Below are 55,034 nucleotides of genomic sequence, written 5' to 3' on the forward strand. Positions count from 1 at the left end.
TAGGCCGCGCGTCAACTGCGGCTGTGTGTGTGCAAACGATGTTCTGGCTGTCCGTTGGGCAAAACTTCGTTCCGGAGCCCAACGGTTCGGCATTCCGGCGTCAAAATCCGCCGGAAACCCAAGTTGCACTGCGAAAAATTTGTTCGCGAGATCAGACGAAGTATCGAGACGGAATTCTACGCCACGGACATATTGAGCGGCGGCGCGACGTGGTCCGGCAGCGGGCAGACATAAGGCGTCTTCGCCGTCCGCTTCGTCAGATCGGCCTTTGCGGCCTTGATCAGCTCCGGTTCAATCAGCGCCTTGATGCCGAGGCCGGCCATAGCCTTCGCCGCCTGCACCATAGCCTTATGAGCATGCGGGCTCTTGCCCTGCGCCACCACCTGCCAGGTGTGGAAAGGCGTACCGATTGCAACCGTTGGTGCATGAACCTGCACGGTCGGCACCACCCAGCTGACATCGCCGACGTCGGTCGAGCCGACCAGCGGATTACGCTTGGCGTCCAGCGGCACCAGGAAGTCGGCCAGCGGCCGATCGGTCGGCTCCATGCCGATGGCATAGTAGACCGACGCGATGTCCTTGTCGGTCAGCGTCGCACGGATCTGGCTGGCAAAGCCCTTGTCGGTATCGTCGAAATGCGGCGGTCCGAGTTCTTCCATGACCCGATGCAGCGCCTGCTCCAGCGGCGTGTTCGGCAGGATGTTGGAGACTGCGGAGATGATCTTCATCTCGACCTTGGTCTCGGTCATCAAGGCCGCGCCCTCTGCGATCTTGCTGACGCGCCCGACCAGCTCGTTCATGCCGGGAAGGTCACGGGCACGAATGGAATAGCGCACGCGGGCATGGGCCTGCACCACGTTGGGCGCAATGCCGCCGGTGTCCAGCAGCGCGTAATGCACGCGGGCATCGCTCGGCATGTGCTCGCGCATGTAGTTCACGCCGACATTCATCAGTTCCACCGCGTCGAGCGCGGAACGGCCGAGATGGGGCGAAGCCGCCGCATGCGAGGTGCGGCCGGTGAAGATGAAGTCGGCGCGAGTATTGGCGAGCGACGGCGTCACCGCGACTTCCCAGAAGCTGTTCGGATGCCAGGTGATGGCGATGTCGGCGTCCTCGAAGGCGCCCGAGCGCACCATGAAGGCCTTGGCAGCGCCGCCCTCTTCCGCCGGGCAGCCATAATAGCGCACGCGGCCGGGCACCTTGTTCTCGGCGAGCCAATCCTTGACCCCGGTTGCAGCGAGCAGCGCTGCGGAGCCGAGCAGATTGTGACCGCAGCCATGGCCATGCCCGCCGGTCTCGACCGGACGGTGCTCGGCAACACCCGCCTCCTGGCTGAGGCCCGGCAGCGCGTCATACTCACCCATGAAGGCGATGACCGGACCGCCCTCGCCCCATTCGCCCATCACAGCCGTCGGAATGCCCGCCACCTTCTCGGTAATGCGGAAACCCTGGTGGCGCAATTCGGCGACATGCTCGGCGGCGGAACGCGCTTCGGTGTAGCAGACCTCGGGCATGCCCCAGACCTTGTCGCTAAGGTCGATGAAACGTCCCTTGATCGTGTCGATGCCACGCCAGATGTCGCTGCGGTTATCCATTGCTTCGATCCGTGATCTCTTGGTCCAACGAAGCGGCAATGGTTAGCAGCTTCATTGAACCCCGCCTAGCACCTCAGGGGACACCAGCCATGCGACCGATGCCGAATTCGGCAATCGCCATCGAATCCAGGCGAGCGATGCCTGTCATCTTTGGAAATTGGCGTCGCGCCATCTGGAATAGTTGCGGTCAAGTCTTTCAAGACGGCCTTCTCCGGCCTAAATTATGTTTGCTTCGCGCGTCGTTCCGTGGCCAAGGCGGAGCGATGCCCTCAGCCAGGAGAACTCCATGACCGTTCTGACCGAATGGAGAGTGCCGTCGGCCAATCAGCCGCGTGCGAGCGATTACGGCTTCGACCTCAACCGCGCGCTCGCCTCCGTCGTCGGCCTGCACGCCATCATCCCGCCGGACGCCTTCAGCGCGGAAACGCTCGGCACCGAACGTGCCGGCAACGGCGTCGTCATCGATGACGGGCTGGTGCTCACCATCGGCTACCTCGTCACCGAGGCGCAGTCAGTCTGGCTTCACCTCGGCGACGGACGCGTGGTGGAGGGACACGTGCTGGGCTTCGATGCTGCCACTGGTTTCGGCCTGGTGCAGGCACTCGGCCAGCTCGACATCGAACCGTTGCCGCTCGGCTCATCGGCGGATGTCGGGCTTGGCGACCGCGTCGTGGTCGGCGGCGCCGGTGGTCGTACGCGATCGGTCGCAAGCCAGATCGTCGCCAAGCAGGAATTTGCCGGCTACTGGGAGTATCTGCTCGACGAGGCGTTGTTCACGTACCCCGCCCATCCGAATTGGGGCGGCACGGGATTGATCAACGAGCGCGGCGAATTGATCGGCATCGGCTCGCTCCAGCTCGAGCGTGAACGCGATGGCAAGGCCGAGCACGTCAACATGGTCGTGCCGATCGACCTCCTGAAGCCGATCCTCGACGACCTTCGCAAGTTCGGACGCGTCAACAAGCCGGCGCGGCCATGGCTCGGACTCTATTCGACCGAGATCGACAACCGCGTGGTGGTGATCGGCATCTCCGCCAATGGCCCGGCCGCGCGCGCCGAACTCAAGACCGGTGACGTCATCCTTGCCGTGGATGGCGACAAGGTCACGAGCCAGACGGCGTTCTACAAGAAGATGTGGAGTCTCGGCGCCGCCGGCGTCGACGTGCCGCTTACCGTGCATCACGAAGGCGTCACCTTCGATGTCACGGTGACATCGACCGACCGCTTCAAGCTTCTGAAGGCGCCGAAACTTCATTAGCAAGTCGTGACTAAGCAGAGGAAGCGGCGATGACCGAGGCCGTCGTTGACGACATCGTGGCCGTGCTGCCGCCGCTGCTCAATGCGCTGGAGGCGCTCGGCTACTTCGCCCGGCATTTGCATCCGCCGGCTTTCGGCTCGGTGATGAACGCCATCGGTGCGCCTGATGATGCACTGCAGTCGGCACATGCAGCGATCGGCCCGTGGCCGGAGCAATTCGCCGGACTGCGCGAGCGGCTCGATCTCGCCTGCAACGAGACACTCGCCGCCTTTGCCGGCATCCGCGACGTCGAGCGCGGCAATGGCGATCTGGTCGCAGTGTTCCGCGCGCTGCGTCATCTGCCGCGTGCGCAGGAGGCGCTTTACCCGCTGTCGATGCAGTTTCCGCCGATCAGCAACTTCTTCCTCAGTACCGCCCAACGCGGGAATGACGAACTGCTGTCGCGGCTGGAGGTCCGTGCGGGCGAGCACACCGGCATCTTCCACGATCACAACGAGCCCGGCAGCCGCGGCGGCTTCTCGGTCTATGTGCCTGAATATTACGCACCCGATCGTGCCTGGCCTCTCGTGATGGCGCTGCATGGCGGCAGCGGCAACGGCCGCAGCTTCCTGTGGAGCTGGCTGCGCGATGCGCGCAGCGTTGGGGCGATCCTGGTGGCGCCGACCGCGACCGGGCAGACCTGGGCGCTGATGGGCGACGACACCGACACGCCGAACCTCATGCGCGTGCTCGAAACCGTGCGCAGCCGCTGGAACATCGATACCTCGCGCATGCTGCTGACCGGCATGAGCGACGGCGGCACCTTCTGCTATGTCAGCGGGCTCGACGGCGCTTCGCCTTTCACTCACCTCGCGCCGGTGTCAGCGACCTTCCATCCGCTGATGGCAGAGATGGCCGACGCGACGCGGCTTCAGGGACTGCCTGTCTTCATCACCCACGGCAAGCTCGACTGGATGTTTCCGGTGCAGACCGCGCGGCAAACGCAAGCGGCACTCACCGCCGCAGGCGCCGACGTCATCTACCGCGAGATCGACGACCTCAGTCACACTTATCCGCGCGAGATCAACGCGGAGCTGCTGCAATGGCTGAACGCGGGGTGAACGAGGTGTCCTTGCCTGCGCCGCACGGTCGCGGAACCATCACTCCGGGCCGACGTTATCCGCCCGATACACCGGAGGGTTCGCCATGCAGACTTTTTTCGGAATGATCCTGGGCGCTCTGCTGCTCGCTTGTGGCGTCTATGTCTATGATTCCATGCAGACGTCGTCAGTCGCCAATGGCGAGGTCGCGACCACCAATCGCACCATCGTGAACTGGGACGTCGCGAAGGCGGATTGGGACCTGCTGCGCGATCGCGCGCACAAGGACTGGGTCCGGATCTCCTCGAAGTAATTTCGATCGACTGAACATGAACAAGGCGCCGTCGCGGGTCCGCGGCGGCGCCTTTGTCTCGGCTGCGAATCAGCGCAGCGATGCGTCAGTTCATCTTGGCCTTGCGGGCGTCGGCGATGACCTGCTCGAACTCGACCATGCTGAGCACACCCGGCACGCGGTACTTGCCGACAATGAAGGACGGCGTGCCACGGAAGCCAAAGGCTTCGGCCTGTTCGTTGTTTCGCTTGAGGACCGCATCGATGTCCTTGCCCCGCGCGGTGAGGTCGCTCTTGAGGCGGTCCATGTTGACGCCGACGGATGCGAGCAGTTCGTTGATACGCGACTCGGTCAGGCGCGAGCTGACGCCCATCATGGCGTCATGCGCCTGATGGTACTTGTCCTGATATTTCGCGGCGAGCGCGATCCGGGCAGCCGTCACCGAGACCGGTCCGAGGATCGGCCAGTCCTTCAAGACCAGCCTGACCTTGCCGTCATCCTGGATGACCTGGCGCAGTTCGGGTTCGAGCTTGCGGCAATAGGGGCAATTGTAGTCGGACCACTCGATGATGCTGACATTGCCATCCGGGTTTCCGGCCACGGGAACGTCGGGGTCGCGCAGCACCTTCGCTTCGGTGAGCACTTCGTCATCACCGGACGTTGTCGCGCGCGCCAGGGTCATGCCGCCGGCCGCAAAGGCACCCGCTCCAATCAAACTCAGCGCGGCGCGGCGCGTCGGCTCAAAGCCCTTATTCCTGAATCCATCCATATCTCGTCCCGTTTCGGTCCCATCTCCGCAGATACGCTTCGGAACCGGGAATTGTTACGAAGCATATAGAGTGTCGCGGGGCCGATGTCATCGCACCAGCCACGTGGTGTCCCCGGGTGCCGGGAAAGAACTCACCTGAATACCAAGCTAGGTCTGGATCGTATTGGCAACGTGGGCAGCCGCAACGCGGGGCAGCATGGCCATCAACGTTCCGGTCATGGAGGCGATCAGCGTGGCCTTGCCGTCGTGCTCGGCAAACGCCCGGGCTTCACAGAAGGTGAGCGTACGACCCGGCTTGATCACCTCGGCCTTGAAGACGAAGCGCTCGCCGCGGGCAGGCGCAAGCAATGTGGTCTTGAACTCGACCGTGAGGATATCGGCCTCGGACGGCATCAGCGTGAAGGCGGCGACACCGCAGGCATTGTCGAGCCCTGCCGTGATGATGCCGGCATGGACAAAGCCGTTCTGCTGCGTGAATTCGGACGAATGCAGCATCGCCAGTTCGACCTCGCCCGGCGCAAGCCGGACGATCACGATGCCGAGCGTGCGCATCGCCGGCTGTCCCTCGAACATCGCGATGGCCGCCGCGCGATAGCCGGGGTTCTTCGGCTCGAACCTGGGCATGCGTCAGACCTCTGCCGGTTCGGGAAGATATTTCAGCGCAGTTTCACGGATAGCCTCGGCGAATGGCGCGGATTTGCGCAACCCGCGATCCATATGCACCGCCGTAATTTCGCAGAACGCAGCGGTTTCGCCGGTCTCGGCATTCGTCATGTCGTGCCGGAAGCGGATCGATTTGTCGCGAAGCTCGAGCAGGTGACTTCGGACCTGGATGATGTCGCCGGCGAGCAGCTCGCGCCTGTAGGTGATGTTCTGCTGCACCGCCGCCATGCCGCGGCCGGAGGAGCGCAAATAACTCGGCGTCAGCCCAAGCCGGGCGAACAGATTCCAATTGGCCTCGTCGAATTTGCCGACATACCACATGATGTTCATGTGGCCGACATGATCGCACTGCCATGGATAGACCGTGCCGCGATAGGTCGCCTCGTGCTCCATCGTCATTCCCGCCCTGGTCCGTGTTTTAATCTTGATACGGTAGCGTATCAAGCGCCAGACGCGTTAGCAATACGGCAGCGTATCAAGAACCGGTGAGGCTTCTTTCATGAACGACGGCAGGGGCGACGTCTGGGTCGAGGCCGGGTTTAGCGAGCTCGCCCGCGCAGGGGTCGAGGGCGTGCGGGTCGAGGTGCTTGCCAAGAACCTCGGCGTTACCAAAGGTGGCTTCTACCGCCGCTTTGCCGACCGCGCCGCGTTGCTCGAAGCCATGCTGGTTCACTGGCGGGAAGGACGCTCGGCGTCAATTGCGGAGCAAACCAGCCTCGACGGGCAAGAACCACGCGAGCGGTTGAAGGCCGTGATCCAGCTCTATTCCGAGCGGCTCAACCCGGAAGGCATGGCAATCGAGCTCGCGATCCGGCAGTGGGCGCGTTCCGACGAGGGCGCTGCGGCTGCGGTAGCCAGCGTGGACGCGGCGCGACTGAAGCACGTCACTGACCTCTATCGCGCGACCGGTCTCGAGGCCGAGGCGGCCGAGGCGCAGGCGTTCCTCTTCTACTGCTTCATCTTCGGCCAGAGCCTGTTGTTCGTCGAGCGCGGCCCGCGCAAGCGGTCGCAGCTCGTGGCGAAATCGGCCGAGAAGCTATTGGACTAAAACGAGAGGCCGGAGCTTGGCTCCGGCCTCGAAATCATCCCGAAGCCTCAGGCGGCGCCCTTCAGCTTCTTGTTGCATTCGCTGTAATAGCCGCCGCCCTTCTCGATCCACTTCAAGCCGCCATTGCCGTTGGTGGTCTTGTTGGCGTTGTATTGGTCGACGCAGGTATGGAGGCGGGCCTTGCCGGCGGTCTCCTTGGCATATTTCGGATCGACCGCGTTCGGGAAAACGGCGTTGCCCATTGGCATCGTCGGTGCCGGGGCGGCAGCGGGGGCGGCTTCCTTCTTGGCCTGCTTCGGCTCAGCCGCGGGCGGGGGGGCGGCCGCAGCAGGCGTGGCGGCGGGCGTCGCATCGGCTCCGCACTGGGCCTTGCGGAAGTCATTCCACTTCATCGTACCGAGCGAGCCATCCTTCTTGGCCGCCTGATATTTCGCGCTGCACTCCTGCGAAGTCAGCGCCTGCGCCGGAGCACTCGCCACCAGCGCGGCAAATCCCGACACCGCAACTGCACACAACAATTTTGATTGAATAGTCATCCTTGGTCTCCCTCAGGGAAGCAAAACGAGGATTGCTATCCTAGCGTGTCCGGGACTTGCGACAAGGAAGCGATGGCCGTGAGGGCAAAAATATAGTGATCGCGCCGCTCGGATTATTCATGTCGCGTTCAGCAACACGGGCCGAGGTTCGCGCCCTTCGCAATTCTCGCAAGAAGAGTGCAGCATCATGACCCTCGCCTCCCGCCTCGCCGTCGTAGCTATCGCTTCCCTGTTCGCTACCGGCACCGCCTTCGCGCAGACCGCGGCACCTGCCGCCAAGACCGATGCCACCACGACCGCCGACAAGAAGGCGCCGAAGGAGCACTCGGCCGAGTCGCTGGAATGCTCCAAGCAGGCGGACGCCAAGGGCCTGCACGGCAAGGAGCGCAAGAAATTCCGCTCCGAGTGCATCAAGACCGCGAAGGCCGGCATGGCGCCTGCGCCGGCCGCCGACAAGAAGTAAATCCGTCACAATCCTCCCCTCGCCTTTGGCGGGAGGCGTACGCATTGCGGCATGACCAGCCTGCAATTGTGCGCCTCTCGCCGATTTGCGATAAGGCGGCGTGAAGCAAATCACCGCCTCCCGTCCGTTCGAATGGCTGAGCCGTGCCAGGGTTTTGAGCACCGCGGAGACGGTCGTCATCGGTGCGGCGGGCGGCCTGATCTTCCTGGTCGCGGGCCTTCCGGGCGGATTGATCTCTGGATCGATGATCGCGGTCGGGATCGCAGCGATTGCCGGACGCCAGCTTGCCCTCCCTCCGATCCTGACCCAGACCGTGCTGGTGCTGCTCGGCATTTCGTTGGGCTCGGTCGTATCGCGCCATCTGATCGAGCAGGTCAGCGCCTATCCGCTGACCATCGGGCTCCTGGCGCTGGCCACCTTCTGCTCGACCTTCGGCTCGAGCTACTACCTCCAGCGCGTCCATGGGTGGGATCGCACCTCGGCCTTCCTCGCCGGCAGCCCCGGCGCGCTGTCGCAGATCACGATTTTGGCGGTCGAGCGCGGCGCCGACCTGCCCGGAATCGCGGTGGTGCAGACCATGCGCGTCATCATCCTGACCGCGGCGCTGCCCATGGTGCTGGCGATCGCGGGCGTCGCCCCCTCCGTCTCGCCCTCGCTGACCACGACGATCGCCTCGCCGCTCGATCTTGTCGAACTGGTCGCCGCATCGCTGGCGGCGTCGCTGGTGCTGCGGCTGATCAAGTTTCCGGCCAGCTGGATGTTCGGGGCGATGATCGCCTCCAGCGTGCTGCACGGCGCCGGCTGGGTCGACGGCGGCCTGCCGAACTGGGTGCGAGGCGTGGCGCTGGTCGGCATCGGCGCACTGATCGGCAGCCGCTTTGCCCGGATGCGGATCAAGACGCTAACCGGTCACATCAGCGCCGCGCTGGGATCGTTTGCCGTGGCCATTGCCGTCTCCGCAATCTTTGTCGGCGCCGCCACACTCACCACGCAGGTGAAATTCTCCGATGTCATCGTTGCGTTCGCGCCCGGCGCCATGGACGCGATGCTGGCGCTGGCGCTCACACTGCATATCGACCCGATCTTCGTCGGCGCTCATCACCTCTCGCGCTTCGTGTTCGTCACGATCGCAACGCCGGGGATCGTGCACCTGTTCGGCCGCACCCAGGACGACGTCGACGATTAGCCTTCCGCCGTCGTGCCTCCCTTTAGAGCCGTAACCTGAGCCTCGAGTTCGGCGATACGCTGATCCCTGGCGGCAAGGGCCGCCGCCACATCCGGGGCATCGAACTTCTGCGGAATGTGTTGCGGGCAGTTGGTGTCCCAGGCGGCGATCTTGAACAGGATCACCTGTTCGGGCCGGGCGCGATAGCCTTTCGGCATCAGCGCATCCGTCATCGCATCGTCGTCCTCCACCACGCGCGCCTCGCCCCAGATCTTCACCCGGCGGCGATGGGCGTAGTCCATCACGAAGATGTAGGCCTTGGGGTTCTCCGAGAGATTGCCCTGGGTCAGATATTGCTGGTTGCCGGCGTAGTCGGCGAAGGCAAGCGTCTGCTTGTCCAGCACTTTCAGAAACCCCTTCGGGCCGCCGCGATGCTGAATATAGGGCTGACCCTCAGCTGAAGCGGTGGCGAAATAGAAGCTGTTGGCATCGGCGAGGAAGGCTTCGAGATTCTCGTCCACCTCGGTGCGCCACCCGCGCTGCTCGACCCGGCCATAGGCCTCGCGCGAACCCTTGCGCGCCTGGATCGCCTTCACCGCGGGGGTGAAGGCGACGTCGCTGGGATAGGTATCAATTGCGGTCATCGGAACATCTCCTGAAAATTCCGGCGCTTTGCTGCGTCTTTCGTAGTCTAAAATGGACCTCCCGGGACTAGGAACAATTAGCCCGCTTGACACTTCATCGTTGCAATATATGCAATAAAGCCCATGGACCGGCTTGAAGCGATGCATGTCTTCGTCACCGTCGCAGAACTGCGCGGCTTTGCGCCGGCGGCACGGAAACTGCGACTGTCCCCCTCGGCCGTGACAAGGCTGATCGCGGCGCTGGAGGAGCATCTCGGCGCGCGGCTGCTGCAACGGACCACCCGGCAGGTGAGACTGACCGACGTCGGCACGCGCTATCTGGAGCGCGCCCGGCGGATCCTCGCCGATGTCGAGGAGGCCGACGGCTCGGCACGGGAGGAGCGCAACCGGCCGAGCGGGAGGCTGGTGGTATCAGCGCCGGTCGGCTTCGGCCGGCTCCATGTCGGCTCTGTCATGACCGATTATCTCAAGCGCTATCCCGAGGTGGCCTGCGAACTCAGGCTGTCGGACAACCTCGTCAATCTCGTGGAAGACGCCGTCGATGCCGCGGTGCGGATCGGCCATCTCGCCGATTCCTCACTCGTCGCGCGCCAGGTGGGGGAGATGCGGCGGATCACCGTGGCAACGTCGGGCTATCTCAAGCGCCATGGCGAGCCGAAGACGCCTGAGGCGCTGCACGAGCATCAGACCATCCTGTTCGGTCCCGCGACGGCTTGGCGCTTCGCGCAGGATGGCCGCGACATCGAGGTGACGCCATCACCGCGCTTCACCAGCAACAGCGCCGACGCCGCCCTGCAATATGCCGAGGCCGGCGGCGGCATCACGCGCGTGCTGGCCTATCAGGCCGCCGAAGGGCTGAAACGAGGCCGGCTTAAGATCCTGCTGGCCAAATACGAGCAGCCGGCGCTGCCGATCCATATCGTCTATCCGACCTCGCGCCTGCTCTCGGCCAAGGTGCGCGCGTTCATCGATCTCGTGGTGGAGACGACGTCGTGGAAGTTTGGCTAGGCTTCGGCACCACCCGAAACGTCCCGCTGGCACGCGCGATCACGACGCCGTCAGCCTTGATCAGACTCTGCGCAAAGCAGATGGTCTTGCCGGTCTTGATCACGTCGCTCTCGATCGAACACCATTGGCCAATCTCGGCCGAGCCGACGAAATCGATCGAGAGTGAGATGGTCACGAACGAGGTGGTCCAGTTCGTCGCCTGCGCGCAGCTGTAGCCCATGGCGTTGTCGGCGAGCGCGGTGATGAGACCGCCATGGATCAAGCCGCGGCCATTGGTATGCGGACGTGCCAGCCGGAGGCCGATGATGACAGCCCTCTCAATTTTCTTCGCGTAGAGCGGCTCCCAGGGTTCGGTGAGCGGGCTTTTGCGGGAAAGTGGCTCAAAGCCGTCGGGGATGGCGGTGTCGGTCATGTCTGTCTCGTGCGCGTTGCAATGACGTCGCCATTGAACGCGATGGACGTGACGGACGCATCAATTACAAAGTTTTAAACGGGATTTGCGCGGGTGTTTGAAACGTTCGGCGCTGTCACTGCGAGGCGCGAAGCGACGAAGCAATCCAGAGTGCATCCCCGGAGGGATTTCTGGATTGCTTCGCTCGCGATGACGATGTGGAGGCACCGTCCCTAAAACGGCAACCCCACATAATTTTCCGAAAGCGACGTCATCGCGGCCTGCGACTGTGTCACATAGTCGAGCTCCGCGACCTGGATGCGCGCACCGATGCTGCCGTTGTCGGGGAATTTGTGCAGCATCGAGGTCATCCACCAGGAGAAGCGCACGGCCTTCCAGACGCGCGCGAGCGCCCTGGCGGAATAGGCATCGATGCCGGCGCTCGATTTCTCGTCGTAGAACTCACGGAGTGCGCTCGACAGATAATGCGCATCGCTGGCCGCAAGGTTCAGGCCCTTGGCTCCCGTCGGTGGCACGATGTGGGCGGCATCGCCGCACAGGAACATCTTGCCGAAGCGCATCGGCTCGGCGACGAAGCTGCGCAACGGCGCGATGCTCTTCTCGATCGAGGGGCCTGTCACGAGATTGTCGGCCGCTTCCTGATCGAGCCGGCGCTTCAGCTCGTCCCAGAAGCGATCGTCGGACCATTGGTCGACATGGTCGTCCAGTGAACATTGCAGATAATGCCGGCTGCGCTTCATCGATCGCATGGTGCAGAGCGCAAAGCCGCGGGCGTGATTGGAGTAGATCAGTTCGTGGCTGACCGGCGGCGTCTCGGACAAAATGCCGAGCCAGCCGAATGGATAGACCCGCTCGAACTCCTCGATGGCCGACGCGGGCACGCTGGCCCGGCTCACGCCGTGAAAGCCATCGCAGCCGGCGATGAAATCGCAATCGAGCGTATGGGTGACGCCGTCCTTGACCCAGGTTACGCGCGGGTGACTGCCGTCAAAATCATGCGGCTGCACATCCTTGGCCTCGTAGACGGTGGTGAGGCCGGCGGCTTTCCGCGCGTCCATCAGGTCGAGCGTGACCTCGGTCTGGCCGTAGATCATGACCGTCTTGCCGGTCGCGGCCTTCATGTCGATGCGGTGACGGCGGCCGTCAAAAGCGAGCTCGATGCCTTCATGGACCAGCCCTTCGGCATGCGCTCGCGCGCCCGCGCCGACCTGGTCAAGCAGTCCGACAGTTCCTTCCTCCAGAAGGCCCGCACGGATGCGGCCCAACACGTAATCCGGGCTCTGCCGCTCAAGAATGACGTTGTCGATGCCGTATTTGTGCAGAAGTTGCCCAAGCAACAATCCTGCCGGCCCGGCTCCGATGATTGCGACTTTTGTCCGCAATACTTGCTCCTCCCGATCCTGTAGGCTTTCGTCGCGGCTCGCTTGTCGCGGTCGTCCGCGCGCGATAATTATATCATATAACGGTTGGACAAAAGGGGAGGTTGGTCGCCGGGCGGCGACAAATCCATGCAACATCGCTGACGTAGATGACGCACCAGTTCCGACTTGAACGCGCCGGCCAATTAGATAACATGTTAACTAACGAGACCGGGCCATCGAAGCCCGCCGTCATAACGAGGGAGAGACACGTGATGAGGAAAGCCTGTCTGGCTTTGCTGCTGGCAGCAAGCGTGACGCCTGCGTTCGCGCAGGACAAGACTTTCGACCTGAAGGTTTCGCACTGGGTACCGGCGTCGCACCCGCTGCAAAAGTCACTGGAAGACTGGGTCGCCGCCGTGAACAAGGATTCCGGCGGCACCATCACGGGCAAGGTGTTCCCGGCCCAGCAGCTCGGCAAGGCCTTCGACCATTACGACATGGCGCGCGACGGCATCGCCGACGTCACCTACGTCAATCCAGGCTACCAGCCGGGCCGCTTCCCCATCATCGGCGCCGGCGAGTTGCCGTTCCTGATCTCGGACGCCAAGGGCGGTTCGGAGGGTCTCGACGCCTGGTACCGCAAATATGCCGAGAAGGAGATGAAGGACGTCAAATACTGTCTCGCCTTCGTCCACTCGCCTTCCTCCTTCCACTCCCGCACCAAGAAGATCGTGCTGCCGGAGGACGTGAAGGGCATGAAGATCCGCCCGGCCCACGCCACCATGGCGAATTTCGTTACTGCGCTCGGCGGCACCAATGTGCAGTCCTCCGCACCTGAAGTGCGCGACATCATCGAGCGCGGCGTCGCCGACGGCGTCACCTTTCCCTGGGGCTCCCTGGTGCTGTTCGGCATCGACAAGGTGACCAAGTTCCACATGGAGGCACCGCTCTACGTCACGACCTTCGTGTTCGTGATGAACAAGGACAAGTACAATGCGATGTCCGACAAACAGAAGGCCGCGATCGACAAGAACTGCTCGACCGAAATGGCCGGCGTGGTCGGCGAGCACTGGGGCAAGTTCGAGGATGCCGGCATCGACAAGGTGAAGGCGGAAGCAGGCCACGAGGTCTACAAGCTGACACCTGACCAGACCGCGGCCTGGAAGAAGGCAGCCGAGCCGCTGGTCAAGACCTGGGGTGACGGCGCCAAAAAGGCCGGCATCGATCCCGACGCTGCGCTGGCGGATCTAAAGGCGTCGCTGAAGAAGTACAACGCGCTGGCGGAATAGGTCGCATTGAACAGAAGCGGCGGCGGGAATCCTCCCGCCGCCGCTTTCCTGCATATTTGAGGGCCTCCACCCATGAAGCGCTCCTGGATGGACCGCATCATCGACACGATCGAATGGATCGCAGCCGCGTTCGTCGGCCTTGTTGCGCTGGATATTTTCCTGTCGGTGCTGCTGCGCAACACGCTGAACTATTCGATCCCCGACTCCTTCGACATCGGCCGCATGCTGCTCGGCATCCTCATTTTCTGGGGCATTGCGGCGACCTCGTATCGCGGCACGCACATTACGGTCGATCTGGTCTGGGGCAATGTCGGCCCGCGCTACCAGCGCTGGATCGACGTGTTCGCGACGCTGGTACTGCTGTTCGTCGTCACCGTGCAGACCTGGACACTGTTCGACAAGGTACGCGGCACCTACAACGACAATGTCCTGACGTTCGACATGCATATGCCGACCTGGCCGTTCTTCGCGATCGCGTGGATCGGTGACGCCTCGGCCGTGCTGCTGATCGCGATCCGCACCTACCGCCTGATTTTCCATCCCGAAGACATGCACGACCCCAAATTGAAGGCGACGGAGTAATCATGAGCACCGATGCCGTCGCCTTAATCGGCTTCGTTTCCCTGTTTGTCCTGATGCTGCTGCGCGTGCCCGTCGGCATGGCCATGGGCCTCGTCGGCGTGTCCGGCTTCGCCTATCTCGTCAACGGAACGGCGGCGCTGAAGCTGGTCGGCCAGACCTCGATGCGCACGGTCACCGACTACACCTTCGGCGTCATCCCGATGTTCCTGCTGATGGGCTCCTTCGTCAGCAATTCCGGCATGAGCCGCGAGCTGTTCCGCGCCGCCAACGGCTTCGTCGGCCATTTGCGCGGCGGGCTCGGCATCGCCACCGTCGGCGCCTGCGGCGGCTTCGCTGCGATCTGCGGCTCGTCGGTCGCAACCGCAGCGACCTTCTCCGCGGTCGCCTATCCCGAGATGCGCCGCTTCGGCTATCCGCAGTCCTTTGCGACGGGCGTGATCGCGGCCGGCGGCACGCTTGGCGCAATGCTGCCGCCCTCCACCGTGCTCGCGGTCTACGGCATCATCACCGAGCAGGACATCGGAAAACTCTTCATCGCCGGCATCATTCCGGGCCTCCTGGCGATGACCATGTACATGATCACGATTTTTCTGATCGGCTATTTCCGCCCGGACTTCCTGCCCAAGGGCAAGGTGCTGCCGTGGCGCGAGCGCTTTGCCGGCCTGAAGGACATCTGGGCGCCGGTGTTGCTGTTCGTGTTCGTCATCGGCGGCCTCTACGGTCTGCCCTTCCTGCCGCGCTTCACGCCGACGGAGGCCGGCGGCGTCGGTGCCACCGGCGCCTTCATCATCGGCGTCGTCACGGGACGGCTCGACCGCGAGAAGATCCTGATCTCGCTGCTCCAGGCGACGCGCACCGCCGCCGCTGTGTTCACGGTGCTGATCGGCGCGCTGATCTTCGGGTATTTCCTCACCGTGACGCAGACGCCGCAGAAGGTGACGGAATTCTTGACTGGTCTCGGCCTCGGCCCCTACGGCGTGCTGGCGCTGATCATGCTGATGTATCTCGTGCTCGGCTGCCTGATGGATGCCATGGCGATGATCATCCTGACCGTGCCGATCATCTTCCCCGTGGTCACGCATCTCGGCTTCGATCCGATCTGGTTCGGCGTCATCATCGTCATGACCGTCGAGCTCGGCCTGATCCATCCACCGGTCGGCATGAACGTCTTTGTCATCAAAAGCGTGGTGAAGGACGTCTCCTTCTCCACCATCTTCAAGGGCGTGATCCCGTTCGTGGCGACAGACCTGGTGCGGCTGGTGATCCTGATCGCCTTCCCGCTGCTGGCGACCTGGCTGCCGACGCGGATGATGGCGCATTGAAAGACGAAACGATGACCACACCGACTCTCGACACGAAGTACGTCTTCACCATCACCGCCAGGATCGGTGACGTCGTCACCGCCGGCGAGACCGGCATCGGCGTTCGCCGCATCATTCCGATCCTCGGCGGCGAAGTGAAGGGTGCGATATCAGGCAAGGTGCTGCCGTTCGGCGCCGACTTCCAGACTATCCGCCCCAACGAGCTGATCGACCTCGAGGCGAAATACGCGTTCGAGACCGACGACGGCGCGATCGTCTATGTCGAGAACAAGGGCATGCGCTTCGGCCCGGTCGAACTCTTGCAAAAACTCAAGCGCGGCGAGCCGGTCGATCCCAAGCTGATTTATTTTCGCACCGTGCCGAAATTCGAGACGGGGCATGAGAAATATCGCTGGCTGATGGAGCACATCTTTGTCGGCTCAGCCGCGCGCCATGCGGACCGGGTCGTGATCGACGTGCATCAGGTGGTGTGAAGGCTAGCCCTCCTCGTCGTTGCGAGCCAACGGGCCCGCGCGACGCGCGGCCCGATGACAGGCTCTGCGAAGCAATCCAGACCGCTCCGTGGAGGGATGCTGGATTGCTTCGCTGCGCTCGCAATGACGGAGAGTCTGGCGGTAGCCGTGTATTGCAACACGCTCCCAGCCTCCGATCGCCGGATCCGACGCCAGACAGATCACGGCCACGGGGCCATATCCTGCCCCGGCGCCTTATTGACTCCCCCAGAATTCGTTATACAACATAACTATTCTGACAAGGACGCAAATGACACAGGGAAACGCCGAGACCGCTGCCACGGGCGCCTCCGGGCTGCTTCAGATCGAGAGGGTGGACCGGGTTCTGACCGTGGGCCTGAACCGGCCGGCCAAGCGCAATGCGCTCAATGACGGCATCATCCTCGAGATCGGCGAGTATTTTGCGTCCCTGCCCGAGGACATCGGCGCGGTGGTCATTCACGGCATCGGCGATCATTTTTCCAGCGGTCTCGACCTCTCCGAGCTCCAGGACCACGACGCCACCGGCGGCCTGCTGCACTCGCAGATGTGGCATCGGGTGTTCGATCGCATCCAGTACAGCCGCGTCCCCGTCATCGCCGCGCTGAAGGGCGCCGTGATCGGCGGCGGGCTGGAGCTTGCCTGTTCCGCTCACATTCGCGTCGCTGAGCCCACAGCCTATTTCGCACTACCTGAGGGTCAGCGCGGCATTTTCGTCGGCGGCGGCGGCTCTGTGCGGCTGCCGCGGCTGATCGGCGTCGCGCGGATGATGGATATGATGCTGACCGGGCGCGTCTATAGCGCGACCGAGGGCGCATCTTACGGCTTTGCCCAGTATGTCACGGAGGCCGGCAACGGCCTTCCCAAGGCGCTGGAGCTTGCGACCAAGATCGCGTCCAACGCGCCGCTGACGAATTTCGCCGTGCTTCAGGCGCTACCGATGATCGCGGAGGCCAATCCGCAGACCGGTCTCCTGATGGAGTCGCTGATGGCCACCGTTGCGCAGAGCGACAAAGAGGCAAAACGCAGGATTCGTGAGTTTCTCGAGCACAAGACCGCCAAGGTAAAGCCGAAATCATGAGTGCACAGCCGTCCTCTTCCAGTACAGAGCGCGGCGTGAGCAATTCTCCGCTGCGGCCGATCTCGTTCGGCGATCCCGTCGTCGACATCGACCGTCGTGCCGATGGCACGATCTATCTGCGGCCGAAGCAGCCGCTCGGCGACTATCCCGTCCGCATCACGGATCGCCTGCACCATTGGGCGACGACGACGCCGGACCGCATCTTCATGGCGGAGCGCGAAAGCGGCCGCGGCTGGCGCAAGATCACCTATGCCGAGCTGCTCACCGCGAGCCGGCATATCGCCTCAGGCCTGATCCAGCGCGGCCTCTCGGCGGAGCGGCCGGTCGTCATCCTTTCCGGCAATTCGATCGACCACGCCTTGCTTGCATTCGGCGCTTATTATGCCGGCGTTCCGTTCTGCCCGGTTTCGCCGGCCTATTCGCTGGTGTCGAAGGATTACGGCAAGCTGTCCTATCTGATGAAGCTGCTGACGCCGGGCCTCGTATTCGCCGAGGACGCCGACAAGTTCGCGGACGCACTTGTCGCCAATGTTTCGCTCGGCACCGAGATCGCAGCGTCCTATGGCCATGTCCCAGGCCGCGACGTCACTCTGCTCGCCGACCTCATGGCAACGCCTGTTCGCGCCGACCTCGACGCAGTCCACGGCAACATCGGCCCCGACACGATCGCAAAGTTTCTGCTGACCTCGGGCTCGACCGGCAATCCCAAGGCCGTCATCAACACCCAGCGCATGATCTGCGCCAACCAGGTGATGCTGCGCGAGACTCTCGCCTTCCTCAAGGACGAGCCGCCCGTCATCATCGACTGGCTGCCCTGGAATCACACCTTCGGCGGCAACCACAATATCGGGCTGACGCTTTACAATGGCGGCTCGATGTATCTCGACGCCGGCAAGCCGATGCCTGGAGGCATCGAGGAAACCGTGCGCAATCTCCAGGAGATTTCACCGACGGTCTATTTCAACGTGCCCAAGGGCTATGAATCGCTGCTGCCCTATCTGCGCAACGACCAGGGTCTGCGCGCAAAGTTCTTCGACCGGCTGCATGCGATGTTCTTTTCGGGTGCGGCGCTGTCGCCCTTCATCTGGAACAGCCTCGACGAGCTCGCAGTGAAGGAAAAAGGCTATCGCGTGCCGATGCTCACCGGTCTCGGCGCAACCGAGACCGCGCCGTTCTTCATGTCGGTCAATCCGCGTACCAGCCGCTCCGGCCATGTCGGTCTGCCGGTGTCCGGCAACGATGCCAAGCTGGTGCCGAACAACGGCAAGCTCGAAGTCCGCGCCAAGGGGCCGAACGTGATGCCCGGCTACTGGCGCCAACCTGATATCAGCGCAAAGTCCTTCGACGACGAGGGCTTTTACAAGATGGGCGATGCGCTCAAGCCCGCCGATCCTGACGATCTCAACGCCGGCTTCGATTTCGACGGCCGCGTCAGCGAGGATTTCAAGCTTGCGAGCGGCACCTGGGTCAGCGTCGGCCCGCTGCGCGCGCGCCTCACCGCGGCCTGTGCGCCGCTGGTGCGCGATGTCGTCATCGCCGGCATCAACCGCGACGAGGTCTCCGCGCTCGTCGTCCTCGATCTCGATGGCTGCCGCCTGGTCAATCCGACGCTGCCGGCCGACAATCTCACCGTCACCGCGCGCGATCGCCTGGTGCGGGAGGCTTTTCGCGAGCGCCTGACGCGCTTCCTCGCGTCGGCCACCGGCTCGTCGACGCGGGTCACGCGGGCGATCCTGATGGACACGCCGCTCTCGATCGACAAGGGCGAGGTTACCGACAAGGGATCGATCAACCAGCGCGCGGTGCTCGAGCATCGCACCGCGTTGATCGACGAGCTCTACGCTGCCAATCCATCGGACCGTGTGATATCGGTCGGCTAAGAACTTATCGAAGGAGAACGCCATGTTGTTGAAGGATCAGGCAGCCATCGTCACCGGCGGCGCATCGGGACTGGGCGCTGCGACCGCGCGAAAGCTGGCGGCGCAGGGCGCCAGGGTCGCAGTGTGCGATCTCAATGCCAAGCTCGCGGAGACCGTTGCCGCCGAGATCAAGGGCGTCGCCGTGACCTGCGACGTCTCCGATGCCGCCTCGGCTGAGGCCGCAATCGCGCAGGCGAACAAGGCCCATGGCCCGGCCCGCGTGCTGGTCAACTGCGCCGGCATCGGCGTTGCAAAACGTGTGGTCGGCCGCGATGGTCCGATGGCGCTCGCCGATTTCGACAAGGTGATCAAGGTCAACCTGATCGGCACCTTCAACATGCTGCGCCTTGCCGCGACCGAGATGTCCAAGCTCGAGCCGCAGGCGAGCGGCGAGCGCGGCGTCATCATCAACACCGCCTCGGTTGCCGCCTATGACGGCCAGATCGGTCAGTCGGCCTATTCAGCCTCGAAGGGCGGCATCGTCGGCATGACCTTGCCGATCGCGCGCGAGCTCGCGCAGTTCGGCGTTCGCGTGCTGACCATTGCGCCCGGCCTGTTCCTCACGCCCCTGCTCGCCAACCTGCCACAAGAAGCCCAGGACTCGCTCGCCGCCGCGATCCCCTTCCCGCGCCGGCTTGGCAACGCCGACGAATTCGCCGCGCTCGCGCTGCACATGGTCGAGAATTCCTATCTCAACGGCGAAGTGGTGCGCCTCGACGGCTCGCTACGCATGGCGCCGAAGTAAGCGTAAGGCACGCAAAGCATGTTCGTGAACCGGCGCGACGTCCAGATCCAGTGGGGTGACTGCGACCCCGCCAACATCGTCTACTACCCGCGCTACTTCGCGATGTTCGACGATTCGACGTCGACGCTGTTCGAGGTCGCCGGCTTCTCCAAGCAGGACCTGGTCCGCAAATACGGCCTTGTGGGCATCCCCATGGTCGACACGCGATCCAAGTTCTACATCCCCTCGACCTATGGCGACTGGATCACCATCGAAACGAAGATCGAGAGCATCAAGCGCTCGAGCTTCGAGGTGAAGCACAACGTCTACAAGGGCGAAGCGCTGGCCATCGAGGGTTTTGAGACCCGCGTCCTGGTCGGCCGCGATCCCGTTAACCCAGACAAGTTGAAATCGGCACCATTCCCTCCGGAAATGGTAGCCAAATTCACAGGAAGCCAGCTCCGGAGCTAAATCGCCGCATCACCAAAAGACGGGGCTGAATTCATCCCCGATTTCTGCTTTCAAAGAAAAACGTCAAGGGAGGAATCAATGAAACGCTTTTACCTGACCGTCGCAATCGCGGCGGCGACACTGGCGCTGCCGGCCCTGCCCGCACTGGCCCAGACCAATGAAATCACCATCGGCATCAGCGTCACCACCACGGGTCCTGCCGCCGCTCTCGGCATTCCCGAGCGCAATGCGCTGGAATTCGTGCCGAAGGAAATCGGCGGCGTGCCGTTGAAGGTGATCGTGCTCGACGACGGCGGTGACCCGACCACCGCGACTACCAACGCGCGCCGCTTCGTCACGGAGTCCAAGGCCGACATCATCATGGGCTCATCGACGACCCCGCCCTCGATCGCGATCTCCAACGTCGCCAACGAAGCCGGCATTCCGCATTTCGGCCTCGCGCCGTTCCCGATCTCACCGGAGCGCGCCAAGTGGTCGGTGTCGATGCCGCAGCCGATTCCGATCATGGGCAAAGTGCTCTACGAGCACATGAAGGCCCACAAGGTGAAGACGGTCGGTTATATCGGTTACTCCGATTCCTATGGCGATCTCTGGTTCAACGACTTCAAGGCGCAGGGCGTGCCGATGGGCATGACCATGGTCGACGAGGAGCGTTTTGCGCGGCCTGACACCTCCGTCACCGGCCAGGTTCTGAAGCTCGTCGCCGCCAATCCCGACGCGATCCTGATCGGCGCCTCCGGTACCGCGGCCGCATTGCCGCAGACCGAATTGCGCGAGCGCGGCTATCAAGGCCTGATCTACCAGACCCACGGCGCGGCCAGCATGGACTTCATCCGCATCGCTGGCAAAGCCGCAGAAGGCGTGCTGATGGCGTCCGGCCCGGTGATGGATCCGGAAGACCAGCCCGACAGCGCTCTCACCAAGAAGCCAGGCCTGGCGCTCAATGCCGCCTATGAAGGCAAGTACGGTCCGAACAGCCGCAGCCAGTTCGCTGGCCATTCCTTCGATGCCTTCGAGGTGCTGAAGCGCATCATCCCGACCGCGCTGAAGACGGCCAAGCCAGGTACGCCCGAATTCCGTGAAGCCATCCGCCAGGCATGGCTGACCGAGAGGGAAATCCCGGCGAGCCAGGGCGTCTACAATTTCACTGAAAAGGATCGCTACGGCCTCGATGACCGTTCGCGTATCCTGCTTACGGTCAAGGACGGCAAGTATACGCTCGTGAAGTGAGCGCGGGCGGTCGTTCGAAACGACGAGAGCCGGCCCGATGGGCCGGCTCTTTTCTTTTGCGTGTTCTGGGTCTGCGTCAGGCCGCCTGCCGCAGCGGCGTCCAGGCGAACTCCGGATAGTAGGTATCCATCATCCGGTCGACATAGGCGGTGAGGTTCGGAAATCCTTCCGCGCGCTCGCGCAGGCCGGAGTCGAAGAACGGCGTCAAGATGCCCGAGAGCGCGCCGAACGCGGTCGCGTCGACGCCGCTGGGCTTGTTGCCCATCAGATAGGATTTGTCGCCGAGCTGCACCGACAGCGCAAACAACGAGCGGACGGCGAGATCGATGTCGTCATCGGGAGCGTGGCGGCCGAGCCCAGAGAGCAGATAGTTCTCGGCGACGCGGAATTGCGCATCCTCGCGCAGCTTCTCGCGGTTGTGCTCCGGCGCGCCGTCGAAGAAATGTGCAGGACCCTTGGCGAAATTGGCAGCGTCGACCCAGCGTGCCCCGACCAGCGCCCAGTAGACGTGATGCTCGATCATACGCTCGAACGCCCAGGCCTGCGCGCGCTCCTGCAAGGAGAGACCGGCGTCGAAGTCGAAGCCGTAGCGGCGCTCGATATGGGCGCGGATGAAGGTGGAATCGGCTACCGCCTCGCCGCCGTCATCGATGAACGGCAGCTGCCCCTTCGGCGACGCCGGCGGCATCGCCCGCTCCTTCCGGTAGGGCAATCCCGCCATCTTGAGCTGTACCTCGGTCTTGGTGACGAAGGGGCTGATTTCAGGCAGGCCGAAGCCGGTACCAAAGCCGTAAAGCGTGATCATCTGAGCTCTCCTGAACCTACCGAAAGAGTTGACGGAACCTAGTGCCGGGCTGCTGCCACCATGGTGGCAGCAGCCGTGATATCTTCTGCGAAGCGGGCGCCCCGCCAGGCGCGGCCCATCACATGGCGGACCAGAGCGTCCGCGGCCTGGATCAGCGAACGTGTCAGCATGGTCGCGAGCGCAACGCGGAGATCGACGATTGTGAGATCGAAAAACGTGAGGCGGCTGAAGGCCCAGGCATACAGCGAGGCATGCAACGAGGCCTGGCTCCGCCACAACGGACCGGCCGGACCGAGATGGGTTGGAATGATCATGGACAAATCCTCTTCAGTCGATGTGTTGTCCCGGTATAGAACTCCCCTGCTGCCAACATCCTGTCAGCAGCCACGCGCCGTTGTCTGATCCGCCCCCGATGAGAGAATTGTCATGAGACGCGCCGATCGGCTGTTTCAGATTATCCAGGTGCTGAGGCGCACCCGTAAGCCGTTGACGGCGGACGCGATTGCTGCCGAGCTCGAGACCTCGAAGCGAACGATCTATCGCGACATCGCAACGCTGATGGGCCAGCGTGTGCCGATCCGTGGCGAAGCCGGCATGGGCTACATCCTGGAGAAGGGTTTCGACCTGCCGCCGCTGATGCTGACACCCGACGAGATCGAGGCTGCGGTGCTTGGCGCGCAATGGGTCGCGGGCCACGCCGATTCGACACTGGCGCGCGCAGCCGAAGATCTGATGGCCAAGATCGCCGACACCGTGCCGGAGCGGCTGCGCCCCTTCGTGCTCGAGCCGGCGAGCCGCGCCCGTCCAAGCTGGAACAGGGAGCCGGATCGCCTGGACATGGCGCGCACGCGCGCGCAGATCCACGAAGGCAAGAAGATCATGCTGCGCTACCGCGACGAGCAGGGCCGCCCCAGCGAGCGCATGATCTGGCCCATTTCAGTCGGCTATCTCGAAGCCGTGCGCCTGCTCGCGGCGTGGTGCGAGCTACGCAGCGACTTCCGCAGCTTCCGCACTGACCGCGTTGTGGATGCGACCTATCTCGACGAGAGATATCCTGAGCGGCGCGACGTGCTGCGCGCGAAATGGCGGCAGAGCCTGGTCTGGGGCCCACCGAAGGACACATGACCGCAATGGAAGAGATCGATCTGTCGAGCTGTTGCCAGAGCTGCGGGGCCTGCTGCGGCTATTCGCAGAACTGGCCGCGTTTCTCGATCGAGAGCGAGGAAGAGCTCGCGGCGATCCCTGAGGCGTTCGTCAACACGCGCCAATCCGGCATGCGCTGCGCGGGCGATCGCTGCTCGGCGTTACAGGGAGAGATCGGCAAGGCGACCGCGTGCGGCATCTATGCGGTGCGGCCGGAGGTGTGCCGCACCTGCATGCCGGGCGACGCCGAATGCGCGATGGCGCGGCGGAAGTTCGGGCTGCCCGTGATCGAGACCGCTTAAGCGGGGACGGCTTCGCTGATCTCGTCGTCGATTTCGTCGTCCAGCGGTGCGAGCACCGAGAGCGGCTTGGTCGACAGCGTGATCGGCTTGCGGCTACCCGACAGCGACGGTGACGCTTTGGCCGAGCCTTCGCGTGACAGTGCGTAGAGCGTCGAGCCGACACGGCCGCCGTTCTCGATCAGATCGCGCTCGTTGCAGCTGCTTGCGATCGCAACGGCCAGCGAATGCAGATGGCTGCGGCGATAGCAAAACAGTGCCAGCCTGGCGCGGACGTCAGGGGAAACACTCTCAACAAGCCTCGGCAGGCCGCCCTCGTTGGCGCGGTACATCTCGCCAAGGAGCTCGTCACGAACCGGGCAGAAATCGCTTTCAAAAGCGTCGCGGCTTGAAAACATTGCAGTTCTCCCTCGTGACCGGAAGATGCAGCGCAATTCTCTAATGAAAGGTTAACCAACCTGGGCGGTAGTCACCCGGGGTGCTTGCTCTTATGGCGCGAATCAGAGCGGCGCCCTACCGGGCTGAATACGGGAGTGGCGCTGCGATGCCGCCTTTGGCGGGCCCCCTCAAGATCGGGTCTAAACCTCTTAGTTCGCCGCCATAAAAATCGAGAGGCCGAAGCCGGTCAGGTGGTGCAGCGCCTGATCGACGCCGATCAGGGTCCAGAACCAGGGGTGCTCCTGGTTGACGCCGAAATTGGCGGAGACCAGTCCCTTGGCGCGATCGACCGTGATGTGGATGACGAAATCGATCAGCGCCACGAACCAGAATTTCGGCGCGACGATCAGGATCAGCGGCAGCGCAACCGCAAGATGAACCAGGCAATGCACCAGGAGCGGCAGCGCCCAGCCATGCTTCTGGTCCTTGCCTTGCGCCATCCAGGCCGTTTGCAGGACGAAATCGGCGATGATGTGCTTGAAAGTAAGCAGCAGCATCCAGCCAATGAGCGCTTCGACCGGAACCGCCGATGACAGGGGTGGAAACGACAAAGCTGACGCCCTCGTTGACTCGAATAGAAAAAATGGAGCGTTCAGCAACTTCTTCTTGGACCCGGCAAAGCATCGGGACTGACGATTTATGACATTTCCCGCGCCGGAATGCAGCGGGGGGAACCGGAAAATCGCCAAGTGTGGCTAAACGGTGATAGGATGGCCAAACGACGCGGCGTGGCCGGGTAAGGTTACCTTCGGCGCGGAATTTGCATTCTCGCTCTGGAGCGCTATCATCCTCAGGTAGAGATTATCGTTCTTTTTTCAGACGCTTACGAATTTTCGCGCGCCCGCCGGCGATCGCCGTGCCGTCCGCCATAAGGCCAGAGTGCTGCCATGAGTGCTGAAGGCCCGACCTCGTCGACCGAGCTCCCGCCGCCCCGGCGTCCCAAGGTGATCAAGACCAATCAGCAGCAGGTCCTGCTGTATGTCGTGCTGACCCTGCTGTTGTCGCTGGCGACCGTCTGGGGCGGCCGCACCCTGTTGCACAATTCGGAGACGCTGACCTTTGCCGTCGGCGCTCCCAACAGCGACGAGGCCCTGTTCGCGACCAAGCTCGCCACGCTGCTGAAGAACAACGCCTCGCGCTTCCGGATCAAGATCGTCAACAACGCAGACAACGCCAAGGCGCTCGCGCAGTTCGATCACAGGCAGGCCGATCTTGCCGTTCTGCGCACCGACGCCAAGGTGCCGCTGCGAGCACGCGCATTGGCGATCCTGGAGCACGACCTCGTGCTGCTGCTCGGTCCGGGCAACAAGAAGATCAAGTCGCTTGCCGAGTTGAAAAAGAAGAAGGTCGCTGTTCTCGCCGAGAACGATTCCTCGCTCGCGTTCGTCCGCAGCCTCCTCGATATCCCGGAAGGCGCCGACGCCACGAAGATCCAGATGGCCCCCCAAGGGTCGACCCTGGACAAGCTGTTCGCGCCGGCCAGTGGCTTCAACGCAGTGATCGCCGTCGTCCACGCCTCCAGGGCCGTGCGCGACAAGGCCTATGAGCAGGTCGCCAAGCGCGGCGGCTTCACGCTGAATGCGATCGATGAAGCCAAGGCGCTGGCGCTCAAATTCCCCGGCATTTCCGAAGAGACACTGACGGCCGGTACGCTGTCGGCCTCTCCAGAAATCCCCGACGACGATCTCGACACGATCGGGCTCGAATGGCTGCTCGTCTCGCAATCCAAGATGTCGCCGACCACCGCCGGTGACCTCGCGCGCATCGTCTACGAGAACAAGTCAGCGCTCGGGCTCGACAACGGCTTTGCCACTCACATCGAGCCGGCCTCCGTCGAGAAGGACGCCTATGTGATGGCGCATCAGGGCGCGGCGGACTACATCAACGACGACACCAAGTCGTTCATGGATAAGTACAGCGACATGATGTATCTGGGCGCCGCCGCGCTCAGCGTCATCGGCTCGATCTTCGCTGCGATCTACGCCAAGGTCACCCGGATCGCGCCGGAAAAGGCGAGTGAGCTCGCCACCGCCATTCTTGATATCGGCGAACGCATCGAGCACGCCCATTCGCTGGATCAGCTCGAATGCCTCCAGGACGAGCTCGAGAGTATCTTGCGCGGCGCGGTGATCGGCTTGCGCGACGGCACGATCAGCACCGATGGGCTCGATACCTTCAAGCTGGGCTACGAATTCGTCCGCGACGAGATCGGCATGCGTCGCGACTATCTGAAGCGCCATTCCAGCGAGATCGAGAAGGTTGCGGCCCTCCCTCCCCCGCATGACGACACCAATGTCGTGGTGGTGAAGACAGCTCAGAGTGCCTGACCTATCGATTCGCATTGGGTGAGCGGGGGACATCCGCCGTCTAGGCGGATGGCGGGCCCCCTATGGAACCGTTTCCCCTGCGCAACCGTTGGTTTTCCGGCACAACCGGAGAACGCATCATGCGGGTGCTCCTTCTCATCATCTTGCTGGGAATGCTGGTTGCGGTCGGCTACTTCGGCTATTCGGCCATGTCGGTCGAAGCCGACCCGATCCCGACGGAAGGCTATGTGGCACTCGCGCTCGGAGCGGGGTTCTCCTTGGTCGTCGGCATCGGCCTGATGATGCTGCTGTTCCTCAGCAGCCGCCGCGGCTACGACGAACCACCACATTTCAAATAACGACCCTGGCAGCGCGTACGAGGCATCCGGGCCCTGATCCGGGCGGGTGGCGCGTCTGCCTGCCCCGTCGTTGACGGCCCCGGTGCGGGCGGGCACTTTGGCGCTGAGGTCCCAGCCTGGGACTGCAAGAGAAGGCCGAGCCGCAATCCCGCATGTCCAAGCCGATGTTTCCCGCTCTGGCCCAGTTCGTGGCCGCGACTGCCGGCCGCAATATGACCAAGGCGGCCTATGTGGCCGTGAGCGTCGGCATAATCAGCATGGTACTGCTGACGCTCGATCCGGCCTATGAGACGGCGCATCGCTGGGTCGATTTCCTGCTGTGGGCCTGTCTCGTCTATTTCGTGTTCGAATGGCTGGTCCGGTTGCGCCACATGGCCCGGCAGGGGCGACTGGGCCTCTACATGTCCTCCTCCGCCGGACTGGTCGACGCCTTGGGGGCACTGGCCGTGCCGGTCGCCCTGGTTCTCGGCGCCGAGCCCAAAACTGCCTGGCTGCTGAGCGTGCTCTGGGGGCTGAAGGTGGTGCCGGGCATTCCCGGCCTGCGCCAGCTCCGGCGCGTGCTGGTGCTGGAATCGGGGCCACTGATCAGCGTGCTCGTGATCTTCCTGATGGTGGTCTTCCTTGCCTCCGTTGCTGAATATTTCCTGGAGCGGGACGTGCAACCGCAGACGTTCGGCAGCGTCCCCGCCGCGCTGTGGTGGGCGGTCGTGACGCTGACGACGACAGGCTATGGCGACGTCGTCCCGGTCACGCCGCTCGGCCGGATGGTGGCGGCGATGGTGATGATCTCCGGCCTCGGCGTGTTCGGTCTCTGGACCGGTATTCTGGCGACCGGGTTCGCAGCGGAGACACGGCGAGACAATTTCCTCAAGACCTGGGAATCCGTCAGCAAGGTGCCGTTCTTCGCGGCGCTGGGGCCAGCGGCTATCGCCGACGTCACCCACATGCTGCGGACCATGGAGCTGCCGGCACGCACCATGATCATCCGCAAGGGTGCCCAGGGCGACTGCATGTATTTCATCGCCGCCGGCGCAGTCGAGGTCGACCTGCCCGGCAAGAAGGTCCAACTCGGTGAAGGTGCCTTCTTCGGCGAAATGGCGCTGCTCGGCAACAACATGCGCGGCGCCAATGTCTCGACCACGAAAGTGTCGCGGCTGCTGGTGCTCGACCTCGTCGACTTCCGCGTGCTGATGGCACGGCATCCCGATTTGGCCGAGACTATCGATGCCGAAGCGAAGCGTCGCACGCTCGAAAACAAGTAAGTGGAGACAATAACAATGTCGGAAACCGCCGACGCAGCCAGTGGCCCCGTGCTCGAGATCCGTGGCGCCCGCGCCACCGTCCGCTTGAACCGGCCCAAGCATCTCAACCGGCTCCAGGCGGAGGACCTCGGCGAACTGGTCAAGCTGTTCGACCGGGTCGAGGCCGATCCTGAAATCCGCGTGCTGGTGCTGACCGGCACGGGACGCGTTTTCTCCGCAGGCTATGACCTCAATTCGGTCGCCGAACGGGCGGTGAGCGCCAACGAGCAGCAGAGCGCGGGCTCGGCCTTCGAAGTCGTCGTCAACCGGCTGGAGGATCTTGGCGTGCCGACGATCTGCCGGCTCAATGGCGGCGTCTATGGCGGCTCGACCGACCTCGCGCTCGCCTGCGATTTCCGCATCGGTGTCGACACCGCGGAGATGTTCATGCCGGCGGCGCGGTTGGGCCTGCACTACTACAGGAGCGGTATCAAACGCTACGTGACGCGGCTTGGCGTCGACAACGCGAAAAACCTGTTCCTGACGGCGCAGAAGATCACTGCTCCGGAGATGCTGCGGATCGGCTACCTCACCGCCATGGTGCCGGTGGAGACACTCGACGAGGAAGTCGACAGACTTGCCAACGTCCTCGCCGGCAATGCTCCGAATGCGATGCGCGGCATGAAGCGCGCCATCAACGAATTCGCCCGCGGCGAGTTGGATGAGCGAGCTGCCGACCAGCGCCACCGCGACAGCATGCGCGGCGACGAGATCAAGGAAGGCATCAAGGCGTTTGCGGAGAAGCGTGCCCCGAGGTTTTGAGGGTCACCCCCGCTTCGAGCGCATCGCGCGCGTTTGCGTGAGCTTTGAATCGTCCGACAGCGCTTGATAGCGTTCGCTGTCGACAGCGTAGATTGCGATGCGGCCTCTACCGTCGGCGTGTACACCCCAGCCGTAGCGCTTGCCGAGCCCGGAGGCACGCATGCAGGCCTGTCCGCGCGAGAAGAACGCAGCGCGTGCAGCGTTCTTCTCTGACTTGGTCGCCCTCGCTCCAAGCTCGCGCCCATGCGCCGAGGTCGCGAAGATCACGTCGTCCGACGTGTATGCATAAGGTGCATTCGCGATCATCGCATATTGCAGGCCCGCCACTGTCGGGCGCCCTGCACGCGGCGGCGGCTCCTCACCGCAGCGCGCCGGACAGTCTTCGGCAACCCGGATGAACGTGTCGAAACAGTTGGTCGTATGGATCGATTTGGTCATGTGAGATTCGGGCCCTTCATCCTCCAGCGGCCGCGGCATGCTGCGCAGCCATCTCGTCATCGGCCGCACTGATGCGCTGGAACGCCGGCCTTGACGTGATGCGTTCGCTGTACCGAACGAATACGTCCTTCTTCGGCACGATGCCGAACATCATCGTCCAGTTGAACGCGACGCCCCAGAGGATATCGGCAGCTGTCATGCGATCACCGAGCAGATACGGCCCTTTCGACAACTGCGCCTCGAGCGCGCCCAGCATGGTGTCGTAGTCAGCGTAGGGCGACTGCGTGATCGGCATAGGCTCGCGCTTCATGAACTTGTCAATCAGGGCAGGTTCGAAGGAGGAGCCGTAATAGGCGGTCCAGCGCAAATACGGACCGCGCAGCGGATCGCCAAGCGCGGGCGCAAGGCCAGCCTGCGGAAAGAGATCGGCGAGATAGATGAAAATGGCGACCTGCTCGGTCACGAGCGCCTCGGCATGCCGGACAGCCGGCACCTTGCCGAGCGGATTGATGGCGAGATAGGCCGGCTGCCGCTGTTCGCCGGCCTTCATGTTGAGGACCTGAAGATCATAGGGTGCGCCGAGTTCCTCCAGCAGCACCCGTGTGCCCATGGCCCGGCTCTGCGGCGAATAATACAGCGTGATGCGGTACGGATCGGTCATGGCGCGTCTCCTCGGGGCGGCTTGCGATGGCGCACCTTGTAGCGGACCATACCTGACATCTTGTGTCAGGTATGGTTTAAGGGATCATGCGCGCGAGCCGGATGTTGTCGATCCTCACCACTCTCCAGGCAAAGGGGCAGGTCACCGCGCCCGAACTCGCGGAGTCTTGCGAGGTGTCGGTGCGCACGATCTATCGCGACATCGACGCGCTCGCGGCATCCGGCGTTCCCGTCTATGCCGATCGCGGTGCGGAAGGTGGCTACCGCCTGCTCGACGGCTACCGCGTGCGCTTGAACGGCTTGTCGCAGAGCGAAGCCGGCGCGCTGTTCCTTGCAGGCCTCCCCGGCCCGGCGGCGGCGCTCGGACTGGATGCAGCGATGATCGCCGCGCAGAACAAGCTGATGGCGGCGCTACCCGCAAACCTGCGCGAAGATGCCGGCCGGATGCAGGAGCGCTTCCATCTGGACGCGCCAGGCTGGTTCGGTGAGGCAGAAGAGCCAAAGCATCTGCGCACGATTGCCGGCGCGGCTCTCCGCGGGACGCTGATCAAGATCCGCTATCAAAGCTGGCGCGCCGAGAAGCGGCGCCGTGTCGCGCCGCTCGGCCTCGTGCTGAAGGGCGGCAGCTGGTATCTCGCGGGACAGGTCGACGGCAGCGTGCGCACTTATCGCGTCGCGCGCGTGCTCGACTGCACGGCGCTCGACGACCGCTTCGATCGTCCCGCCGATTTCGATCTCGCCGGCTATTGGCAGGACGCGACGTTGAGGCTCGAGGCCGAGATGCATCCGAATGTCGCGATCGTTCGGCTCTCGCCGCTCGGCGTCAAATTGCTCGACGCGCTGAGCCAGCCTTACGTCAGGGCGCGCACGCAGATTGGAGACGCCGTTGATGCGGACGGTTGGTGCATCGCCAGAGTCCCAACCGGCAAGACATCATGGCATGCCGCCGCGGAATTGTTGCGGCTCGGCTCCGAGGTCGAGGTACTGGAGCCGACCGATCTCCGCGAGAAGATGGCCGAGATGACGCAGGCGATGGCCGCGCGCTATCGCGCGGCGCGGAAAGCCTAACGGCGGCGCGTCTCGCAGCGGTCGACGAAACAATCCTGAAACACGATTCTCCAACCTCCTTGTGAACGGAAACACGCTTCGCCCCGACCGAGAAGCAGGGACACAACAACGGCTTCGCGCCACACTGGAGAATGAAGATGTTTCGTAAGCTTGCACTTGGTCTGATTGCCGCCGGTTCGCTCGGCGCTGCTGCTCTCGCGCCCACCGCTGCGTCGGCCCATGGCTTTCACCACTGGGGTCCCGGCTGGGGCTTCGGCGGCGTGTACGTCAACACCGGCCTCAACAACTGCTATCAGGAACGCGTCGTCCAGACCCGCCACGGCATGCGCGTCCGCGTCGTGAATGTCTGCGGGTACACCGTCTACTGATATCGCGCCTTCGACACAGCTCCGGTCGCAACGCGGCCGGAGCTTTACGTCTGGCTTAGGCGCCCTGCCGATGCCGGCGAAACCAGGCCCAGGTCTCGCGCGTCGTTCTGATGTAACCACGGCCGCGATGGACGATCTCGCCGTCGACGATGCCGTTCAGCCTCGGTAGCGCGTGAAACGGGATCGAAGGATAGGCGTGGTGCTCGACGTGGTAGGGCATGTTCCACGCAATCCATTTGAAGACCGCGCCGGTATAGGTGGTGCGGGTATTCTCGAAGGCACTGCGGGTGCGTTCGCAACCGGTATGTTCTGCGTAGAGGTAGGGCCGCAAAAAGAATTGCCCGGTGATCAGTGGCACGATCCAGACCCACAACAACAGCGCTGATGAGAACCACAGCGAGAGCGCGAGAAGCAAAACATAGAGCGCGGCATAGACACGCGCTTCGGTCACGATGGTGGGCCGCTTGTTCTCGGGAATCCAGGGCACGGCGACCTTGCCGGTGACGGCATGGCCGAGCATCAGCCGGAGACGACCGGCGACCTGGAGTAGGCCGCTATAAGCGATCGCGAGTTGCGTGTCGGATTTTGGCTTGACGCCAACGATCAGCTCCGGGTCCTTGTCGGGATCCTGGGTGTAGCGATGATGATCCCAGTGGAACAGGCAGTAATATTCGTAGGGAAGGCCGATCAAAAAGGCCGAGAGATAGCCGACAGCGAGATTGAGTCCGCGGCTTCTAAACGCTGTTTTGTGCGCGGTCTCGTGCACCGCCATGAACAGGAAGGCGACGAGATAACCCTGCACCACCATCAGCGGCAGCGCCCAGAGCGCGCCATAGCGCGACGATACCATCCAGATCAGCGTACCCGTCAGCACGATCAGGCCGTAGTGACCGAGGGCCTGCGCTGCGCCCCTCAAGTTGGATCGCACCGACAACTCGCGCAGCATGGCCGGGCTCAGCGGCTTCAGGCGATGGCCGGGCTCTGAGACGATCACGTCGGTCATGTCAAATGCCTACCCTTATTTGCTGAGAAGTGCTGAGATCTCGGCCTTGATGAAAGCCTGGTCGCGCGGATTGTTGACGGGATTGCCGGCGCGATGGCCGTGCAGCGACGGGATCGGATGCAGCACCGCCGATTTCGCGTTGACCAGCTTGCCGATCTCATCCTCATTGTCGCGAACGTCGAAATAGCGATCGGTCGCGCCTGGCATCAGCAGCATATGCGCCTTGATCGCCGCCAGCGCACGATCGAGATCGCCGCCGAATGCCTCGCAAGCGCTGATATCGCCGCGCTGCCAGATGCCGGCTTGCGCGAGGAGATCGTTGGCGTCGCGACGCGCAAAAGTCGTGTCCCAGGCGCGGACAAGATAGTCTTCCAGCGAGGTGAAGCCTGCCTCGCGCCACAACTCGTCGCGATAAAAGCCGTGCGACATCGCCCAGCCGGCATAGACACGCCCCATGGCACGATAGCCTGCGACAGGCTTCTCGATGAAACGGCCGTCGCGAAAGGCAGGATCGCCTGATAACGCAGCCTTCACGCTTTCGAGGAACACATGATTGTAGGGCGCGCAACGCGCGCTGCCGCAAACGACGGCGGCACGTTCGACCATCTCGGGGTGCAGAGCGGCCCAATGATAGGTCTGCATGCCGCCCATCGACCAGCCATAGACCAGCGCGAGCCTTGTGATGCCGAAGCGTTCGCCGAGCAGGCGATGCTGGATGGCAATGGCGTCGTGATAGCTGACTTGCGGGAACGGCCCGTTGCTGGAGTTCGACGGCGAGGACGACAGGCCGTTGCCGAACAGGTTCGGGATGATGATGAAGTAACGTGTGGGATCGAGCACTCCGTCGGGCCCGATCAGCCACTCGGTGTCGAAATGCTGCGCGCTGAACGAGGTCGGATAGAGGATGACGTTATCTTTGGCCGGGCTGAGCTGGCCGTAGGTCTTGTAGGCGAGCTTCATCGCCGGGAAGACAGTGCCCGATTGAAGCCTGACGTCCCCGGCCTCAAAACTCTCGTAATCGCGCTGCCCGGTCATGCGTCCAACTCCCGCTTGCGCGGCCACAAAACGCGCCCGCCGCAACCACGATGCATCGATTGTGCCGGTCCAGCAAACGTATCGTTGCGGCTACATAATAAATGTACTTTTAGTACATTTATTTGATCGAGGCAACGGGGATTTCGGCTAGCCGCCCGCTTAGGCGATGGCCGCGATGTATCGCTCTACTGACGCCGCGAAGGCCACCTTGGCGCCTGTGGCGATGTTGCGGCCCCACCAGGCGCCGTAGATTCGGTCGAAGGCGAGCGGCTCGACCGCATCCGCGATCCGCCGCACCGCGGCGGCGTTGAGCGGCATGTAGTTCGGATAGGAGTACATGAAGCTGAGGAAGCGACGATCCATCGTCACCTGCGCGATATCGCCGGTGAGCAGCGCACCCTTGCCCTCGGCGCCGCCCGGATAGTGCAGCATGGTGGCGCCCGCGAAATGACCACCGGTGCGCAGCAGCAGGACATCGTCCGAGATCCGATGCTGATCGCCGGTCCAGTGCACGATCGAGGGATGCGGACGCGTCACCCATTGGCGATCATCAGCGTGAAGATAGACCGGGACACCTCCGAAGGCCTCGCTCCAGTCGGCGAGCGCACCATAGTAGTGCGGATGCGAGACCGCGATTGCCGTAAGGCCGCCGAGTGATTTGACATGTGCGATCGCATCCGCCGTTGCCAATGGAATGCAATCCCACATCACGTATCCGCTGCCGTCGGGAACCAGCAGCGCGCGCTGGCCGATGCCAAAACTCGGCTCGAGCGCGATGCCGGTAAGGCCGAGATCATCGCGCCAGACGAGGCTGTGACGTTCCGTGAGCGTTTCGGGCGCGAGAAAGGTCTGCCCTTTCCAATTCACATATTGCCGCTCGTCTTCGCAGATCGGACAGGATGCTGGCGGCTTTTCGCTGGTCGGAAATTGGGCGCCACAAGTTTCGCAGGTCCAGAGAGGCATGGCTGTAATCCAGAAATAAGACCGTTGCAGACATGCAATGACATTGCGGTCCGGCGATCGCAAGTCCGCAGGAACCAACGCGGTTAGCACAGGTTATTTTTCGGTCCGCCCCGGCACAAACGTGCCGGCCATGTCAGCCTGCGCGAGATCATAGTCGATCGGCAGCATCACGTTCAGCGTTTCGATGACATCGCGCCCATCCTCACTCCGTCTCTGGCCTCTGTTCGCCGTTAACTTCTTCATGGCGGATATGCAGTCCGGCATCGGCCCGTTCGTCGGCGTGTTCCTTCAGGAGCGCGGCTGGGCCACCGGCCTGATCGGCACCGCGCTGACGATCGGCAATGTCGCGGGCATGCTGGTCACGACGCCGATTGGCGGCTTCATCGATTCCAGCCGCAACAAGCGGCTCTGGGTGGTCATCCCCGGAATCTGCGTAGTCGCAGCATCCACGATCATCCTGATCTCGCAGAATTTCTGGGCAGTAACTCTCTCCCAGGTAGCACAGTCACTCGCGAGCGCAGCCATCGTGCCCGCGGTGACCGGCATCACGCTCGGCATCGCCAAACAAAAGGGCTTCAATGCGCTGAACGGGCGCAACCAGGCCTTCAACCATGCCGGCAACATGGTCGGCGCAGCACTGTCAGGCTATCTCGGTTACAAGTTCGGCTACGTCGCAGTGTTCGTGCTGGCGGCCATATTTGGCGCCATCGCGATCGCGTGCGTGCTGATGATCCCGGCCAAGTCCATCGACGATCGCCAGGCCCGCGGCAGCAGGGAGGACGAAAGCAAGAATCCGCCGGATGCCATGTCCGTCCTCCTGAAGCACAAGCCTCTCCTGGTACTGGCGCTCGCTCTTGCCGTCTTCCATCTCGGCAACGCGGCGATCGTTCCGCTATATGGCCTCGCAGCGGTGGCGCAGGGGCAGGCCAACGGCCCGAGCTTCGTTGCGACCACCGTCGTCATTGCGCAGGGCGTCATGGTCGTGACGTCGCTGGTCGCGATGCAGGTCGCGGGAAAACGCAACTACTGGCCGGTGATCCTGGTGTCCTTCATGTTTCTACCGATCCGGGGCGTGCTGGCGTTTTTCGTCACGGGATGGTGGGGAGTCGTTCCCATGCAGGTGCTCGACGGCATCGGCACTGGATTGCAGACGGTCGCGGTCCCCGGCATGGTCGCACGCTCGCTCGACGGCACCGGCCGGATCAATCTCGGCCAGGGCGCGGTGATCACGGTGCAGGGCATCGGCGCGAGCCTGAGCCCCGCACTCGGCGGCTGGATTGCGCAATGGATCGGCTACGGTCCGACCTTCCTGCTGCTCGGCTGCTTCGGCCTTGCCTCGATAGCGCTGTGGCTGGCATTCGGCGTGCATGTGAAGAAATATTGAGGCGAACGGGCCTTATGGAAACTCCACCACGATCTTGCCGAAATGCCCGCCCTGCTGAATCAGCCGCAGCGCATCAGGCACGGCGTCGAAGCCGAACACGCGATCGATCACCGGCTTCATCATGTTGCGCCCGATCGCGGCAGTCATGCCCTCGAACATGCGCCGGCTGCCGACGGAGAGGCCAATAACGTGCAAATTCTTGGAGAACAGGCTCGGGATCGCGATCTGCTGCGAGAAGCCCGAGAGCACGCCGATCACCAGAATCGTGCCGCCGACGCGCGCCGCTTCCAGCGATTGCGCAAATGTATCCTTGCCGCCGACTTCGACGACATGATCGACGCCACCGCCGGTCCACTCTGCCGCGGCTTTGCCCCATTCCGGCACTGAACGATAGTTGATAGTGTGGTCAGCGCCGAGCGCCCTGGCGCGTTCGAGCTTCTCATCGCTCGACGAGGTCACGATCACGCTCGCACCGGCGAGCTTTGCGAATTGCAGCGCGAAGATCGAGACCCCTCCGGTGCCCTGCACCAGCACGGTGTCGCCGGGCTGGACCCTGGCTTCCTCGAACAGCGCGCGCCAAGCAGTGAGCCCTGCGCAAGGCAATGTCGCAGCTTCCAGGAAAGTCAGATGCGAAGGGATGCGGCTGACGCCCTCGGCATCGAGTACCATCACCTCCTGCAACACGCCCGGCCGCGTGCCGCCGAGCGCGTAGCGGCGGCTGGCCGCCGACACCTTTCCATCGATCCAGGACTGGAAGAACATGGGGCAGACGCGATCGCCAACGGCGACGCGGGCAACGCCCTCGCCCACCGCGATCACCTCGCCCGCTCCATCCGAGAACGGGATCAGCGGCAATTTGGTGACACCGCCCTTGCCTTGCACCGTGAGCAGGTCGCGATAGTTCAGCGACGCCGCCCTCATCCGCACCACGACCTGGCCGGGGCCAGGTGCAGGTTCCGGCAGATCGAGCAGCTCCATCCCCTCGATCGACCAGTCCCGCGCGACATGCCAGGTCTTCATGGGAAACGCTCCACCTCAGCTGCCAAAATTTTTCTGGATGGCCTTGTCGAGGGTATCAGTCCCGACGAAGCGCTGGCGCAGCTCGCGCTTGAGCAGCTTGCCGCTCGGATTCTTCGGCAAGGCATCGACGAAGATCACGCGCTTCGGCACCTTGAAATGTGCCATCTGGCCGGCGCAATGTTGGATGACGGCATCCTCGTCCAGCTTCTCGCCGGCCTTGACCACGACGATCGCCGTGACAGCCTCGATCCAGCGCGGATCCGGCAGGCCGACGACGGCGACTTCGGACACCGCGGGGATGCGATAGACCATCTCCTCGACCTCGCGGCTGGCGACATTCTCGCCGCCGGTCTTGATCATGTCCTTGACCCGATCGACCACGGTGATGTGGCCCTCGTCATCGACCGTGGCGAGATCGCCGGAGTGAAACCAGCCGCCTGCAAAAGCGGCCGCGGTCTTGACGGGATCGTTGTAATAGCCTGACAGCAGATGCGGCGAGCGATGCACGATCTCGCCGACCTCGCCGACCTTGACGTCTTCCATCGACACATTCACGACGCGGGTCTCGACATTGAGCACGGGCTTGCCGGCCGAGCCGGCCTTGCGGAGCTGATCCTCCGGGCGCAACACGGTCGCGAGCGGCGCGATCTCGGTCTGGCCATAAAAATTCCAGAACTTGACCTTGGGCAGGCGACGCTGCAATTCGAGCAGCACCTCCACCGGCATGATCGAGGCGCCGTAATAGCCCTTCTCCAAGGTCGACAGATCGGTCTTGTCGAAGTCGGGCGAACGCAGCATCGCGATCCAGATCGTCGGCGGCGCGAAGAAAGACGTGATCTTGTGCGCCTGGATCAGCGCCAGGATGTTGTCGGCGGTCGGCTTGCCGGTGATGACGCCGGTAGCGCCGAGATAGATCTGCGGTCCCAGGAACACGTCGAGCTGGGCACAATGATAGAGCGGCAGCGCGTGCAGAAACCTGTCGTCTACGCTCATGCCACCATCGATGATGCAGCTGACATACTGCCACATCACCGCTTCATGGGTCAGCATCGCGCCCTTGGGCAGGGATTCCGTGCCGCTGGTGTAGACGATCTGCGCGAGATCCCGGCTGTCGACGGACGCCTCCAGATACGAGCCGTCGGCGTGAAGCAGGTCATCGAAGCTCGTGAGGTTAGCCGGCGCCGCGGCGGGATCCTCGCCCGGCAGCCAGATCATCTTCTCGACGGCGCAATCCTTGGCGCTGGCCGCACGCGCCTGTTCGACGAAATCCGGTCCGGTCGCAAGCAGCTTTGCGCCGGAGCTTTTCAGGATGAAATTGATCTCGTCCGGATTGAGCATGAAGTTGATCGGCACCAGCACCGCGCCGATCCGCGCCACCGAAAAGCGCAGGGCGGCAAAGGCATGCGAATTGCGCGAGAGCACGGCGAGACGATCGCCCTTCTTGACGCCGAGCCCGAGCAGGCCGCGACCGAGCCGGTTGCAGATCGCGTCCATCTCGGCAAACGTCCAGCTTACATTGCCGCAGCTGACCGCAAGCCTGGTTGGCTCGCGGCCCGCTGATCGGCGCAAGAGATCGCCGATGGAATGCTCGCGCGCCTTCGAGATGGTCGCTCCGATGTCGCCGGTCATGTGTCCCTCCGTATGATGCCTGTTTGTGCGATTTCTTGCTTGAAATCTTGCGTCTTGTAGATTTGCGCTACCTGCGTCGGGCCGCCTGCGCGTGTTCCATGTACATGTGCTCGACAGACCGATCGAGTGAGGCGATCTTCTCGAAGCCGCGCCGCCAGTCCTGCAGATGACGCCGCGTCCACAGCACGCCGGCCTCGCGGTCGCGGCGGCGGATCGCGTCGATGAGGTGGCGATGCGCGGCGACGAGGCGCGGGCCGCCTTCGGCGACGCCGGTCACGATCATCTCCGTGGTCGGATAGAACAGCTGCGCCGCCGGCTCGCGCGCGAGCTGGAGAACGCGGTTCTGCGAGGCTTTTGCGACCAGCACATGGAATTCGGCATCGCATTCGGCCAGCGCAGCGGAATCGCCAACCACAGCCTCGCTTCGCACGAGATTGTCGGTGAGCTCGGCGAGGCTCTCTTCCGTCGCGCGCTCCACCGCACCTTCGATGCTGGCGACCTCCAGCGTCATCGAGGCCTCGTAGAGCTCACGAAACGTGACCTCATGCAACACCAGCGCGCGGCTGAGGCGGCTCGTCAGCTTGCTGTAGCGCGGCAGGCAAGCATGCAGGCGACGGGAGGAATCACGGCTGATCAACCCGCCTTCCTCCAGCACGCGAATGCCCTCACGAATGGTCGAGCGATTGACGCCGAACTGCCGCACCAGGTCGTGTTCGGTGCCGATGGGATCGCCTGGCTTGATGCGGCCATTGACAATCTCACGCTCGATGGCGTCAGCGACCTTCTGATAGGCCGGCGCGACATCGATCGGACGGAAAAGCGGCGAGACTGGCACGAAAACCTCCAATGGCGATTGTCCGACAAATGGTAGAGGCCGCCTGAGTGCGCGTCAACTGGTGCCAGAGATAGCGGATACGCAGTAAATTGACTCCTCCGGAACCGCGCTCTAACTTTGTCGGACAAAGGGACGGCACAGTCCCGCAAGAGGAAACGTCCATGAGAACTATCGCAGCCCTCGTGTCTGCGGCCGGCTTGCTGTCGGCTGCCCTGATCGCGCCCGCCTCCGCCCAGCAGACCCCGCTCAAGATCGGCGTGCTCTCCGACTTCTCCTCGGTCTATTCCGACATCGGCGGCCAAGGGAATGTCGAGGCCACCAAGATGGCGATCGAGGATTTTGGCGGGCAGATGTTCGGCAAGCCGATCGACATGGTCGCCGCCGACGTGCTCAACAAGCCCGATGTCGCCTCCGCCATCGCCCGCAAATGGTGGGAGACCGAGGGCGTCGACATGATCATCGACCTGCCGACCTCGGCCACCGCGCTTGCGGTGATGGAGCTGTCGAAACAGTACGAGAAGATCATGATCGTGACGGATGCGGCGAGCTCCGACATCACCGGAAAATCCTGCTCGCCCTATACTGCCCACTGGACCTACGACACCTATTCCAACGCCCACACCGTCGGTAGCGCCATCGTCAAGAACGGTGGCGACAGCTGGTTCTTCCTCACCGCCGACTACGTGTTCGGCCATTCCATCGAGCGCGACACGGGCGATGTCGTGAGGGCCGCGGGCGGCAAGGTGCTCGGCAGCGTCAAGCACCCGCTCAACACGGCTGATTTCTCGTCCTTCCTGCTCCAGGCCCAGGCCTCGAAGGCCAAGATCATCGGGCTCGCCAATGGCGGCGGCGATACCATCAACGCGATCAAGCAAGCCGGCGAGTTCGGCATCGTCGCCGGCGGCCAGAACCTCGCTGCGATCGTCATGTTCATTTCCGACGTGCACAGCCTTGGCCTGAAGCTCGCACAGGGGCTGATCATCACCGAGGCCTATTACTGGGACCTCAACGACAAGACCCGTGCCTTCGGCAAGCGCTTCATGGAGCGCGTCAAGCGCATGCCGACGATGAACCAGGCCGCGACCTACAGCGCCACGCTGCACTACCTCAAGGCCGTGCAGGCCGCCGGCACCAAGGACACCAAGACCGTGATGGCGAAGATGCGTGAAATGTCGGTGAAAGATGCTTTCACCGACAACGGCGTCGCTCCGCGAAGACGGCCGCATGGTGCACAGCATGTTCCTGTTCCAGGTGAAGAAGCCTGAAGAATCGAAGGCCCCCTGGGACTATTACAAGCTGCTTGCCGAGGTGCCGGCCGACCAGGCCTTCCGTCCGCTGAGGGATGGCGGCTGCCCGCTGGTGAAGTAACGCGACGGACCTGCCTCGCCTCGCGCGGCGCAGGTCCAACTCTAGCGGCGGCGCAAGTCGGACGGACTATGCCCGAACTTTCTTCGAAATACCGTGCTGAAGTAGGACGAGCTGCTGAATCCCAATTGATAGGCGACTTCGGTAATCGACAGCGAACGCAGCTCGGAACGCGTCAGGACGTCGTAACAACGCTGCAACCGTCGATCCAGGATCCATTCCGACACAGAGAGGTCGGTGAGCCGGAAGAGATAGTGCAAATGCCTGAGCGACACGCCATTGCTCTTCGCAATCCTCTCGAGCGACAGATCCGCGTCGGTGAGGTGCGCCTCGATCCAGGCTTTGACGGACCGCAGGCGGGCCTGCTGCGCGGTCGCATCCTCGGAGAATTCCTCCCTGCCGCCCATGTCGAGCGCAAGCGCCAGCAGGTCCATCAGCTCACCACCGAGCCGCGCCCTTGCGATCTCGTCCAGCGGCGCGCCTTCCTGCGCAAGCGTCGCGCAGAACTCGGCGGCGATCCGGCCCAGGCCGCGACTCGTCGTCATTGTCGTGATGACAGGCAGGCGCCCATCACTGAAGCGGTCCGCGAACTCCGTCCGGGGTATCTCGAGGTAGAGCGATCGTACCTTGCCGATGCATTCGAGGTCGTAGGCCTCGGAAGCCGAGAAGACCGTGCTCATTCCGGCGTTCGAACGCAGGGTCTGGCCGGCCTGAAGAACGTTGATACTGCCCTGCTGGACGAATTCGAGGTAGTAACAATCCTTGTCGAGCTTCGCGATGTGCCGCTCGCGCCGAGATATCCGCTGTTCCGACAGCAGCACATCGGTCATGGTGATCGCGCCGAAGTTCAGCTTGCGGATAAAGCCCTGATAGTCGGATCGCTCTTCGGCATTGACGTCGACATGAACGTAGGCATCGCAAATGGCGCCCTGCCACGCGGCGAAACGCTTGGATGGCTCGAGGTCGTCCGTCGAGAATATCAGGTCCATCGTTCACCTATCCGTCGCAAGGCCAAGATGAACAATGTTTGTGCGTCGCACAAGCTGGCAGGATACTAGATTGCCGCCGCCTGTACGCAAGACCAGTTTGCGCGGACAAGCAAAAGCTTTGCGCTCCGAAGCAAGCCGCGTTCAGGCATCTGGCCTATGAACAACAAGAAGCAATCGTTGAATTAGGCAGGAAACATTCGCTTGCATCAGGTCAGACTGACTGCCGCACAGTACGATGTGCAGCTTGAATGGCGGGGCCCGTGAGCAACGTCTTGCCCTCGACTATGACGACGCGCTTCACGCGGGCTGTCGCTGATATCGCCGACATCGAGGCGCTGGAGCGCTTGCCGTATGATTCCCTTGTGCCTGCCCGCAATCTCCATGATCTCTTCGACGCCACTGCACGACTGCATCCTGACCAGCCTGCACTCACGGTTCTGACCAGGGGCTCGCGAGAGTCTGGCGACATCACGCTGACTCATCGGCAGTTGCTTGCCGAGATTTCCCGCGCAGCCAATCTGTTCAGGGCACACGGAATCAAAGAGAGCGGCGGCACAGTCGCGTTTCTCTGCCCGATCCTGCCGCAGCTATTTCCGGCATTGCTCGGCGCCCAGATCGCAGGCGTCGCCAGCTCGATCAACTATCTCCTGAACGAAGATGCGATTGCCGATCTGCTCGACGCGCAGAACGCAACCATCCTGGTGGTCGCTTCTGAAGCGGCCGATCGCGCGATCTGGACCAAGGCGGCCAATGTCGCGAGCCGCGTCCCATCGCTGAAGACGATTTTCGTGATCGGCGCGAATGGGCCCCTGACGGGCGGTGCGGCGAGCTTCGACGAAGCAGTCGCGACGATGCGCGACACCCTGGATTTTACGCCTTCATCGGATCGCGACACGGTTTGCGCACTGTTCCACACCGGCGGGACCACCGGCCGGCCAAAGCTCGTCCGCCTGACACATGGCAACCAGATCCACGCCGCCTGGAGCTTTGCGCAGGTCCACGGACTGGACGAGCGAGATGCCGCCGTCAACGGTTTCCCCCTGTTCCACGTCGGCGGCACAATGACTCTCGGCCTGTCGATTTTGGCGGCCGGCGGCCATGTGATCATTCCCTCGCCCTACAGCCTCCGAAGCCCCGATGCGATCCGCGACTATTGGCACACCGTCGAGCGGTTTGGCGCGACCATCGTCAGCGGCGTGCCGACCTCGATCGCCGCGCTTGCCGAGGTGCCGATCGGGTCATCCGATGTCGGCTCGGTTCGCATGGCTCTCACCGGGGGCGCCGTGGCGCCGAAAGCCGTGAGTGAAAGGTTTCAGGCCCGTACCGGGATCAGATTGTTCGAAACCTACGGCATGACGGAGACCGCGGCGGCAATCGCGTTCAATCCCGGCCGCGGCACACCCGTGCAAGGCAGCGTCGGCTTCCGGTCGCCGTTTGCGCAAACAAAAATCGTCGCGCTTGATGATGTGGACCTCAGGACGGAATGCCCGCCGCTCACCAGCGGCCTCGTCCTCGCCAGAGGACCGCAAGTGTTTCCCGGATATCTTGATCCCCAGCACAATAAGGGCGTGCTCACCGACGACCACTGGATCGTCACAGGCGACGTTGGCTACCTCACCACCGACCAACGGCTGGTGCTGACTGGCCGCGAGAAAGACCTGATCGTGCGCAGCGGCCATAACATCGACCCTGCCGCCATCGAGGACGTCGCGAATGCCTTCCCCGGTGTCCAGATGAGCTCAGCCGTCGGCATGCCGGACGCCTACGCCGGCGAGGTGCCCATTGTCTTCGTCGTTCCGTCTCCCGGAAAAAACATCGACATGCCGCGGTTGCGCGAGCATCTCGAACGCAACGTCAATGAGCCTCCGGCCAGGCCAAAGCGCGTCGTCCTGATCGAAGCCCTTCCCGTCACCGCGGTCGGCAAGATCTTCAAGCCCACGCTTCGCGACCTCGCCGTTCAAGAGAAGGTCAGGACCGAGATCGATCGCATCTTCGGCCCGGACACCATCGCAGAGATTCTCGTCGACAAAGACGCCAGGTTAAATACGCTGGTCACCATCTCGATTGGCTCCAATGATCAGGAGCGGGTGAAAGCACTCACGGAAAGCCTGGCATCGCTTCCACAGACCTATCGCATAGAGACCCGACCGTCATAACGGACCCGCAGAGGCCGACGAAGAAAGGCAATAAGGGGATGAAGCGCTTCCGGTTCAACCAGCAAGAGATCGTCTTCGCCGTCTTTGCGTTGCTATTCCTCGTCTTCTCGATCTTCCTGAATGGCTTTCTGACAACCGAGAACATGCTGACGCTGCTGCAGAACGTTGCAGTGCTCGGCATTCTCGGCCTCGCCATGGCAATCGTCGTGATCGGCCGCGGCATCGACATCTCGCTGATCGCGGCCCTCGCCGTGCCTCCGGGCCTCGTGCTTCAGATGGTGCAGAACGGACATTCTTTGCCGTACGCGCTGCTGATCGCCGTGCTGCTCACGATCGCCTTCGGTCTCGTCAATGGCTGGCTGATCGCCTATGCCGAGGTGCCGTCGCTGTTTGCTACACTTGCGACGGGGCTATTGCTCGCCGGCCTCGGGCAGGCCGTCCTGTTCCAGCTCGACGTCGTGCAATGGAGCCAGGGCATGAACGGCTTCGAACGGCTCGGACAGGGCACCATTCTCGGTATTCCCACCTCGATCGTGATGTTCGCGATTGCCTGTGTCGTGGTCGCCTTCCTGCTCCGCCAGACCCGCTGGGGCGCTTATATCTACGCGATCGGCGACAATCCTTACGCCGCGCGTGTCACCGGCATTCCGTCCCGTCCGATCATCGTGCTGCAATATGTGATCGCGGCCCTGATCGGCTGCTTCGCCGGCCTCGTGATGGCTGCGTCGGTCAATTCAATGCCGACGCGCGTCTTCAACTCGACGCTGATCTACGACGTGATCCTGGTGGTCGTGCTCGGCGGCATCGGGCTGTCAGGCGGCCGCGGCGGCGTGCTGAACGTCATCATCGGCACGCTGCTGATCGGCACCATGCTCAACGGCATGACCATCATGGACATCTCCTACGCCGGACAAAACCTGATCAAGGGCGTGGTCCTGCTGCTCGCCGTCATCACGGACTCTTTCCTGAATCCGCGCAACGAAGAAACGGCACAGCAAGGCGACATCTGAACGACCGAGAACAAAGACAATTACAACCAAGGAGGAAGCAATGAAGACCTTTGGCAACCCGACCAGGGTGACCCTGGCCGTACTGGCTCTGACTGCACTGACCGCACCGGCTCTGGCTCAGCAAGGGCTGGACGAACCGTTCCAGAAGCCGTTCAAGGAAGCGCTTGCCGGCAAGACCGTGGCCTATGTGCCGGTGGCGATGAACTTCGATCTTACCGAGGGCTGGTATGCCGGCCTGAAGAAGGAGCTCGAGCCCTACGGCGTCAAGTTCGTGATTCGCGACGCCAACTGGAACACCAATGCCGGCGCGCAGGCAGTCACCTCGCTGATCACCGAGAAGCCAGCGGTGATGGTGGTCCATAATCCGGACGTGCAGACCTACGCAAAACTGCTGCAGCGTGCCGAGAATGAAGGCATCTACGTCATCCAGATCAATATGGGCTCGGCCTATCGGAGTTCCGCCTTCGTCGGCGCCAACTGGGTCGAGATCGGCGAACGCCAGACAGAAGCCGTGGTCAAGGCCTGTGAGGGCAAGTCGAACAAGATCGCGATCGTGCAGGGCGCCCTCTCGGCCGCGGCGAGCGCCTACACATTGAAGGGTGTCGAGAACGTTCTCGCCAAGCATCCGGAGATCAAGGTGGCATCGAGCCAGGCTGCCGATTGGGATGCCGCCAAGGCCAAGGCGATCACGCAAACGGTGCTGAAGCAAAATCCCGATCTCTGCGGCATCGTCGGCTTCTGGGATGGCATGGACATCGGCACCGCCGCCGCAGTGAAGGAAGCCGGACTGACCGGCAAGGTGTTCCTCACCACCTCGGGCGGCGGCGAGCGCAAGGGCGCCTGCGAACTGGTGAAGTCAGGCGCGTTCGATCTCGACATGAGCTACGACGTGCCGACCCAGGCCGCGCAGATGGCCGGCACGATCAAGTGGCTGCTATCCTCAGGGGCCAAGCCTGGCTCGGTCAAGGGCTCGGAATACACCACGCTGATCCCGATCACCAAGGAGAACGCTGACAGCCAGACGTCGTGCTGGAATCTCAGCGACCTCAAGAAATAGTTCGCGCTGACGCCCGTGGTCCCCGGGATCGACGCCCGGGGATCTCACTCTCAATCATTTCCATGCCCCGTTGGAATGCCGATGCGCGACACAATCACAAGCCTGCGTTACCGCTACTGGCCTGATCATCTCCTCGGCGAAATCCTGTCCAAGCGATGGACCGAGACAGCCATCCCGGTCATCCTCCTCCTGATCGTCGGCTTCGCCTTCAGCCGCTCCATCGACAACTTCCTGTCGCCGGCGAGCCTAGCCGATACTGCACGCCAGGCCGGCGAGATTGGGTTCATCGCACTCGGGCTCGCGCTGGTCGTCATCGTCGGCGGCATCGATCTGTCCGTGGGGTCGATCTTCGCACTGACCGATTTCTGCGCCCTCTATCTGCTTGACGTCGCTGGCTGGCCGGTTCCGGCGGTGGTGATCGCGACGCTGCTCTGCGGCGCCGTGCTCGGCGCCGTCAACGGCATCCTGGTCGGATATCTGCGGCTGCGCGCCTTCATCACCACGCTGATCACGCTGATCATCTACCGCTCGGCTTACGATCTCCTGATCCAGCGCTACTCCAACGCCATCGCGTCAGCCTTCCCCGACATCCCGTCGTGGGATTTCATCGGCGCCGGTTCTGTCTTCGGCATCCCCACCGTGGCACTGGCTTATATCGTCATCGCGATCTTCGGCCACATCTTCCTGACCCGGCTGCGCCCCGGCTGGCACATCACCGCAATCGGCGGCTCGCGACGTTCGGCATACAATTCAGGCATCCCCGTTCGCCGCACCATCGCGCTCTGCTACGTCGCGAGCGGCGTGCTGACCAGCATTGCCGCGCTGTTCTTCGCCTCACGGCTCGGCACCGTCGGCGGCGACATCGGTGTCGGCCTGGAAGTGATCGTGCTGACTGCGACCGTGCTCGGCGGCATCACGCTCGGCGGCGGCAAGGGCTCGGTGGCCAAATCGGCGGTCGGTGTGCTGATCGTGCTCCTGATCACCAACGGCCTCACCACCATGAACGCACGCGGCGGCGTCAATCGCATGGCGCTGGCCGGCATCCTGCTCGTCGCCGCGATGGTCGACATCCGCTGGCAGAAGAACCGGACCCGCATCATCAGCAAGGTCTATGTCGCACCGACCTACCACGAGCTGCCGCCACCGCCCCCGACCGAGATCGGACAAGGCGGGCCATTCGAGCAGAACGACAAGCTGCGTATCGTCGAGGCGATCGGCCTCGGACGAATCGAGGCGCCGGAAGACGTCATCCTCGATCGCCACGACAATCTCTATGCGGGTTCGCGTCACGGCGACATCATGCGCTTCCTCGCGCCCGACTATCAGAAGATGGAGGTCTTCGCCCATATCGGCGGCCAGCCGCTCGGCATGGCCTTCGACCGCGAGGATAATCTCTACGTCTGCATCGGCGGCATGGGACTCTATCGCATCAAGCCTGACGGTACTGTCGAGAAGGCCACCGACGAGACCAACCGCAGCATGCGCTCGGTCAACGACGACAGCCGCCTGCGGCTCGCCGACGATCTCGACATCACCGATGACGGCCTGATCTTCTTCTCGGAAGCGACCGTGCGCTACGAGATGGATGAATGGCCGATTGACGGCTTGGAGGCGCGCGGAAATGGCCGCATCATCTCCTACGACACCAAGACCGGCACGACCCGCACCGAGCTGCGCGGCCTCAAATTCCCCAACGGCATCTGCGTCGCCAGCGACGGCCAGTCGATTCTGTTCGCCGAGACCTTTGGCTGCTCGATCAAGCGCTATTGGTTCGCGGGACCGAAGAAAGGCGCGGTCGAAGTGGTGATGGACAATCTGCCTGGCTACCCCGACAACATCAACCTCGCCTCCGACGGCAATTACTGGCTGGCGCTGGTCGGCATGCGCAGCCCATCGCTCGACCTCGCCTGGAAGATGCCCGGCTTCCGCCGTCGCATGGCCAAGCGCGTGCCGGTCGACGAGTGGCTGTTCCCCAACATCAACACAGGCTGCGTGGTCAAGTTCAACGAGCAGGGCAAGATCGTCGAATCGTTCTGGGACCTGCACGGCGAGAACCATCCGATGATCACCTCGATGCGCGAGCATCGTGGCTATCTCTATCTGGGCGGCATCCTCAACAACCGCATCGGCCGCTACAAGCTCGACAACGCCGATCCGAACTTCGTCCAGTATGACAAGCGGTGGGGGAAGCAGTCGTGATCGCAGCCGTGAGAGACTTCGCCAACCGTTTTCTCGGGCGCGGCGACGCCACCATCACCGTGCCGTCCTTCGACGGCGCATTGAAGCCGAACCAGAAACTGGAATCGGCCGAGGCCTTGCTGACATGCGAGTCGCCCCAGGATCTCGCCACCGACGGAAGCAATCTCTTCATCGCGGACGGCCCGCGATTGATTTGCCTTGCCGGCGGAACGGTCTCCGAGGTGCGAAGCTTCGAGCGGCCGATCTCAGCGCTGTGTACTCTTCCCGGCAACGGCCTCGCCGTCGCGCTCGGCGGGCGCGAGGTGCATGTTTACGCAAATCCCTCGGCCGAACAGCCGAGCGTGAAATTCGCCGACGCAGCGTTCAACGCCATTAACGCGCTCGCGCTGGCGGACGACAACACGCTGATTGCGACGGACGGCTCGGCGACCTCGGCTGTCGACGATTGGGCGCGCGACTTGCTGGAGCTCAATCGAACCGGCCGCGTGTTCAAGCTTGATCCCGGCAGCAAGAGCGTGACACGGTCGGCCCAGGGGCTCGGCCATGCTTTCGGCGCCTGCGCGCATGGCAACGCGATGCTGGTCAGCGAGAGCTGGCGTCATCGCCTCGTTCTTGTCGGGGCCGGAGCGTCGCCGAAGGTCGTGCTCGCCCACCTCCCCGTCTATCCGTCGCGGCTATCGAAGGCTTCGGGCGGCGGCTACTGGCTCACCGCCTTCACCGCGCGAACCCAGCTCGTCGAGTTCGTGTTGCGTGAGCCCGGCTACAGGCGCCGCATGATGGCCGAGATCGATCCGGCGTATTGGGTTGCACCGCGGCTGAGTTCCGGACGCTCGTTCAAGGAGCCTATGCAGGGCGCACACATCAAGACCATGGGCATCATCAAGCCGTGGGCGCCGCCGCGCTCCTATGGCCTTGTCATCCGTCTCGATGCGGAGGGCCAGCCGCTTTATTCGCTGCACAGCCGGGTCGACGGCATCAATCACGGAATCGTCGCGGCCATCGAGATGGACAATGATCTCGTGCTGATCGCGAAGGGACCCGGCCGTATCTTGAAGCTGCCCCTTGCTGGCCTTGCCGAGGAGTTTCGGACATGAGCGACATCGCACTCTCGCTGCGCAAGGCCACGAAGCTCTACGCCGGCGTGCCCGCCATCGACGGGGTCGACTTCGACCTCCGCCGCGGTGAGATCCACGCGCTGGTCGGCGAAAACGGTGCCGGCAAATCGACGCTCACCAAGGTGATGGCGGGCGTGGTGACGCTGACCGCGGGCACGATGACGGTCGACGGCGCTGAGGTCGCGCCGAAGACGCCGCTGGAGGCGCGCAATCTCGGCATCGCCATGGTGTTCCAGGAGAACAGCCTGGTGCCGACCATGACGGTCGCGCAGAATTTGTTTCTCGGGCAGGAGAAGTTCTACAACCGCCTGCGCGGCATCTACATCGCCGCACAGCAGTTCCTGCAATCGCTCAATTTCGACGTCACGCCGACGGCGACCGTCAGCGGCCTCGGTGCGGCCAAGAAGCAGATGGTTGAGATCGCGCGCGCGGTCCTGCACCGCGCCAAGGTCATCATCTTCGACGAGCCGACCGCGTCGCTGACGCCGGAGGAGAAGAAGTATTTCTTCGACCTCGTCCGCGACCTCAAGAAGCGCGGCGTCTCGATCGTCTTCATCTCGCACGCACTCGAAGAAGCGCTGCTGCTCGCCGACCGCATCACGGTGCTGCGCGACGGCAAGCATGTCGTCACCGACGATGTCGCCAAGTTCGACCGCGCCGCGATCGTGCAGGCCATGGTCGGGCGCGATCTCTCCAACACGCTTTATGGCGCACGCAAGAGTACCGTGCGGCCGGCCGGCGCGCGGGTGCTGACGGTGCAGAACCTGAAGATGGCGCCGATGGTGAAGAACAATTCATTGTCGGTCTTCGCAGGCCAGATCACCGGCGTGTTCGGCCTCGTCGGAGCGGGCCGCACCGAGACCTTCAAGATCGTCGCCGGCGTGCTCAAGCGCGACTTCTTCCACGGCGGTGAGATCCTGCTGCATGACCAGCCGGTGCGCTACCGTGTGCCGGCGCCGGCGGTCAAGGCCGGCATTGCCTACGTCACCGAGGACCGCAAGGTCGAGGGCTTCTTCGAGACGTCCTCGATCGCGCGCAACATCTATCTTGGCCTGCTATCGAAGTTTCCCGGGGGACGCATGATGCTGTCGCGGCGGGAAACCGACACCGTCGGCAAGACCTGGATCGAGCGGCTCAAGGTTCGCGCCATCGGCGATGACGGCAAGGTGGTCGAGCTCTCAGGCGGCAACCAGCAGAAGGTCGTGATCGCGAAGTCGCTGGTGCAGGAGCCGGACCTGATCATCTTCGACGAGCCGACCCGCGGCGTCGACGTCGGCGCCATCGTCGAGATCCACGAGTTGATCAACCGGCTCGCCGACGAGGGCAAGGCTGTCGTGGTGATCTCATCCTATCTGCCCGAGATCATGGCTCTCTCGGACCGCATCCTGGTCTCACGCCAGGGCAAGGTCGTGGAAGAGTTCTCCGCACTCGAAGCGACGGAGGAGAAGATCATGTACGCGGCGATCCACTAGGGGCGGTTAGAGCTTGTGCCCCTTCTGGCGCAGCGCCTCGATCAGGCGCTGCTTCAGTTCGTCGGCGGCCTTCTGGCTGGCGTCCTGGCCGATCCGGGCTGTCGCCTGCGCCAGCGCGTCCGATTGCGTCAAGAACTTCTGCCCGACCGGCTGGGCGTAGAAAGCTTCGATCTGGCGCAGCTCGTCCAGGGTGAAGGTCGCGGCATAGGCGGCGGCGATCTGGTCGACCATGGCGGTGAAGAACGGCGCGTAGATCTCGGCGCCGGGCGCCGTCATCGCATCATAATCGCGCTCGATCTCCGGCCGGTCCTGCGCCACGACTGGCCGCAGCTTGAGCAGCAGCTGCGGCAACAATGCGCGATATTGATCGGCGATCTTCAGCGTCACCACGAGCTTGCGCGCCGTATTCATCGCTTCCGGTGACGGCGCTTGCGCGGATGCGCTGCTAACAAGAAGGAGAATGCCGACGACCGTCAACAAGCGTCTGAACATGGCTCTCTCCTCAGCGGCTCGCCGGCGCGATCTCGGTCGCGGCCTCGGGCCCTTCGGCCTCCGACACTTTCACGAAGAGGTTCGGCACCCGCTCGGCGCGGTCGAGCAGCCACGCGGCGCCGATCATGATGACGATGCCGACGGCGGAGACCGCAAGCTGCTCCCAGACGCCTTTGGTATATTGAGTCAGGATCCAGTGCGCGGAGAACGACAGGAATACACCGAGACAGAAGATCGGCAGCGAGTGCTGGCCGCAGAGGATGACGGGACGCAGCCACGCCGCGTGCAGCACGTTCCACTTGCGCGAGACGAAATGCGTCACCCAGATTGCCAGCGCCAGGAAATGCGTGAAGCGGAGCATGTCGAGGTCGGTCTTATCGATCGGGTAGATCGCCTTAAGCATCCATTTCGGGATCAGGACTTCGAGCGCATGGACGTGCCAAGTCATCACGATCAGGAGGGCAAAGATGAGCCACGCGGCGGCCAGCGTCATCGCGACCTTTGACCAGACAAGCTCGCTGATCTTCTCGATTTGGCCGATGCCGCACCAGGCGGCGAAAACGAACATCAGCTGCCAGCAGAACGGATTGAAATACCAGGTCGTCCCGGGCGGATAGGAGGCGACGTTCCAGTCGAACCAGCGCGACAGCACATAGAGCACCGCGGAGGCCGCGAGGGTCAGGTTCGGCCGCCGCATCAGACACCAGACAATGAGCGGCGAGGCGAACACCAGCGTGATGTAGAGCGGCAGCACGTCGAGATTGACCGGCTTGTATTTGAGCAGGATCGCCTGCCCGATCAGTTCGTCCGGATGCGCCAGGAAATTGAACACGTTGAACTCGTGCTCGTACATCGGGTTGTCGAAGCGGCGCGCGGTGCGGGCGATCTGCGCCGTGAACAGCAGGAACAGCATGATGTGGGCGACATACATTTCCGCCGCCCGCCGCCACAGCCGCTTCAGCGCAGCGAGGAACCAGCCGCCGGCGACGATCGGCCCGTAGATCCAGCCGACCAGATAGCCGGAGATGAAGACGAAGAACTCGGCGGCATCGCTGAAGCCGTAATTGCGCAGCGTCAGCCAGGCCACGACGTCGTGGGGGATGTGATCGAGGAAGATCATCCACAGGCCGATGCCGCGAAAAAGGTCGAGCCGCAGATCGCGCTCGACCGGCGCCAAGAGTGCTGCCTGGTCCCGTATGATCATGGGCCCCTCGTCCGGTGGGCGCCGCGCCATCGCGGCGCCGGTGAAAATCGGATGCTAAAAAAGATCAATCAAAAGGTCACCTAACCCTGCGGTTAGACACGCGACGGTAGCTCACCTTGATGCCCGCGCAAGGGACTTTGTCATCACAACGCGCGAGCCTCGCACAAAAGAGGCGAAAACAACCCCATGCACCGTAGCTAAGTCCTTGCGCAGCTTGCGAAACCTGTCCGACCCGTCGGGCAAGGTGCCGGCGGCATGCCGCTAGCCGTCGAAGAAGCCGGGATGCTTCTCCACGAAGGCGTGCAGCTCGCGCGCGACGCGGTCGAGATGGTTGGCCATCTCGGCCCTGGCCCTTTCGGGATCGCGATCTGCAATCCCGCGGTAGATCGCCTCGTGCTCGGTGTACGTTCCCCTGGGCCGGCCCGGCTCCGGGAGCAGCGTACGGCGCACGCGCTCAAGATGGGTCCGGATCGTATCGAGAGCTTCGCCGACGCGCGCGAGGCTCAGGCTCTCGGTCATCTGGTGATGAAACCTGGTGTCGAGCTCGTGGAAGCCTTCCAGGTCTCCGCTCGCGATCGCAGCCTTTTGGTAGGCGAGATTCTGACCGAGCGCACCGATCGCATCGTCCGACATGCTCGCAGCACAGACGCCGACGACCTCGACCTCCAGCGCGCGACGCATCAGCATCCACTGCCTGACGTCCTCGAGATGAATCCTGGCGACATAGGAGCCGCGCTGCGGCTCGACGACGACGAGCCCTTCGAAGGCGAGCCTGTTGATCGCCGTCGTGATCGACAGCTTCGACACGTCAAAGCGCGCGCACCACTCGTTCTTGTCGATCGGCGTTTCCGGCGCGAGCGCGCCTGAGACGATGGCGTGCTTCAGCGCAAGATAGGCCTGATCGACTTTCGAGCCGCCCGCGCTGCGCCCGCGCGCCGGCCTCGCGCCGCCCCTGAACCCGCCGATCGAATGCATGCTGTGTTCCCCCGGCCGATCTACACATTTCGATGCCGCAACGCCAATCGCGCGGCCAAAAGGCTTGACGAGCATCAACTGATATAACTAGCATATCAGATAACAAATAAACGATCACCTGCGGCTCTGATGTCTGCAAAGACTGACGGCACGCCGGGAGGAAAACCCAATGGAGACACGCTTCGGCGCGCTCGGGGCAGACGACGAGCGCGGCGCGCCGCGTTCCTCTCGCGTGGTCGAGCTTGGCAGCCGCGCGGGCGTGCCGGCCGGACATGTCGTGCTCGGCGCGGAACGGATCTCCAAATCCTTTGCCGGCGTGAAGGCGCTCAACGACGTCGATTTCGATCTGCGCCACGGCGAAGTGCACGCGCTGATGGGCGAGAACGGTGCCGGCAAGAGCACCCTGATGAAGATCCTTGCCGGCGTGCACACGAGCTACGACGGCACCATTGTGGTCGAGGGCCATGCTGTGTCCTTCACCGGCGTGCGCGATGCTGAGGAGGCCGGCGTCGCCATCATTCATCAGGAGCTCAACCTCGTTCCCGAGCTCAGCGTCGCCGACAATATCTTCCTCGGCAGAGAGCCGCTGATCGGCGGCGTCCTGATCGATCGACGCCGTATGGTCAGGGCCGCCGCGCGCCTGCTGGCGCGCCTCGGCGTCACCATCGCACCCGACACCCGGATTGCGGGCTTACGCGTCGGCGAGCAGCAGCTCGTCGAGATCGCCAAGGCGCTGTCGCTCAATGCGCGCATCCTCATCATGGACGAGCCGACGTCTGCGCTGTCCTCGTCGGAATGCGACACGCTGTTCAAGATCGTGCGCCAGCTCGCAAGCGAAGGCGTCGCGATCATCTACACGTCGCATCGCATCGAGGAGGTGCTCGAGCTTGCCGACCGCGTCACCGTGCTGCGCGACGGACGGCGCGTGGTGACGGCGCGGATCGACGAACTCTCACGCGGGGCCATCATCTCGGCGATGGTCGGCCGCGAGATGGCCGCGAACGAGCGCGGCGCGACGGTGGCTGACGGCGCCGCCGTCCTCTCCGTCCAGGACCTGACGCTGGATACGCTCGGCCCGCACGGATGGCGGCGGACGCTGCACGGCGTGAGTTTCGAGCTGAAGCGCGGCGAGATCCTCGGTATCGGCGGCCTGCTCGGCTCCGGCCGCACGGAGATCCTGGAGTCGATCTTCGGCGTGGCACACGGCTGGCGGACTGGCCGCATCGCGATCGACGGCGCGGCTGCCGAGATCAACTCCCCTTCGGACGCCTACCATTTCGGCCTCGCACTCGTCAGCGAGGACCGCAAGGAGCGCGGCCTGCATCTGGCCGACTCCATTTGCGACAACGTCGCGCTGCCCTCAATCGGCGCGCTCTCGCGATTCGGCCTGCGCACGTTTGCGCGCGAACGCGGACTCGCCGCCGACATGGTCAAGCGGCTCTCGGTTCGCTGCACCGGCATCGGCCAGCAAGCCGCCGCGCTGTCCGGCGGCAACCAGCAAAAGGTCGTGATCGGCAAATGGCTGGCGACTGAACCGCGCATCCTGCTGCTCGACGAGCCGACCCGCGGCATCGACATCGGCGCCAAGCAGGAGATCTACCGATTGATCTTCGATCTCGCCGCGCTAGGCCTCGGCATCATCGTGGTCACATCGGAAATGCCCGAACTGCTGCTGTTGTCCGACCGCATCCTCGTCATGTGCGAGGGACGGCAGACCGGCATCCTCGCACGCGAGAACGCCTCGCAGGAGACGGTGATGCGCCTTGCTGCACCGGGGATGGC

General features: G+C 63.3%; 57 protein-coding genes and 1 pseudogene (1 of these 58 cut by a window edge). 33 read left to right on the forward strand and 25 right to left on the reverse strand.

Going from position 1 to position 55,034, the window contains the following annotated elements; translation table 11 throughout:
* Window positions 1-176 precede the first annotated feature (176 nt).
* Window positions 177-1,595, reverse strand: coding sequence for a M20 family metallopeptidase (locus tag JQ631_RS15865; RefSeq protein WP_212327486.1), 1,419 nt, complete (start codon window positions 1,593-1,595; stop codon window positions 177-179).
* 286 nt (window positions 1,596-1,881) lie between these two features.
* Between JQ631_RS15865 and JQ631_RS15870 the strand changes: the two genes are divergently transcribed.
* The 3 genes from JQ631_RS15870 to JQ631_RS15880 all read left to right on the forward strand — a co-directional run bounded on the left by JQ631_RS15870 (window position 1,882) and on the right by JQ631_RS15880 (window position 4,245).
* Window positions 1,882-2,853 (forward strand): S1C family serine protease, encoded by a 972-nt coding sequence (locus tag JQ631_RS15870; RefSeq protein WP_212327488.1) that lies wholly within the window; start codon window positions 1,882-1,884, stop codon window positions 2,851-2,853.
* A 29-nt stretch (window positions 2,854-2,882) separates the two neighbouring features.
* Window positions 2,883-3,953 carry a carboxylesterase family protein gene (locus JQ631_RS15875; RefSeq protein ID WP_212327490.1) on the forward strand — a complete coding sequence of 357 codons (1,071 nt, stop codon included), beginning with the start codon at window positions 2,883-2,885 and terminating at the stop codon, window positions 3,951-3,953.
* Window positions 3,954-4,038: 85 nt separating this feature from the next.
* A complete protein-coding gene (locus tag JQ631_RS15880; RefSeq protein WP_194478177.1) occupies window positions 4,039-4,245 on the forward strand; it encodes a hypothetical protein in 207 nt (68 codons plus the stop codon).
* 85 nt (window positions 4,246-4,330) lie between these two features.
* Here the strand turns inward: JQ631_RS15880 and JQ631_RS15885 are convergent, their stop codons facing one another.
* From JQ631_RS15885 to JQ631_RS15895, 3 genes are all read right to left on the reverse strand, one after another.
* A complete protein-coding gene (locus JQ631_RS15885; protein ID WP_212327492.1) occupies window positions 4,331-4,993 on the reverse strand; it encodes a DsbA family protein in 663 nt (220 codons plus the stop codon).
* Between the two features lie 147 nt (window positions 4,994-5,140).
* Window positions 5,141-5,617 (reverse strand): PaaI family thioesterase, encoded by a 477-nt coding sequence (locus tag JQ631_RS15890; RefSeq protein WP_212327493.1) that lies wholly within the window; start codon window positions 5,615-5,617, stop codon window positions 5,141-5,143.
* A gap of 3 nt (window positions 5,618-5,620) precedes the next feature.
* On the reverse strand, window positions 5,621-6,049 hold the full coding sequence (locus tag JQ631_RS15895) for an acyl-CoA thioesterase (RefSeq protein ID WP_212328618.1): 429 nt from the start codon (window positions 6,047-6,049) through the stop codon (window positions 5,621-5,623).
* 106 nt (window positions 6,050-6,155) lie between these two features.
* Between JQ631_RS15895 and JQ631_RS15900 the strand changes: the two genes are divergently transcribed.
* Entirely contained in the window at window positions 6,156-6,704 is a 549-nt protein-coding gene (locus JQ631_RS15900) for a TetR/AcrR family transcriptional regulator (RefSeq protein ID WP_212327494.1), read from the forward strand.
* A 47-nt stretch (window positions 6,705-6,751) separates the two neighbouring features.
* On the opposite strand, the gene JQ631_RS15905 is transcribed toward JQ631_RS15900, so the two are convergent.
* On the reverse strand, window positions 6,752-7,240 hold the full coding sequence (locus JQ631_RS15905) for a hypothetical protein (RefSeq protein WP_212327495.1): 489 nt from the start codon (window positions 7,238-7,240) through the stop codon (window positions 6,752-6,754).
* Window positions 7,241-7,427: 187 nt separating this feature from the next.
* Between JQ631_RS15905 and JQ631_RS15910 the strand changes: the two genes are divergently transcribed.
* Window positions 7,428-7,703 carry a PsiF family protein gene (locus JQ631_RS15910; RefSeq protein WP_212327496.1) on the forward strand — a complete coding sequence of 92 codons (276 nt, stop codon included), beginning with the start codon at window positions 7,428-7,430 and terminating at the stop codon, window positions 7,701-7,703.
* 100 nt (window positions 7,704-7,803) lie between these two features.
* Window positions 7,804-8,889 carry an AbrB family transcriptional regulator gene (locus JQ631_RS15915; protein ID WP_212327497.1) on the forward strand — a complete coding sequence of 362 codons (1,086 nt, stop codon included), beginning with the start codon at window positions 7,804-7,806 and terminating at the stop codon, window positions 8,887-8,889.
* Here JQ631_RS15915 and JQ631_RS15920 read toward each other — a convergent pair.
* Window positions 8,886-9,512: a pyridoxamine 5'-phosphate oxidase family protein gene (locus tag JQ631_RS15920; RefSeq protein WP_212327498.1), complete on the reverse strand. Its 627-nt coding sequence runs from the start codon at window positions 9,510-9,512 to the stop codon at window positions 8,886-8,888. The two genes, JQ631_RS15915 and JQ631_RS15920, sit on opposite strands and share 4 nt — an antisense overlap.
* Window positions 9,513-9,635: 123 nt before the next feature.
* Here JQ631_RS15920 and JQ631_RS15925 point away from each other — a divergent pair, with 123 nt between their 5' ends.
* Window positions 9,636-10,520, forward strand: coding sequence for a LysR family transcriptional regulator (locus JQ631_RS15925; RefSeq protein WP_212327499.1), 885 nt, complete (start codon window positions 9,636-9,638; stop codon window positions 10,518-10,520).
* Here JQ631_RS15925 and JQ631_RS15930 read toward each other — a convergent pair.
* Together JQ631_RS15930 and pobA are read right to left on the reverse strand one after the other, a co-directional pair.
* The gene (locus tag JQ631_RS15930; RefSeq protein ID WP_212327501.1) at window positions 10,477-10,932 is read right to left on the reverse strand and encodes a PaaI family thioesterase; all 456 of its coding nucleotides are present in this window, start codon (window positions 10,930-10,932) and stop codon (window positions 10,477-10,479) included. The genes JQ631_RS15925 and JQ631_RS15930 overlap by 44 nt on opposite strands.
* A gap of 212 nt (window positions 10,933-11,144) precedes the next feature.
* The gene (pobA, locus tag JQ631_RS15935) at window positions 11,145-12,314 is read right to left on the reverse strand and encodes a 4-hydroxybenzoate 3-monooxygenase (protein ID WP_212327503.1); all 1,170 of its coding nucleotides are present in this window, start codon (window positions 12,312-12,314) and stop codon (window positions 11,145-11,147) included.
* A gap of 251 nt (window positions 12,315-12,565) precedes the next feature.
* On the opposite strand from pobA, the gene JQ631_RS15940 reads away from it, so the two are divergent.
* The 9 genes from JQ631_RS15940 (at window position 12,566) to JQ631_RS15980 (ending at window position 21,402) form a co-directional block, all read left to right on the forward strand.
* Entirely contained in the window at window positions 12,566-13,582 is a 1,017-nt protein-coding gene (locus tag JQ631_RS15940; RefSeq protein WP_212327505.1) for a TRAP transporter substrate-binding protein, read from the forward strand.
* A gap of 72 nt (window positions 13,583-13,654) precedes the next feature.
* Window positions 13,655-14,164: a TRAP transporter small permease gene (locus tag JQ631_RS15945; RefSeq protein WP_212327507.1), complete on the forward strand. Its 510-nt coding sequence runs from the start codon at window positions 13,655-13,657 to the stop codon at window positions 14,162-14,164.
* Window positions 14,165-14,166: 2 nt separating this feature from the next.
* Window positions 14,167-15,486 (forward strand): TRAP transporter large permease, encoded by a 1,320-nt coding sequence (locus JQ631_RS15950; RefSeq protein ID WP_212327509.1) that lies wholly within the window; start codon window positions 14,167-14,169, stop codon window positions 15,484-15,486.
* An 11-nt stretch (window positions 15,487-15,497) separates the two neighbouring features.
* Window positions 15,498-15,959, forward strand: coding sequence for a DUF3237 domain-containing protein (locus tag JQ631_RS15955; protein ID WP_212327512.1), 462 nt, complete (start codon window positions 15,498-15,500; stop codon window positions 15,957-15,959).
* Between the two features lie 289 nt (window positions 15,960-16,248).
* On the forward strand, window positions 16,249-17,058 hold the full coding sequence (locus tag JQ631_RS15960; RefSeq protein WP_212327514.1) for a crotonase/enoyl-CoA hydratase family protein: 810 nt from the start codon (window positions 16,249-16,251) through the stop codon (window positions 17,056-17,058).
* Window positions 17,055-18,938, forward strand: coding sequence for a feruloyl-CoA synthase (locus JQ631_RS15965; RefSeq protein ID WP_212327515.1), 1,884 nt, complete (start codon window positions 17,055-17,057; stop codon window positions 18,936-18,938). The genes JQ631_RS15960 and JQ631_RS15965 overlap by 4 nt, the downstream gene beginning before the upstream one ends.
* A 22-nt stretch (window positions 18,939-18,960) precedes the next feature.
* Window positions 18,961-19,722 (forward strand): SDR family NAD(P)-dependent oxidoreductase, encoded by a 762-nt coding sequence (locus JQ631_RS15970; protein WP_212327517.1) that lies wholly within the window; start codon window positions 18,961-18,963, stop codon window positions 19,720-19,722.
* An 18-nt stretch (window positions 19,723-19,740) separates the two neighbouring features.
* Window positions 19,741-20,172, forward strand: a complete 432-nt coding sequence (locus JQ631_RS15975) for an acyl-CoA thioesterase (RefSeq protein ID WP_212327519.1) — start codon at window positions 19,741-19,743, stop codon at window positions 20,170-20,172.
* A gap of 78 nt (window positions 20,173-20,250) precedes the next feature.
* On the forward strand, window positions 20,251-21,402 hold the full coding sequence (locus JQ631_RS15980; RefSeq protein WP_212327521.1) for an ABC transporter substrate-binding protein: 1,152 nt from the start codon (window positions 20,251-20,253) through the stop codon (window positions 21,400-21,402).
* 76 nt (window positions 21,403-21,478) lie between these two features.
* Here JQ631_RS15980 and JQ631_RS15985 read toward each other — a convergent pair whose 3' ends face one another.
* A complete protein-coding gene (locus JQ631_RS15985; RefSeq protein ID WP_212327523.1) occupies window positions 21,479-22,207 on the reverse strand; it encodes a glutathione S-transferase family protein in 729 nt (242 codons plus the stop codon).
* A 38-nt stretch (window positions 22,208-22,245) separates the two neighbouring features.
* The gene (locus JQ631_RS15990) at window positions 22,246-22,521 is read right to left on the reverse strand and encodes a hypothetical protein (protein ID WP_212327525.1); all 276 of its coding nucleotides are present in this window, start codon (window positions 22,519-22,521) and stop codon (window positions 22,246-22,248) included.
* Window positions 22,522-22,633: 112 nt separating this feature from the next.
* Between JQ631_RS15990 and JQ631_RS15995 the strand changes: the two genes are divergently transcribed.
* Together JQ631_RS15995 and JQ631_RS16000 are read left to right on the forward strand one after the other, a co-directional pair.
* Window positions 22,634-23,332, forward strand: a complete 699-nt coding sequence (locus JQ631_RS15995; protein ID WP_212327527.1) for a helix-turn-helix transcriptional regulator — start codon at window positions 22,634-22,636, stop codon at window positions 23,330-23,332.
* A 5-nt stretch (window positions 23,333-23,337) separates the two neighbouring features.
* Window positions 23,338-23,652, forward strand: a complete 315-nt coding sequence (locus tag JQ631_RS16000) for a YkgJ family cysteine cluster protein (RefSeq protein ID WP_249160687.1) — start codon at window positions 23,338-23,340, stop codon at window positions 23,650-23,652.
* Here JQ631_RS16000 and JQ631_RS16005 read toward each other — a convergent pair.
* Window positions 23,649-24,047, reverse strand: a complete 399-nt coding sequence (locus JQ631_RS16005; protein WP_212327531.1) for a hypothetical protein — start codon at window positions 24,045-24,047, stop codon at window positions 23,649-23,651. The two genes, JQ631_RS16000 and JQ631_RS16005, sit on opposite strands and share 4 nt — an antisense overlap.
* A gap of 189 nt (window positions 24,048-24,236) precedes the next feature.
* Window positions 24,237-24,584 carry a DUF3307 domain-containing protein gene (locus tag JQ631_RS16010; RefSeq protein WP_249160689.1) on the reverse strand — a complete coding sequence of 116 codons (348 nt, stop codon included), beginning with the start codon at window positions 24,582-24,584 and terminating at the stop codon, window positions 24,237-24,239.
* A gap of 390 nt (window positions 24,585-24,974) precedes the next feature.
* On the opposite strand from JQ631_RS16010, the gene JQ631_RS16015 reads away from it, so the two are divergent.
* The 4 genes from JQ631_RS16015 to JQ631_RS16030 all read left to right on the forward strand — a co-directional run bounded on the left by JQ631_RS16015 (window position 24,975) and on the right by JQ631_RS16030 (window position 28,815).
* Complete coding sequence (locus tag JQ631_RS16015) at window positions 24,975-26,414, forward strand: TAXI family TRAP transporter solute-binding subunit (protein WP_212327535.1); 1,440 nt, start codon at window positions 24,975-24,977, stop codon at window positions 26,412-26,414.
* A 119-nt stretch (window positions 26,415-26,533) separates the two neighbouring features.
* Complete coding sequence (locus tag JQ631_RS16020) at window positions 26,534-26,752, forward strand: hypothetical protein (protein WP_212328619.1); 219 nt, start codon at window positions 26,534-26,536, stop codon at window positions 26,750-26,752.
* Between the two features lie 152 nt (window positions 26,753-26,904).
* Window positions 26,905-28,014: a cyclic nucleotide-gated ion channel gene (locus JQ631_RS16025; protein WP_212327536.1), complete on the forward strand. Its 1,110-nt coding sequence runs from the start codon at window positions 26,905-26,907 to the stop codon at window positions 28,012-28,014.
* Window positions 28,015-28,029: 15 nt separating this feature from the next.
* On the forward strand, window positions 28,030-28,815 hold the full coding sequence (locus JQ631_RS16030; RefSeq protein WP_212327537.1) for an enoyl-CoA hydratase/isomerase family protein: 786 nt from the start codon (window positions 28,030-28,032) through the stop codon (window positions 28,813-28,815).
* Window positions 28,816-28,818: 3 nt separating this feature from the next.
* Here JQ631_RS16030 and JQ631_RS16035 read toward each other — a convergent pair whose 3' ends face one another.
* Entirely contained in the window at window positions 28,819-29,253 is a 435-nt protein-coding gene (locus JQ631_RS16035; protein ID WP_212327538.1) for a DUF6157 family protein, read from the reverse strand.
* A 16-nt stretch (window positions 29,254-29,269) separates the two neighbouring features.
* Window positions 29,270-29,914: a glutathione S-transferase family protein gene (locus tag JQ631_RS16040; protein ID WP_212327539.1), complete on the reverse strand. Its 645-nt coding sequence runs from the start codon at window positions 29,912-29,914 to the stop codon at window positions 29,270-29,272.
* 86 nt (window positions 29,915-30,000) lie between these two features.
* Here JQ631_RS16040 and JQ631_RS16045 point away from each other — a divergent pair, with 86 nt between their 5' ends.
* A complete protein-coding gene (locus JQ631_RS16045) occupies window positions 30,001-30,981 on the forward strand; it encodes a helix-turn-helix transcriptional regulator (protein WP_212327540.1) in 981 nt (326 codons plus the stop codon).
* 137 nt (window positions 30,982-31,118) lie between these two features.
* Complete coding sequence (locus tag JQ631_RS16050) at window positions 31,119-31,349, forward strand: hypothetical protein (protein WP_212327541.1); 231 nt, start codon at window positions 31,119-31,121, stop codon at window positions 31,347-31,349.
* Window positions 31,350-31,404: 55 nt separating this feature from the next.
* Here JQ631_RS16050 and JQ631_RS16055 read toward each other — a convergent pair whose 3' ends face one another.
* From JQ631_RS16055 to JQ631_RS16070, 4 genes are all read right to left on the reverse strand, one after another.
* On the reverse strand, window positions 31,405-32,352 hold the full coding sequence (locus JQ631_RS16055; RefSeq protein WP_212327542.1) for a fatty acid desaturase: 948 nt from the start codon (window positions 32,350-32,352) through the stop codon (window positions 31,405-31,407).
* A gap of 15 nt (window positions 32,353-32,367) precedes the next feature.
* Window positions 32,368-33,387, reverse strand: coding sequence for an alpha/beta fold hydrolase (locus tag JQ631_RS16060; RefSeq protein ID WP_212327544.1), 1,020 nt, complete (start codon window positions 33,385-33,387; stop codon window positions 32,368-32,370).
* Between the two features lie 159 nt (window positions 33,388-33,546).
* Complete coding sequence (locus JQ631_RS16065) at window positions 33,547-34,350, reverse strand: MBL fold metallo-hydrolase (protein WP_212327546.1); 804 nt, start codon at window positions 34,348-34,350, stop codon at window positions 33,547-33,549.
* Window positions 34,351-34,443: 93 nt separating this feature from the next.
* Window positions 34,444-34,593, reverse strand: a complete 150-nt coding sequence (locus tag JQ631_RS16070) for a hypothetical protein (RefSeq protein ID WP_212328667.1) — start codon at window positions 34,591-34,593, stop codon at window positions 34,444-34,446.
* On the opposite strand from JQ631_RS16070, the gene JQ631_RS16075 reads away from it, so the two are divergent.
* Window positions 34,535-35,734 (forward strand): MFS transporter, encoded by a 1,200-nt coding sequence (locus JQ631_RS16075; RefSeq protein ID WP_212327548.1) that lies wholly within the window; start codon window positions 34,535-34,537, stop codon window positions 35,732-35,734. The genes JQ631_RS16070 and JQ631_RS16075 overlap by 59 nt on opposite strands.
* A 12-nt stretch (window positions 35,735-35,746) precedes the next feature.
* Here the strand turns inward: JQ631_RS16075 and JQ631_RS16080 are convergent, their stop codons facing one another.
* From JQ631_RS16080 to JQ631_RS16090, 3 genes are all read right to left on the reverse strand, one after another.
* Complete coding sequence (locus JQ631_RS16080; protein WP_212327549.1) at window positions 35,747-36,754, reverse strand: zinc-dependent alcohol dehydrogenase family protein; 1,008 nt, start codon at window positions 36,752-36,754, stop codon at window positions 35,747-35,749.
* 15 nt (window positions 36,755-36,769) lie between these two features.
* Window positions 36,770-38,383 carry an acyl-CoA synthetase gene (locus tag JQ631_RS16085; protein WP_212327550.1) on the reverse strand — a complete coding sequence of 538 codons (1,614 nt, stop codon included), beginning with the start codon at window positions 38,381-38,383 and terminating at the stop codon, window positions 36,770-36,772.
* Between the two features lie 67 nt (window positions 38,384-38,450).
* Window positions 38,451-39,218, reverse strand: coding sequence for a FadR/GntR family transcriptional regulator (locus JQ631_RS16090; RefSeq protein ID WP_212327551.1), 768 nt, complete (start codon window positions 39,216-39,218; stop codon window positions 38,451-38,453).
* Window positions 39,219-39,379: 161 nt separating this feature from the next.
* Between JQ631_RS16090 and JQ631_RS16095 the strand changes: the two are divergent.
* Window positions 39,380-40,586 (forward strand): annotated as a pseudogene (locus JQ631_RS16095) (ABC transporter substrate-binding protein).
* A gap of 41 nt (window positions 40,587-40,627) precedes the next feature.
* Here the strand turns inward: JQ631_RS16095 and JQ631_RS16100 are convergent.
* On the reverse strand, window positions 40,628-41,572 hold the full coding sequence (locus JQ631_RS16100) for a helix-turn-helix domain-containing protein (protein ID WP_212327552.1): 945 nt from the start codon (window positions 41,570-41,572) through the stop codon (window positions 40,628-40,630).
* 260 nt (window positions 41,573-41,832) lie between these two features.
* Here JQ631_RS16100 and JQ631_RS16105 point away from each other — a divergent pair, with 260 nt between their 5' ends.
* From JQ631_RS16105 to JQ631_RS16130, 6 genes are all read left to right on the forward strand, one after another.
* A complete protein-coding gene (locus tag JQ631_RS16105; RefSeq protein ID WP_349644985.1) occupies window positions 41,833-43,728 on the forward strand; it encodes an AMP-binding protein in 1,896 nt (631 codons plus the stop codon).
* Between the two features lie 38 nt (window positions 43,729-43,766).
* Window positions 43,767-44,738 (forward strand): ABC transporter permease, encoded by a 972-nt coding sequence (locus tag JQ631_RS16110; RefSeq protein WP_212327553.1) that lies wholly within the window; start codon window positions 43,767-43,769, stop codon window positions 44,736-44,738.
* A gap of 40 nt (window positions 44,739-44,778) precedes the next feature.
* Complete coding sequence (locus tag JQ631_RS16115) at window positions 44,779-45,795, forward strand: sugar ABC transporter substrate-binding protein (protein ID WP_212327555.1); 1,017 nt, start codon at window positions 44,779-44,781, stop codon at window positions 45,793-45,795.
* A gap of 75 nt (window positions 45,796-45,870) precedes the next feature.
* Complete coding sequence (locus JQ631_RS16120; protein ID WP_212327557.1) at window positions 45,871-47,994, forward strand: ABC transporter permease; 2,124 nt, start codon at window positions 45,871-45,873, stop codon at window positions 47,992-47,994.
* Window positions 47,991-49,088: an SMP-30/gluconolactonase/LRE family protein gene (locus tag JQ631_RS16125; protein WP_212327559.1), complete on the forward strand. Its 1,098-nt coding sequence runs from the start codon at window positions 47,991-47,993 to the stop codon at window positions 49,086-49,088. Before JQ631_RS16120 ends, JQ631_RS16125 begins: the two co-directional genes overlap by 4 nt.
* Window positions 49,085-50,581: a sugar ABC transporter ATP-binding protein gene (locus JQ631_RS16130; protein ID WP_212327562.1), complete on the forward strand. Its 1,497-nt coding sequence runs from the start codon at window positions 49,085-49,087 to the stop codon at window positions 50,579-50,581. Before JQ631_RS16125 ends, JQ631_RS16130 begins: the two co-directional genes overlap by 4 nt.
* Before the next feature lie 6 nt (window positions 50,582-50,587).
* Here JQ631_RS16130 and JQ631_RS16135 read toward each other — a convergent pair whose 3' ends face one another.
* The 3 genes from JQ631_RS16135 to JQ631_RS16145 all read right to left on the reverse strand — a co-directional run bounded on the left by JQ631_RS16135 (window position 50,588) and on the right by JQ631_RS16145 (window position 53,252).
* Complete coding sequence (locus JQ631_RS16135) at window positions 50,588-51,073, reverse strand: DUF2059 domain-containing protein (RefSeq protein ID WP_212327564.1); 486 nt, start codon at window positions 51,071-51,073, stop codon at window positions 50,588-50,590.
* A gap of 10 nt (window positions 51,074-51,083) precedes the next feature.
* A complete protein-coding gene (locus JQ631_RS16140) occupies window positions 51,084-52,277 on the reverse strand; it encodes an OpgC domain-containing protein (RefSeq protein ID WP_212327565.1) in 1,194 nt (397 codons plus the stop codon).
* A gap of 261 nt (window positions 52,278-52,538) precedes the next feature.
* A complete protein-coding gene (locus tag JQ631_RS16145; RefSeq protein WP_212327566.1) occupies window positions 52,539-53,252 on the reverse strand; it encodes a GntR family transcriptional regulator in 714 nt (237 codons plus the stop codon).
* A 169-nt stretch (window positions 53,253-53,421) separates the two neighbouring features.
* Here JQ631_RS16145 and JQ631_RS16150 point away from each other — a divergent pair, with 169 nt between their 5' ends.
* On the forward strand, window positions 53,422-55,034 hold the 5' portion of the coding sequence (locus JQ631_RS16150) for a sugar ABC transporter ATP-binding protein (protein WP_212327567.1). 28 nt of this gene lie beyond the right edge of the window; the window shows 1,613 of its 1,641 coding nt (coding positions 1-1,613); its start codon is at window positions 53,422-53,424; its stop codon lies off the right edge, out of view.

Source organism: Bradyrhizobium manausense (assembly GCF_018131105.1).
GTDB lineage: Bacteria > Pseudomonadota > Alphaproteobacteria > Rhizobiales > Xanthobacteraceae > Bradyrhizobium > Bradyrhizobium manausense_B.

Bases quoted from the DNA above. Each gene is read 5' to 3' on its own strand.
- JQ631_RS15945 (WP_212327507.1), top strand. From the start codon at position 13,655: ATGAAGCGCTCCTGGATGGACCGCATCATCGACACGATCGAATGGATC.
- JQ631_RS15940 (WP_212327505.1), top strand. From the start codon at position 12,566: ATGAGGAAAGCCTGTCTGGCTTTGCTGCTGGCAGCAAGCGTGACGCCT.
- JQ631_RS16080 (WP_212327549.1), bottom strand. From the start codon at position 36,754: ATGAAGACCTGGCATGTCGCGCGGGACTGGTCGATCGAGGGGATGGAG.
- JQ631_RS15950 (WP_212327509.1), top strand. From the start codon at position 14,167: ATGAGCACCGATGCCGTCGCCTTAATCGGCTTCGTTTCCCTGTTTGTC.
- JQ631_RS15995 (WP_212327527.1), top strand. From the start codon at position 22,634: ATGAGACGCGCCGATCGGCTGTTTCAGATTATCCAGGTGCTGAGGCGC.
- JQ631_RS15965 (WP_212327515.1), top strand. From the start codon at position 17,055: ATGAGTGCACAGCCGTCCTCTTCCAGTACAGAGCGCGGCGTGAGCAAT.
- JQ631_RS15955 (WP_212327512.1), top strand. From the start codon at position 15,498: ATGACCACACCGACTCTCGACACGAAGTACGTCTTCACCATCACCGCC.
- JQ631_RS16070 (WP_212328667.1), bottom strand. From the start codon at position 34,593: ATGAAGAAGTTAACGGCGAACAGAGGCCAGAGACGGAGTGAGGATGGG.
- JQ631_RS15920 (WP_212327498.1), bottom strand. From the start codon at position 9,512: ATGACCGCAATTGATACCTATCCCAGCGACGTCGCCTTCACCCCCGCG.
- JQ631_RS15865 (WP_212327486.1), bottom strand. From the start codon at position 1,595: ATGGATAACCGCAGCGACATCTGGCGTGGCATCGACACGATCAAGGGA.
- JQ631_RS16100 (WP_212327552.1), bottom strand. From the start codon at position 41,572: ATGGACCTGATATTCTCGACGGACGACCTCGAGCCATCCAAGCGTTTC.
- JQ631_RS15930 (WP_212327501.1), bottom strand. From the start codon at position 10,932: ATGACCGACACCGCCATCCCCGACGGCTTTGAGCCACTTTCCCGCAAA.
- JQ631_RS16035 (WP_212327538.1), bottom strand. From the start codon at position 29,253: ATGACCAAATCGATCCATACGACCAACTGTTTCGACACGTTCATCCGG.
- JQ631_RS16020 (WP_212328619.1), top strand. From the start codon at position 26,534: ATGCGGGTGCTCCTTCTCATCATCTTGCTGGGAATGCTGGTTGCGGTC.
- JQ631_RS16135 (WP_212327564.1), bottom strand. From the start codon at position 51,073: ATGTTCAGACGCTTGTTGACGGTCGTCGGCATTCTCCTTCTTGTTAGC.
- JQ631_RS15985 (WP_212327523.1), bottom strand. From the start codon at position 22,207: ATGATCACGCTTTACGGCTTTGGTACCGGCTTCGGCCTGCCTGAAATC.
- JQ631_RS16030 (WP_212327537.1), top strand. From the start codon at position 28,030: ATGTCGGAAACCGCCGACGCAGCCAGTGGCCCCGTGCTCGAGATCCGT.
- JQ631_RS16060 (WP_212327544.1), bottom strand. From the start codon at position 33,387: ATGACCGGGCAGCGCGATTACGAGAGTTTTGAGGCCGGGGACGTCAGG.
- JQ631_RS16140 (WP_212327565.1), bottom strand. From the start codon at position 52,277: ATGATCATACGGGACCAGGCAGCACTCTTGGCGCCGGTCGAGCGCGAT.
- JQ631_RS16015 (WP_212327535.1), top strand. From the start codon at position 24,975: ATGAGTGCTGAAGGCCCGACCTCGTCGACCGAGCTCCCGCCGCCCCGG.
- JQ631_RS16110 (WP_212327553.1), top strand. From the start codon at position 43,767: ATGAAGCGCTTCCGGTTCAACCAGCAAGAGATCGTCTTCGCCGTCTTT.
- JQ631_RS16145 (WP_212327566.1), bottom strand. From the start codon at position 53,252: ATGCATTCGATCGGCGGGTTCAGGGGCGGCGCGAGGCCGGCGCGCGGG.
- JQ631_RS15880 (WP_194478177.1), top strand. From the start codon at position 4,039: ATGCAGACTTTTTTCGGAATGATCCTGGGCGCTCTGCTGCTCGCTTGT.
- JQ631_RS16005 (WP_212327531.1), bottom strand. From the start codon at position 24,047: ATGTTTTCAAGCCGCGACGCTTTTGAAAGCGATTTCTGCCCGGTTCGT.
- JQ631_RS15975 (WP_212327519.1), top strand. From the start codon at position 19,741: ATGTTCGTGAACCGGCGCGACGTCCAGATCCAGTGGGGTGACTGCGAC.
- JQ631_RS15910 (WP_212327496.1), top strand. From the start codon at position 7,428: ATGACCCTCGCCTCCCGCCTCGCCGTCGTAGCTATCGCTTCCCTGTTC.
- JQ631_RS15890 (WP_212327493.1), bottom strand. From the start codon at position 5,617: ATGCCCAGGTTCGAGCCGAAGAACCCCGGCTATCGCGCGGCGGCCATC.
- JQ631_RS16010 (WP_249160689.1), bottom strand. From the start codon at position 24,584: ATGCTGCTGCTTACTTTCAAGCACATCATCGCCGATTTCGTCCTGCAA.
- JQ631_RS15960 (WP_212327514.1), top strand. From the start codon at position 16,249: ATGACACAGGGAAACGCCGAGACCGCTGCCACGGGCGCCTCCGGGCTG.
- JQ631_RS16075 (WP_212327548.1), top strand. From the start codon at position 34,535: ATGACATCGCGCCCATCCTCACTCCGTCTCTGGCCTCTGTTCGCCGTT.
- JQ631_RS16025 (WP_212327536.1), top strand. From the start codon at position 26,905: ATGTCCAAGCCGATGTTTCCCGCTCTGGCCCAGTTCGTGGCCGCGACT.
- JQ631_RS16120 (WP_212327557.1), top strand. From the start codon at position 45,871: ATGCCGATGCGCGACACAATCACAAGCCTGCGTTACCGCTACTGGCCT.
- JQ631_RS16050 (WP_212327541.1), top strand. From the start codon at position 31,119: ATGTTTCGTAAGCTTGCACTTGGTCTGATTGCCGCCGGTTCGCTCGGC.
- JQ631_RS16115 (WP_212327555.1), top strand. From the start codon at position 44,779: ATGAAGACCTTTGGCAACCCGACCAGGGTGACCCTGGCCGTACTGGCT.
- JQ631_RS15885 (WP_212327492.1), bottom strand. From the start codon at position 4,993: ATGGATGGATTCAGGAATAAGGGCTTTGAGCCGACGCGCCGCGCCGCG.
- JQ631_RS16085 (WP_212327550.1), bottom strand. From the start codon at position 38,383: ATGACCGGCGACATCGGAGCGACCATCTCGAAGGCGCGCGAGCATTCC.
- JQ631_RS15870 (WP_212327488.1), top strand. From the start codon at position 1,882: ATGACCGTTCTGACCGAATGGAGAGTGCCGTCGGCCAATCAGCCGCGT.
- JQ631_RS16065 (WP_212327546.1), bottom strand. From the start codon at position 34,350: ATGCCTCTCTGGACCTGCGAAACTTGTGGCGCCCAATTTCCGACCAGC.
- JQ631_RS15895 (WP_212328618.1), bottom strand. From the start codon at position 6,049: ATGGAGCACGAGGCGACCTATCGCGGCACGGTCTATCCATGGCAGTGC.
- JQ631_RS15900 (WP_212327494.1), top strand. From the start codon at position 6,156: ATGAACGACGGCAGGGGCGACGTCTGGGTCGAGGCCGGGTTTAGCGAG.
- JQ631_RS15980 (WP_212327521.1), top strand. From the start codon at position 20,251: ATGAAACGCTTTTACCTGACCGTCGCAATCGCGGCGGCGACACTGGCG.
- JQ631_RS16055 (WP_212327542.1), bottom strand. From the start codon at position 32,352: ATGACCGACGTGATCGTCTCAGAGCCCGGCCATCGCCTGAAGCCGCTG.
- JQ631_RS16000 (WP_249160687.1), top strand. From the start codon at position 23,338: ATGGAAGAGATCGATCTGTCGAGCTGTTGCCAGAGCTGCGGGGCCTGC.
- JQ631_RS15905 (WP_212327495.1), bottom strand. From the start codon at position 7,240: ATGACTATTCAATCAAAATTGTTGTGTGCAGTTGCGGTGTCGGGATTT.
- JQ631_RS15990 (WP_212327525.1), bottom strand. From the start codon at position 22,521: ATGATCATTCCAACCCATCTCGGTCCGGCCGGTCCGTTGTGGCGGAGC.
- JQ631_RS15925 (WP_212327499.1), top strand. From the start codon at position 9,636: ATGGACCGGCTTGAAGCGATGCATGTCTTCGTCACCGTCGCAGAACTG.
- JQ631_RS15970 (WP_212327517.1), top strand. From the start codon at position 18,961: ATGTTGTTGAAGGATCAGGCAGCCATCGTCACCGGCGGCGCATCGGGA.
- JQ631_RS15875 (WP_212327490.1), top strand. From the start codon at position 2,883: ATGACCGAGGCCGTCGTTGACGACATCGTGGCCGTGCTGCCGCCGCTG.
- JQ631_RS16040 (WP_212327539.1), bottom strand. From the start codon at position 29,914: ATGACCGATCCGTACCGCATCACGCTGTATTATTCGCCGCAGAGCCGG.
- JQ631_RS16130 (WP_212327562.1), top strand. From the start codon at position 49,085: ATGAGCGACATCGCACTCTCGCTGCGCAAGGCCACGAAGCTCTACGCC.
- JQ631_RS16045 (WP_212327540.1), top strand. From the start codon at position 30,001: ATGCGCGCGAGCCGGATGTTGTCGATCCTCACCACTCTCCAGGCAAAG.